31 protein-coding genes and 1 pseudogene (1 of these 32 only partly in view) are annotated in these 57671 nt (G+C 43.4%); 5 read left to right on the forward strand and 27 right to left on the reverse strand.

Annotated features, from left to right (window positions below; genetic code table 11):
* Nucleotides 1–321, forward strand: the final stretch of a protein-coding gene (locus CLIN57ABFB40_RS06720) for an ABC transporter permease (protein WP_175629424.1). 861 nt of this gene lie to the left of the window's left edge; the window shows 321 of its 1182 coding nt (coding positions 862–1182); the start codon falls outside the window, past its left edge; the stop codon is at nucleotides 319–321.
* A 127-nt stretch (nucleotides 322–448) separates the two neighbouring features.
* Here CLIN57ABFB40_RS06720 and CLIN57ABFB40_RS06725 read toward each other — a convergent pair whose 3' ends face one another.
* From CLIN57ABFB40_RS06725 to CLIN57ABFB40_RS06740, 4 genes are read right to left on the reverse strand one after another with little or no spacing between them, the layout of a single operon-like run.
* Nucleotides 449–961 carry an ECF transporter S component gene (locus CLIN57ABFB40_RS06725; RefSeq protein ID WP_175629425.1) on the reverse strand — a complete coding sequence of 171 codons (513 nt, stop codon included), beginning with the start codon at nucleotides 959–961 and terminating at the stop codon, nucleotides 449–451.
* 34 nt (nucleotides 962–995) lie between these two features.
* The gene (locus tag CLIN57ABFB40_RS06730) at nucleotides 996–1415 is read right to left on the reverse strand and encodes a DUF1893 domain-containing protein (RefSeq protein ID WP_175629426.1); all 420 of its coding nucleotides are present in this window, start codon (nucleotides 1413–1415) and stop codon (nucleotides 996–998) included.
* Nucleotides 1415–2818 (reverse strand): aldo/keto reductase, encoded by a 1404-nt coding sequence (locus CLIN57ABFB40_RS06735; protein WP_175629427.1) that lies wholly within the window; start codon nucleotides 2816–2818, stop codon nucleotides 1415–1417. Before CLIN57ABFB40_RS06735 ends, CLIN57ABFB40_RS06730 begins: the two co-directional genes overlap by 1 nt.
* 22 nt (nucleotides 2819–2840) lie before the next feature.
* On the reverse strand, nucleotides 2841–4349 hold the full coding sequence (locus CLIN57ABFB40_RS06740; RefSeq protein ID WP_175629428.1) for a 4Fe-4S binding protein: 1509 nt from the start codon (nucleotides 4347–4349) through the stop codon (nucleotides 2841–2843).
* Nucleotides 4350–4585: 236 nt separating this feature from the next.
* Between CLIN57ABFB40_RS06740 and CLIN57ABFB40_RS06745 the strand changes: the two genes are divergently transcribed.
* On the forward strand, nucleotides 4586–5761 hold the full coding sequence (locus tag CLIN57ABFB40_RS06745; RefSeq protein WP_175629429.1) for a sugar MFS transporter: 1176 nt from the start codon (nucleotides 4586–4588) through the stop codon (nucleotides 5759–5761).
* Here CLIN57ABFB40_RS06745 and CLIN57ABFB40_RS06750 read toward each other — a convergent pair whose 3' ends face one another.
* From CLIN57ABFB40_RS06750 to CLIN57ABFB40_RS06760, 3 genes are all read right to left on the reverse strand, one after another.
* The gene (locus CLIN57ABFB40_RS06750; RefSeq protein WP_175629430.1) at nucleotides 5762–6010 is read right to left on the reverse strand and encodes a DUF3098 domain-containing protein; all 249 of its coding nucleotides are present in this window, start codon (nucleotides 6008–6010) and stop codon (nucleotides 5762–5764) included.
* 14 nt (nucleotides 6011–6024) lie between these two features.
* Nucleotides 6025–9159 (reverse strand): protein O-mannosyl-transferase family, encoded by a 3135-nt coding sequence (locus tag CLIN57ABFB40_RS06755; protein ID WP_175629431.1) that lies wholly within the window; start codon nucleotides 9157–9159, stop codon nucleotides 6025–6027.
* 140 nt (nucleotides 9160–9299) lie between these two features.
* A complete protein-coding gene (locus tag CLIN57ABFB40_RS06760) occupies nucleotides 9300–10388 on the reverse strand; it encodes a tetratricopeptide repeat protein (protein WP_175629432.1) in 1089 nt (362 codons plus the stop codon).
* Between the two features lie 171 nt (nucleotides 10389–10559).
* On the opposite strand from CLIN57ABFB40_RS06760, the gene CLIN57ABFB40_RS06765 reads away from it, so the two are divergent.
* Nucleotides 10560–11180 (forward strand): HAD family hydrolase, encoded by a 621-nt coding sequence (locus CLIN57ABFB40_RS06765; protein WP_175629433.1) that lies wholly within the window; start codon nucleotides 10560–10562, stop codon nucleotides 11178–11180.
* A 37-nt stretch (nucleotides 11181–11217) separates the two neighbouring features.
* Complete coding sequence (locus CLIN57ABFB40_RS06770; RefSeq protein ID WP_175629434.1) at nucleotides 11218–12027, forward strand: SDR family oxidoreductase; 810 nt, start codon at nucleotides 11218–11220, stop codon at nucleotides 12025–12027.
* Between the two features lie 333 nt (nucleotides 12028–12360).
* On the opposite strand, the gene CLIN57ABFB40_RS06775 is transcribed toward CLIN57ABFB40_RS06770, so the two are convergent.
* From CLIN57ABFB40_RS06775 to CLIN57ABFB40_RS06850, 16 genes and pseudogenes are all read right to left on the reverse strand, one after another.
* Nucleotides 12361–13089 carry a DUF6064 family protein gene (locus CLIN57ABFB40_RS06775; RefSeq protein ID WP_175629435.1) on the reverse strand — a complete coding sequence of 243 codons (729 nt, stop codon included), beginning with the start codon at nucleotides 13087–13089 and terminating at the stop codon, nucleotides 12361–12363.
* A gap of 13 nt (nucleotides 13090–13102) precedes the next feature.
* Entirely contained in the window at nucleotides 13103–13588 is a 486-nt protein-coding gene (locus tag CLIN57ABFB40_RS06780; protein WP_175629436.1) for a threonine/serine exporter family protein, read from the reverse strand.
* A gap of 1 nt (nucleotide 13589) precedes the next feature.
* Nucleotides 13590–14357, reverse strand: coding sequence for a threonine/serine exporter family protein (locus tag CLIN57ABFB40_RS06785; protein ID WP_175629437.1), 768 nt, complete (start codon nucleotides 14355–14357; stop codon nucleotides 13590–13592).
* A 196-nt stretch (nucleotides 14358–14553) separates the two neighbouring features.
* A complete protein-coding gene (locus CLIN57ABFB40_RS06790) occupies nucleotides 14554–14805 on the reverse strand; it encodes a hypothetical protein (protein ID WP_175629438.1) in 252 nt (83 codons plus the stop codon).
* 83 nt (nucleotides 14806–14888) lie between these two features.
* Entirely contained in the window at nucleotides 14889–15440 is a 552-nt protein-coding gene (locus CLIN57ABFB40_RS06795; protein WP_175629439.1) for an RNA polymerase sigma factor, read from the reverse strand.
* A 176-nt stretch (nucleotides 15441–15616) separates the two neighbouring features.
* Complete coding sequence (locus CLIN57ABFB40_RS06800; protein WP_175629440.1) at nucleotides 15617–18718, reverse strand: DUF6298 domain-containing protein; 3102 nt, start codon at nucleotides 18716–18718, stop codon at nucleotides 15617–15619.
* A gap of 30 nt (nucleotides 18719–18748) precedes the next feature.
* Nucleotides 18749–20431 carry a polysaccharide lyase gene (locus CLIN57ABFB40_RS06805; RefSeq protein ID WP_175629441.1) on the reverse strand — a complete coding sequence of 561 codons (1683 nt, stop codon included), beginning with the start codon at nucleotides 20429–20431 and terminating at the stop codon, nucleotides 18749–18751.
* Between the two features lie 58 nt (nucleotides 20432–20489).
* Nucleotides 20490–24920 carry a two-component regulator propeller domain-containing protein gene (locus CLIN57ABFB40_RS06810; protein ID WP_410489589.1) on the reverse strand — a complete coding sequence of 1477 codons (4431 nt, stop codon included), beginning with the start codon at nucleotides 24918–24920 and terminating at the stop codon, nucleotides 20490–20492.
* Between the two features lie 92 nt (nucleotides 24921–25012).
* Complete coding sequence (locus CLIN57ABFB40_RS06815) at nucleotides 25013–27652, reverse strand: glycoside hydrolase family 2 protein (protein ID WP_175629442.1); 2640 nt, start codon at nucleotides 27650–27652, stop codon at nucleotides 25013–25015.
* A gap of 107 nt (nucleotides 27653–27759) precedes the next feature.
* Nucleotides 27760–30072 (reverse strand): DUF5703 domain-containing protein, encoded by a 2313-nt coding sequence (locus CLIN57ABFB40_RS06820; RefSeq protein ID WP_175629443.1) that lies wholly within the window; start codon nucleotides 30070–30072, stop codon nucleotides 27760–27762.
* 7 nt (nucleotides 30073–30079) lie between these two features.
* Nucleotides 30080–31513 carry a sialate O-acetylesterase gene (locus CLIN57ABFB40_RS06825; RefSeq protein ID WP_175629444.1) on the reverse strand — a complete coding sequence of 478 codons (1434 nt, stop codon included), beginning with the start codon at nucleotides 31511–31513 and terminating at the stop codon, nucleotides 30080–30082.
* Nucleotides 31514–31575: 62 nt separating this feature from the next.
* On the reverse strand, nucleotides 31576–34863 hold the full coding sequence (locus CLIN57ABFB40_RS06830) for a glycosyl hydrolase (protein ID WP_410489602.1): 3288 nt from the start codon (nucleotides 34861–34863) through the stop codon (nucleotides 31576–31578).
* 666 nt (nucleotides 34864–35529) lie between these two features.
* Complete coding sequence (locus CLIN57ABFB40_RS06835; protein ID WP_175629446.1) at nucleotides 35530–38382, reverse strand: glycoside hydrolase family 2 protein; 2853 nt, start codon at nucleotides 38380–38382, stop codon at nucleotides 35530–35532.
* Between the two features lie 35 nt (nucleotides 38383–38417).
* A complete protein-coding gene (locus CLIN57ABFB40_RS06840; protein ID WP_254871715.1) occupies nucleotides 38418–41699 on the reverse strand; it encodes a glycoside hydrolase family 2 TIM barrel-domain containing protein in 3282 nt (1093 codons plus the stop codon).
* A 585-nt stretch (nucleotides 41700–42284) separates the two neighbouring features.
* Entirely contained in the window at nucleotides 42285–46499 is a 4215-nt protein-coding gene (locus tag CLIN57ABFB40_RS06845) for a malectin domain-containing carbohydrate-binding protein (protein ID WP_175629448.1), read from the reverse strand.
* A 97-nt stretch (nucleotides 46500–46596) separates the two neighbouring features.
* Nucleotides 46597–49065, reverse strand: a pseudogene (locus CLIN57ABFB40_RS06850) (hypothetical protein); the annotation flags it as partial.
* 515 nt (nucleotides 49066–49580) lie between these two features.
* Between CLIN57ABFB40_RS06850 and CLIN57ABFB40_RS06855 the strand changes: the two are divergent.
* Nucleotides 49581–50114: a GNAT family N-acetyltransferase gene (locus CLIN57ABFB40_RS06855; RefSeq protein ID WP_175629450.1), complete on the forward strand. Its 534-nt coding sequence runs from the start codon at nucleotides 49581–49583 to the stop codon at nucleotides 50112–50114.
* Nucleotides 50115–50317: 203 nt separating this feature from the next.
* On the opposite strand, the gene CLIN57ABFB40_RS06860 is transcribed toward CLIN57ABFB40_RS06855, so the two are convergent.
* The 4 genes from CLIN57ABFB40_RS06860 to CLIN57ABFB40_RS06875 form a co-directional block, all read right to left on the reverse strand.
* The gene (locus tag CLIN57ABFB40_RS06860; RefSeq protein WP_175629451.1) at nucleotides 50318–51073 is read right to left on the reverse strand and encodes a creatininase family protein; all 756 of its coding nucleotides are present in this window, start codon (nucleotides 51071–51073) and stop codon (nucleotides 50318–50320) included.
* A 180-nt stretch (nucleotides 51074–51253) separates the two neighbouring features.
* Nucleotides 51254–53458, reverse strand: coding sequence for an amylo-alpha-1,6-glucosidase (locus CLIN57ABFB40_RS06865; RefSeq protein WP_175629452.1), 2205 nt, complete (start codon nucleotides 53456–53458; stop codon nucleotides 51254–51256).
* 42 nt (nucleotides 53459–53500) lie between these two features.
* Nucleotides 53501–55372, reverse strand: a complete 1872-nt coding sequence (locus tag CLIN57ABFB40_RS06870) for a right-handed parallel beta-helix repeat-containing protein (RefSeq protein ID WP_175629453.1) — start codon at nucleotides 55370–55372, stop codon at nucleotides 53501–53503.
* A 4-nt stretch (nucleotides 55373–55376) separates the two neighbouring features.
* Nucleotides 55377–57473, reverse strand: coding sequence for a glycoside hydrolase family 127 protein (locus tag CLIN57ABFB40_RS06875; RefSeq protein WP_175629454.1), 2097 nt, complete (start codon nucleotides 57471–57473; stop codon nucleotides 55377–55379).
* Between the last annotated feature and the right edge of the window lie 198 nt (nucleotides 57474–57671).

Consider the following 57671-nt stretch of genomic DNA (forward strand, 5'->3'; position numbering starts at 1 on the left):
ACTTCTTTTCTAGGACTGGCAGTTTCCCGGTATTTTACGGATTCGGAAGCTCCGTTACTCATGATTGCCTTTTTCTCAGTCGGATTGATTTTCCTTTCCGGGGTTTCTTATCCGATGGAATTAATGCCCTGGTATTGGAGATTAGCACATTATATTCTTCCTGCCGCACCGGGCACACTTGCCTTTGTAAAACTGAATTCTATGGGAGCCGATATGGCGGATATAAAACCGGAATACATAACCCTATGGATTCAGGTGGTGACTTATTTTATACTGAGCATATGGGTGTATAAAAAGAAATTAAACACAAAGTTTGATTAAACGGATCAGACAAAATGCATATTATATGTATATAATAGAAGAATATAAATTCAAAAAAGAGTCTGGCATTAACCGATATCAGACTCTTTTTACTTAATCAGACTTATATCGAACTGACGTTATATTATTATTTGCGAATCAGGTATTTAATGAATAAATAACCACCGAATACTTGCAGACACATCCCGGGAATACCGATACGGAAATCCTGAATGGCCTTATAGAAGTTGCTGCTGTAAGCCCATTCCCCTAATGTTCCTATGCCTTGGTATGTGAGTACTACACCTGCCAGAAGAGGGATGGAAATATGTCCTGAATGTCGTGCAGTCCATCCGGCAGCAACAGCCAGCAATACGGATTTCAATAAGATGGCAGGCAATGCGGACAGTATTGGCATTCCAAAGAGTACACAGTTTATAACGGGCGAAAGGATAGCAGTCAGCAGTCCTACTTTCCAACCATATTTATACGCACCGATTAGCGTAAAGAAATAGATTGGCTGCCAAGTTATTCCTCCTTGTGGAATGAAATGAAAGAGTTGGGGAAAAAGCATATTACCAATGACAAATAACGAGGCTGCCAAATAGGTATTTACATTGTTGTAGTTCAGCGAATAGAGTTTTACAGTAGTTGATTCCATATTCATTTTATTAGTTAAAAGTTCAAATTTACTTTTACTTCCTGCTTCTGATTTTCTCAAGAAAATCACGAATCAACGGTAAAATTGCTTCAGCCGATTTCTCTTCACTGCACATGGTTTCTACGGGACACCACCCCGTATGGTCGCGGTTCCAGATGAAAGGAACTTCCTGACCGAAGCCGACTTTTACATCCGATGTTCGAAACAAGTCCATAGCTTTCGAACTGATAATATCCGTGTAGAGCTTTTTTATACCACCTGAAATCATCAGAGCGGCAGCCCCTTTTCCGACAACCTTATCGGCAATCACAGCTCCTTTCAGGAACTCTGGTTCTTGAGTCAGCAAATCATATAAGTCGGCCACCCCGCGTTGGGTAAAAGTACGTACCTTTCCTTTATTGGCAATCACGCAGGAATATCCTCCGCTATGTAATAAGTTGATTAATTCCTCCATTATAAAGTTCCTTGTTTCAGTTGTTCGACAAATTGGTCTATCCTATGCAACTCTTTGGGTATATCTATGTTTTGCGGGCAATGCGCCACACATTGGTTGCATCCTATGCAATGGCTTGCCTGACGAAGTTTCGGCACGCTGCGGTCATAACCGACGAGAAATGCGCGACGGGCTTTGGCGTAGTTTTCATCCTGTCCGTTCTTAGGCACATTACCTTCGTTGACGCAACGGTTATAATGCAGGAGAACAGCCGGAATATCCAGTCCGTACGGGCAAGGCATACAATACTTGCAGTCATTGCAGGGAATGGTAGGATATTTCAGCATTAACTGTGCCGTCTCTTCGAGGAACTCCATTTCTTCATCCGTCAGCGGTTCCAACGGAGAATAAGTACGGAGATTATCCTGCAGATGTTCCATATAAGTCATGCCGCTTAATACAGTCAGTATATCCGGGAATGAGCCGGCAAAACGGAACGCCCAGGAAGCGACACTGTTTTCGGGACGGCGTTGCTTGAGACGTGCCACCAAGTTGTCATTCAACTTAGACAAACGTCCACCTAGAAGTGGTTCCATAATGATAGACGGAATCCCTCTCTTGTGCAGTTCACTATACAGGTATTCGGCGTCGGTATTTCGGGCGTTAGTTGCTTTCGCATGCTTCCAGTCTACATAGTTGAGCTGTATCTGCACGAAGTCCCATTTGATTTCGTCATGCCGTGAAAGCAGATAATCATATACTTCAATATCTCCATGATAAGAAAATCCGAGATTGCGAATACGCCCTGCTTCACGTTCTTTTATCAAGAAGTCCAGCATGCCGTTATCCAAGTATCGCCCTTTGAGAGCATCCATACCACCCATGCCAATGCCATGAAGTAACATGTAGTCGATATAATCAACCTGAAGTTCGGTAAATGATTTATGATACATTCGGAGTGATGCTTCACGCGACCATGTGTCCGGGGCAAAGTTTGATAATTTGGTTGCAATGAAGTATTTATCGCGGGGATGGCGACTCAATGCAATACCCGTTGCTCTTTCGGAAAAGCCTTGTACATAAGCGGGAGATGTATCGAAATAGTTCACCCCATGAGCAATGGCATAATCTACCAATCCATTTACAGCATCCTGGTCGATAACTTCACCGTTGCCATCCGGGGCAGGTTTTAACGGCCAACGCATACAGCCGTATCCTAAAAGTGAAACGCGGTCGCCCGTAGTCGGAGATGTCCGGTAAGTCATCTTATCCGTAGGAATCTCTCTTTCTCCCGTGGCACTGCCCGAGGCTGAGTTGTTTTTTGAAGAGCATCCGTATAGCAGGGCTGTAGACGTGGCTGCGCTAATACCTACGATTTTAATAAAATCTCTTCTGTTTATGTCTTTCTTATTCTTTTTTTCCATAATCTTATACTGATTTATTAAATCAAATAACTCGGTGCATCTGATGTCCGGTCACGTAAATAGCACTAAACGGACGGGACGGGCAAAGGTTCTCACAAGCTCCGCAACCGATACATTTTTCTACGTTCACTATCGGAATCTTGAGTGATTCCGGCTTTTCGGGGTCGGAAGCCACCATTTGAATGGCTCCTGTAGGACAGTGGCGGGCACAGTTACCGCACGCCATGCCATCTGTCAATGGTACGCAATTCTCTTTTATCCATACGGCATGCCCTATCTGGGTTGCCGACTTGTCTGCCGTAGTAATCGGATGAATGGCACCGGCTGGACAAACTTCCGAACATTTAGTACATTCGGGACGGCAATATCCACGTTCGTATGACATTTCAGGCTGCATCAGAGTCATCAGATTATCAGAAGGACGTAGTACTTGATTAGGGCATACAGAAACACACAACTGGCAAGCAGTGCAATGTTGGGCAAAATTACGGGCACTCAGTGCGCCGGGCGGATAAATCGGGTTTTCCCTTTCAGGAATCTTCTTGTCTTCAATGGTCGCTAATCCACCATCCACTTTCTTTTCCTGGGCTTTCAAGACAGAAGCTGTTGCAAAGATTGCCGATACTGAAAGGAAACTACGGCGGGCGTTATCTACCTGTTCAGCAGTAACGGGCTGTGTCTTGATTGCTTCTGTTGCAGATACATTTTTCGGAGAAGTCCTTTTGGTGTATTTGATAGCTCCACGTTTACATTTATCCAAACAATCCATGCAAGCTACACATCGACTGTAATCAATTTCATGAGCTTTCGGATTGATGCATGATGCTTTGCAGTTGCGGGCGCACAAACCACAACCATTGCACTTGGAAATATCAATCACCGGCTTGAATATCGCATAGTTGGAAATGAATCCCAACACAGTGCCTACAGGACAAATCGTATTGCAGTATGTACGACCGTTACGCCATGCTAAAATGCCAAGGACTGTAAAAGTGACTACAGCAATAATCAGTGTAGAGAGGCCTTTTATCCATACATCTACTTCATAAAAGGCGTAACTGTTCATTCGCTCGGCAAAATATGCCAACAGGTTATTTCCCAATTGCCAAACCGGTGCAAAGAGGCTGGAAGCTATCCGCCCATATGCACTATAAGGTGCTATCAGAATAGCCAGAGAATTCACCCCTGCAACCATCATAACGATGAATACTCCTAAAACACTATATCGCAACCATTTCTTTGCCGGTGAATAGCGGAACCGGTTCTTTTTTTGCTTTCCCGATATCCAGGAAATAATATCCTGAAATACTCCTAGCGGACAAATAACCGAGCAATATACACGCCCAAAAAGAAATGTAAGCCCAATAAGAAATAGTACGACACCTATATTCAAGGCTAATAAAGCCGGCAAAAACTGAATTTTCGCCAACCATCCGAACCATGCGTGCAATGTCCCTGTAAAATCAAGAAACAGCAGGGTTATAAGCGTATAGCACACAATGGCGGCCGTAAGTCTGATAGTACGCAGCATAAATTTATTATTTATCTATTTATAATAGTTTTAAGTTGATTCCTTTACCGGTGCAAATTTAGGAAGATAGATTCAATTATTAACTATACACGTTACCGAATGTTATACCAAAATTACAGATTCTCATCTTTTTAACATAAAATCGTCTGTTGATACTCCTGATATGAACATCATATCGTCATTTTGCCTATCTTTGTGCCCCAGAAGCAAAAAACGCTTTTTTTAATAAACTCACTATGCAGAAATTGGTTAAGAAGGAATATCAGATTCCTTTTATTCTGGTCACTTCCCTTTTCTTTCTATGGGGATTTGCACATGCTATTTTAGATGTGTTGAACAAGCATTTCCAAGATGTGATGAATATAAGCCGTGCTCATTCGGCATGGGTGCAAGTTATGTTTTATTCAGGATATTTCGTCATGGCTATTCCTGCCGGGCTGTTTATCAATAAATATGGCTATCGTAAAGGAGTAGTATTCGGGTTGTTGCTCTATGGTGTCGGTTCGCTGCTTTTTATTCCCGGCGAATACTGGATGTCGTTTCAATTCTTCCTTTTCTCCCTGTCTGTCATTGCTTGTGGTCTGGTATTTTTGGAGACAGCCGCCAATCCTTATATGACGGAATTGGGTGAACGGGAAACTGCCGCCAGCCGATTAAACCTTGCACAATCATTTAACGGATTAGGCTGTATCTGCGGGCCGCTTGTAGGCGGTTTATTATTGTTCTCGGAAGAAGGGAATTCGAATATCTCATTACCATATACATTAATGGGAATTCTTGTCCTGGCAGTCGCTTTGGTCTTTTCTAAAGTCCGTCTGCCGGAGATTGTCCATGAAGAAGATATAGATAATCAAGGACAAGCGCGTGGGTTATGGTCGCATAAGCTTTTCATTTTCGGTATCGCGGCTTTATTCTGTTATGAAATTGCGGAAATCTCTATTAATAGTTTCTTTATTAATTACGTGGTAGATGACGGCTGGATGAATGCCCGTGATGCTTCCGTGGTTCTTTCGTTTGGTGGACTGGGATTGTTTATGTGCGGACGATTTGCAGGTAGCTGGGTGATGCGGAAGATACGGGCGGAGAAAGTATTGTTCTTTTGTGCTGTCGGCACGGTCGTAACAAGTTCCTTGATAGTACTGAATCTGGGAATTATATCACTGATAGCTCTTTTCTTGGGTTACGCTTTCGAGGCAATCATGTTCCCTACTATTTTTGCACTTTCATTGCGGGGACTGGGGAATCATACCAAGCGTGCATCTTCCTATTTGATGATGTCTCCCATTGGAGGGGCTGTCGGCCCCTTAGTAATGGGATATGTAGCAGACCAGAGTTCAATGTCTTTCTCATTCATTGTTCCGTTACTTTCATTCATTGTGGTGATGATGTACGCATGGAAAACATTGAAATAATCAACTCCGCTTGGAGCGGTACAGGATACCGAATATATTCATCAAATATCCTGCCAGACAGACTATGGGAGCTACCTTTATACGCAATCCGCTGAATATGTCAGGATTGTAGGCGGCAGGGGTACTCCCCTCGCCGCTCATAAGCAGATAGCCTGCTATAATCACTGCCGAACCGATTAGCAGAATCATGTAATTTCCTCTGCTAAATACTGTTTCTGTCTCTTTCTGTTTCATCATCTTTGATTTCATATTTTTCTTTCGTTTTAGTTTTTGTAATTCATGGTTGGAGCAAATAGTGCGTATTTATCTTCAAGCCGTTGGTTGCTTTCTTTATATTTCTCTTTGTCTATCTTCTTCAAGAGTTCATTATATTGATTCCATTGCCAGAATTTATAGAGGCAATCATTGCGAACCATTTCTATGCGGTTTCCTCTTAATGAAAAAGCCCAGTTAATATAATCTTCCGCTTCGGCTATCAGATGTTCTGTCAGAGGTATCGCTTTCATCTTTTCACCTAATGCGGCATAGGCTGTTGCTATCTCATAAGAGCCGCTTTCATGTGTTTCGGGCACATTATATGCCGGAATAGCCTGTTCCGCGTAGGCGAGTACTTTCTTTGCACGCACTTTGTCTCCTTGTGCTATCAGTTCTTTGGCAAGTTGCGCGAAAAGTCTGCGATGATACCAACATGTACGTAAGGTTGTTTCATCTAGATAAAGTCCCGGAGTATCCAGCCCGCCATATTTATATCTGTTCATTACATTGTCATACAGTCTCTCCACATCTACTGCATATGGCCTGTTCTCACCGGCATCTCCCCACTTCTTATAGTCAAAAGGAGTAAAGCGGAACGCTAATCCTTCCTGTACGAAGTAGTCGTCAAACTTCAGTTTGCTGATACTCCCCACGGAGATTGCAAGGTAAAGCGGACGTTCCCAATTACAGTTGGCAAGCATTTCCAGCATGAGTAAATCGACTTTAGTCAGCATACGTACATCTTTTAAAGGGATACAAAGTTTATCCGGTATCGCCTCTTTCAGTTCTTCTCCTTTCAGATGACGGATTGCTTTGGGAAGCATGATTCCCGAACGGAGTACTGCCTCTTTGTCAATACGGATATTTATCGTATCCGTAGGGATTACATGAAATTCTTCTTTCTCTGAGAATGCCCAATATTTCAAGATGTTTTTCACTTCAAACGGGTCTTCTCCGAAACTGTCACGGGCTTCTTCCGGATGTTTCCGGTACAGTTCTTCTATTTGTTTTTTCAGTTCCGGACGTACGGCTACATATTCGTTTTTGCCTTCCTGATATTGGTTCTTACTCCAATTTACGGGCAGTCCGGGAGCGTCATATAGCGGACATTGTTGCTGATAAATATACCAGTCGGTCTGCGCATAACTCAGGTTGCAGACACGTGCGTCCCTGCGTACTTCTTCCGTGTCCTGATTATACCAGAGTGGGAAAGTATCGTTGTCTCCGTTACAAAAGATAATAGGATTTCCTTTATCAGGAAGAGTCATCAGATAGTTTGCACCAAAATCACGACAGGTAAAACGGGCGCTCCGGTCATGGTCATCCCAAGTCTGGCTTGCCATTTGTATCGGAACCAATAAACAAATCGTCATTAATGCACCAACATGCACTGTCGAAGTTGTTTTCCGGCGAAGTGCGTCACATAATCCTGCCGCCCCTATTCCTATCCAAATAGCAAAAGCATAGAACGAACCGGCATATGCATAGTCCCGTTCGCGTGGCTGACCGGGAGTTTGGTTCAGGTAAAGCACAATAGCCAGCCCTGTCATAAAGAAAAGGAAGAACAGTACACTAAACTGTTGTTTACCTTTCTTGCTGCGGTTCCATTGCCAATAGATTCCGAATAGTCCTAATAATAAGGGCAACCCGTAGAATACATTGTGTCCTTTGTTCTGACGTAGGGATTCCGGCAACAAGCTTTGGTCTCCTAATCTTAAATTATCCAGCCAGGTAATTCCCGTTATCCAGTTCCCGTGTTCCGGTTCGCCACTCCCCTGCACATCATTTTGCCGTCCTACAAAATTCCATAAGAAATAACGCCAATACATATAATTAAGTTGATAAGTAATGAAATAAGTCAAGTTTTCTTTTTGTGTAGGAGCAACATCGCTTCCTTCTGTCCAATTTTTGTAGGAAGAAGCCATACGTTCATTCCACATACGGGGAAACAACATATTCTGGGTATAACATACATCTTCTTTATACCGGATTATTTTATATTTGCCTTCTTCTTTATCCGGGCGATATACGGCACTCCCTTTGGTCGTTTTTACTCTGTAATAGTCACCTTCGGCCACATATTCCGGTTCGGAAGCATAAGTTTTTCCATAAAGCAGAGGAGCGCTTTCATATTGTTCGCGATTGAGATAACTTTTGAGCGTAAAAATATTGTCTGGTGCATTCTCATTAAGCGGAGTATTGGCGTTGGCACGAATCAGTATTACCGCATAGGTGGTATAGCCTACGGTAAGCATGAGCAAACACCATAATGAGGTATGTACTATACGCTTTCGGAAACGATAGATGGCTCCTGTCAGCACAAAGAATGTCAAAGCTAAAAAGATGAGTAATCCTGTGTGGAAAGGAAAACCGAATACGTTGATAAAAAGTAGTTCGAACCACCCTCCCATATCAGCCATGCCCGGAATATAAATAAAGAGGATGAATACAATAAGAAGCCCCGATATGGCAATTGTGGCAATTACTCCTTTAAGGGATATTACCCGATATTTCTGATAATAGAAAACCAGGACAATAGCCGGAATACAGAGCAGATTAAGCAAATGCACTCCGATAGAAAGTCCGATAATATAAGCTATCAGGATAAGCCATCGGTCACTATATACCGAATCCGATTCATCCTGCCAGCGAAGAATCATCCAGAACACGAGTGCCGTAAGAAAAGAAGAGAAAGCATAGACCTCTCCTTCTACCGCACTGAACCAGAATGTGTCACTGAATGTATATGCCAAAGCTCCGACAAATCCCGAACCCAGGATGATGATGACATCTGTTGCCGATAAGTCCTGTTCATTATTTATAATCAAAGACCTTACTAATCGTGTGATACTCCAAAAAAGAAACAGGATGCAACCGGCGCTCAACAATGCATTCAAAAAATTAACCAGCCAAGACACCTGCGAAGCATCAGAAGCAAATTGAGTGAACAGGTTTCCGACAAGCATATAAAAAGGTGCACCCGGCGGATGCCCTACTTGTAACTTCTCCGCACACGAAATAAATTCGGGACAATCCCAAAAACTGGCAGTAGGCTCAATTGTCATTCCATATACAAAAGCTGCTATCAGAAAGACAATCCACCCACTAAAATCATTCCATTTCTTAAATAATAAGTTGCTCATTGTTCTATAACTTTTTGTTTGCAAAGTTATAGGACAGAGATGTGAAAAAGACGTTTTTTGCCGGACGGATACGGACGATAAATACCCGTAAGCTGCTGATATTCAAATATACATCATTAGTCTTAACGGACAAATGCAGACTACAAAGATTTTACAATATCTTCCAGTGATTCTTTGGAGTTTACCAGCATCAGTTTTTCTGTTTTTATTCTGGAAATTCTTCGGGTCAGAGTTTCAACACTCAGTTTCATTAAATCCGCAAAGCAAGCAGGCTGAACCCCTTCTCTTAAAAACGCGCATACTCTTAAATCTTCTTCGGTAAGTTTGGGACTTAACTCTTTCAATTTGGATACAAACCCGTAAACGCTTTCTTGAAGTCGTAATAATTCTGTCCAGTCTTTTTCGGAAAAGGAAGATGTTTTGGAAGATAAGGCTGTCCGTTCTTTCAATTGACGGACTTTTGTGACAACCGGAGAATCTTCATAGATATGTTGTTGCAGAGATTGATATTTTTCTTCAAGATAGTTACATTGTAGTGCCAACTTGTCTGATTCGATACCTTTCTTCTGCATTTCTTCCTTAAAGGTATCCAATTGCGAATGTACAGACAGATGTTTCTTCCAAAGTAATCCGAGCAAGAGGGACATGACTCCGAATAATCCTAAGGCAGAAGACAGAATTACGGTAGAACGGTCCTTACTGTCAATTAGCATCAATTGGCTGGCATATGCTTTTCTTTCCATTTCCAGTGCTTCATCAAAGTTGCCATATTTCTGATAATAAAGGCTGCATCTCTTGCAAATCTTAGTCATCTGTTCATATTCTTCTGTTTGTGCGGCAAGTTTTATTGCTTTTTTAAAATGAATCTCGGCATCTTTCTCCTTATTCAAGTCACTTTCTACACATGCCAGATAATAATAGGCTTTCGATTTCTGATATTCATTCCCGTATTGTTCGTAATAAGATACGGCTTGACGGATTTGGTTATCAGAAGAATGAGGAATATTTTTATCTTCGTTGAATTGAGTGCATAGCAGATTATACTCTGCAAGCTGCGCTTCATTCATTTGGTTCATTTGAATAGTCTCAAGGATAATGGATGCTGTGTCCGGGTCTTGTTCTATTAATTGAGCTGCTTTGTTTAATCCTTGTTTCACATTAGTTCCCTCAGGATGACAGGCAGCCAGAGAAAGGACAAATACATACAATAAAATTCGAAAATTACCCATAACTCTACTTTTACTTTGCATATTGCATACAAATGATTGGATTTGCAAATATAAAAATAATTAGTATTTATGTTTCCATTAGTCTATACTTTTTTGACAAATATCAAGTCATTGAGAATAGTTAATTAGGAAGATAAGCCGTATCTTTGTAGCAAACATAAATTATATATCATGATTAAGAATATTGTATTTGACTTTGGTGGGGTTATTGTAGATATCGACCGGGATAAAGCTGTTCAGGCATTTATCGAACTGGGATTGGCGGATGCGGATACCCGTTTGGATAAATATCACCAAACCGGAATCTTTCAAGAATTGGAAGAAGGGAAACTTAGTGCGGATGAATTCAGAAAGCAATTGGGAAGTTTATGTGGACGCGAACTTACTATGGAAGAAACGAAGCAAGCATGGCTGGGATTCTTCAACGAAGTAGATTTGCGCAAGCTTGATTATATTTTGGAATTACGAAAGTCCTATCATGTATATATTCTTAGTAATACCAATCCTTTTGTCATGTCATGGGCATGCAGCCCGGATTTTTCTTCAAGGAAAATGCCATTGAATGATTATTGCGACAACTTATATTTATCCTACCAGTTGGGACATACAAAACCTGTACCTGAAATCTTCGATTTTATGATAAAAGATTGTAATATTATCCCTTCCGAAACTCTATTTGTCGACGATGGTGCTTCTAATATTCAGATAGGCAAGAAACTTGGATTCGAGACTTTCCAACCGGAGAATGGCGCAGACTGGCGAGAAGAACTGACAACAATACTAAAGAAGTAATCATTGCCGGTCATATCACGTTCGCAAATAGAAAAATATGCAATCACAAGTCATACTTATCACCGGAGCATCTTCCGGTTTTGGAAAGTTTACAGCTCAAATGTTATCGGAACAAGGGCACATCGTTTACGGAACAAGCCGGAAGCTTTCCGAAAATATGAATAATGTAAAAATGCTTGTTGTCGATGTCACCAGTCCTCTTTCCATCCGTCAGGCGGTAGAACAGATAATATCGGAACAGGGACGAATAGATGTATTGATAAATAATGCCGGTATAGGTATCGGTGGTGCGTTGGAGCTTGCTACAGAAGATGAGGTGAACAGACAGATGAATACCAATTTCTTCGGCGTAGTGAATATGTGCAGGGAAGTACTACCTTTCATGCGCAAGGCACGGACAGGAAAGATTATCAATATCAGTTCTATCGGCGGGGTGATGGGTATCCCTTATCAGGGATTTTATTCGGCTTCAAAGTTTGCAGTGGAAGGTTATAGTGAAGCTTTAGCCTTAGAAGTGCATCCGTTTAATATTAAAGTATGTTTGGTAGAGCCAGGAGATTTTAATACCGGATTTACGGATAACCGGAATATTTCCGAACTAACAAGACTGGATGCTGATTACGGAGAAAGTTTCCTGAAATCGCTGAAGATTATAGAAAAAGAAGAGCGCAATGGATGCCACCCACGGAAGCTGGCTGCTACAATTTGTAAAATTGTGGTTTGCAAAAATCCGCCTTTCCGAACTAAAGTAGGACCGTTGGTGCAAGTCTTGTTTGCAAAAAGCAAAAGATGGTTGCCCGATGCGGTAATACAGTATGCCCTTCGGATATTTTACGCTATAAAATAATGATTTAGGCACGGATTACACAGTTTTGAAATATGATTGAATCTTTACATGAATCGAATACATTTTCCCACTGGATATTCATTCTCAATCTTGCTGTATTCCTCTCCACTATTTTCTTGTTTCTCCGATGAATAAGGGGTTTGCGGGTAAAGAACTACAACTTCACCTGTATACGGTTAGTTTCTAAAACTGTTCCTCTTAGTGAAACACTTTGTTTCTTGATGTGAAACACTTCGTTTCAAGCAATGAAACAGTTCGTTTCACACCGAGAAACAAAGTGTTTCAAATGGGGTTGAAACTAATTACAAAATAGCTTTACTAATCATGCCTAATTTATTTCTTTGGAACTAATTCCAAAAACATCGTTGTAGTCAATAATATAGCCAGTCCGACACAGACAGTAATCAACAGCCAATTAATATATTTCGCTTTCGGCTTCGTATCGGCATGCAGATTATTCAGGAAATATTCTCGGAAGAAGAGGTACAGTCCCGGAATTGTTGCGCTTGCCAACAGAAAATCTTCGGGAATTTGGAAGAAATAAGTCTTGGACAATCCTATCAATGACCAATGGCAAAGGAAAAGCACCAAAAACATATTGACCTTGTGGGCAAACAGCAATAACAATCCGATAGTAAATACCACCACAGAGCAAGGCATTACCGGAGAAGTCATTTCCGGGAAAGAAAGTCCGCGTGCCAGTGATACCAAAGGATATATGAAAGGCATTGCCAACAGGATATAGGATAATATATCATATTTATGAGTACGTTCAAAAGTCGTATATCCTGTAATCGCGTCCCATATCCAGATAATAGCCATGACTCCCCAAAACATTGCCATCACTCCATTATAACTGCGTTCCTCGCAATAGATATAATAGTAAATGATAGAAATCCATCCATAAAGTCCTATCATATAAAACTTCATAGCCATCTTTACCCATGGACGCGGTTTGCTGATAAGTAATGCCGTCAGCGCGATACCAATAAGAATAATAACTATCTGCAAAATCCAGGTAGCTGAATTATAATATGCGATTGTTCTCCAAAAAATCTCCATAAAAGTAGTTTAATTAATGTCTTGTTAAAGAAAAAGCCCGGTGTGGAAACAGGAACATAGGGAATGTGGCTCCTACCGCCAACATAAATATAACAGTGCTGGCTATCAAAGTATTGGAGAAAAACATACCCATGAATTTATCCAGTTGCTCCGGGTCATTCATATTCTGTAAACACATAATCAATGAGAATACCATGTTATAGGCAAACTTGCCCGGAATCATCGGAAGCAACGCGGGAATATAAAGAACTGTCATCGGACAATAGACGCTTTTCCCTAACCATAAACTACCGAAACCGATTACCAGTCCGGCAAACAAGGAAGCGGTAGCAATATCTACCCCTAAATAAGTCATCAAACAAAAACGGCAGGCGTGTCCCAATGCCGCCAATATGGCAATCATTTTGAATGCACGCAAAGGCGGGTCGGAAATCGCACCAAATCCTATACCTGCTACTGCTGCAAAAAATCCGTCAGTAAGAATGTCAAGTGCTATCATATTAAATTAAACTGTTTTTTACCATTAATAATGTGAAGGAAAGTCCGATAGCGATGCTGACAATCAGTAAAGACGCTTCCGTCAAACGGGCAAATCCTGTCAGGACATATCCTTCGACTACATCAATCACGCCATTAATCAGGGGAACACCAGGTACGAGATAAAGTACACTGGTTGCCATCGCGATTTCAGAGGTCGTATCAAAAATCAGAGCTGTGGAAGCACATAGGGATGCGACGAAAGCCGAGACTATAAATACAATATAGTGGTTCATTTTCTTTTTCTGCATCTGCTGTTTCAGATAAAATCCTGTAATGGTGGCTGAGAAGACAATCCCCATAGAAATCAAGTCGCCTCCGAACAGTTTGCAGAAAGAAGCATTGGCAAAGCCTACCAATAATAACACAAAAAGAGGATGTATCATCGGAGCGGAAACAATTTTCCTGTATTTCTCCGTCAGTTCTTCCAACGAGAGATGATTGTCTACTGCTTCCCAGCTTAACGCACTTAGCTCTGAATTATGCTCGAAACTGATAGGATGAGCAGGAATATCTATAACCTCATTACAGGCTTCGTTTGTTTCCTTGTCTATAATTGTAAGAATGATATTTTTATGAAATACACCTAATTTGACATCTAAGCCAAAAGCTTCTCCGATACGTTTGGAATTACGTACGACTCGTGAGGTATGTACTCCCGCCCCCATTAAATGGGCTGAATATTCTGCAATAAACTTACCTATGGATAATAAAGATTCGCTTGTCTTCATGAATGTGATATTTTTTAATCGGGCGCAAAAGTACAAAAAAGAGTTCTAGGAGCAAGCCTTATCTCTGAATATTTTCTCACAAAATATTCGGGAACAAAAAGCGCAGTCTTTCATAGAGCCCACCAATGAGCTGCTATGAAAGACTGCGTCAATCTTTTCATGCCTTAACTAACCTAACTAACTTTATCTAACCTAACTACAAAATATCCGAAAACTCTTTTATACTACTAATAATCCTATCTTTCAATATCTTATTTTCAACTATTGAAAAATCGCAGGCAACGTCTGCCGGGGCTAATAATATAGCTTTAGCTTCTTCTGCATCTGCCATCTCTTCCGGATGCTTCTTGAAATAGCATTCCCATTGGGAAGCTAATTGTGGAGTTACACCCAGCACATAGTTGATGAAATCATCGTCCGTCAAAAAATCCTTTACCTTAGAGTACATATCGCATCCTTTTTTAAGCGTTTACATAAATAGGACGGCATTCTCTTGTATATGTACTCAACAAAATAACCTTTTTACTAATATTAACTTGCCAATGTGCGTAGCTTGGACAGTCCGCGATGCATCAAGTTGCGTACAGACTGATAATTCATGTTCATAATCTCACAGATATCTTCATATTTCTTTTCTTCTATATAATATAAGGTAAGTGCTTCGCGCTGGCGGGGTGATAATTGGTTTAGTAAACGCCTTACCAATGAAAACTCGTTCTTACGTTGCTCATTTTCCATATAATCCTCTTCTATATCTGTAGGAGTCGGTAGATTCACCTCTTCTATAGAGGTATCAGACATATACATGCGTTTGCGAAGTTCATCGCAAAGTTTATTTTTTAATGAGATGAACAAGTATGACCTTACATTATCAATAGCGCCTAATTCGTTTCTTTTAGTATAGAGTTTCACGAAAACATCATGGATGCAATCTTGAAGTAACTCTTTATCAATAGTCAGCTTCAACCCGTAATTAAAAAGGATGTTGATATGCGAATCATACAGTTGAGAAAAAGCTGCCATATTTCCCGCTTGAAAAGAAGCGAATAAAGTCTCGGTTGAATTATTAGTCTGTTCCATCATAGCATTAATTCGATTGATTTGATGTTGCAAAACTAAGCAGTATCGACCGTAACCTTAGGTAAAATCTGGTTTGTGGATTGAAAAAACAAGTATCATGTTTTATAACACTCTTTTACTAGAAATTACTGATGAAAAAGAAAAATCCCGCTGATTTGCCTTCAGCGGGATTTTTTGTTTTATAGCTTATGGAACCAATAAATACCTTCTTTCTTATCTGGTACCTTTAGATTATATAATCCGTTTATTTTCAGTGATTTATTGATAATTTCCATCTTTCCGGAGCTTGGGTGAATGTACTTTAATGCATACTTTCCGGACGATAATTGAATAGGAATATCTGTTCCCGACTTGGAATAAATGATACTTCCAATATCAGATTTTACCAATTTCTTGTACTCATCGGTATTCGTTTCTTCCACTTCCATTATTGCAGCATCCCTTAGAAAGACTTTATCCGTGCACGGAATTACAGGACATGAACCACCCGCCATGAATATTGCCCATCCCATAGCCGGATAATTCTGTGCATAGAATGTCACTGCCTTCTGAGGATATTTCTGACGATACTCATTTACCGCTTTGTATGCTTCACTGAAAGTAACTTTCCCTACTTTCATTTTACGCATATGCTGGCGGGGAGCCATATTCTTTCCGCCTTCCGGTGCAAAGATTCCATCCGTCTTGTAATGCCAATAGCGGATGTTAATAATGTCTACCACGGCAGCCCGTTTAGAATCTGCCAGAATGGCATCCTGCACATCTTTTGTTGTACTCAATGCAACTTTTGCCTTCTTGCCGGTTTCCGCTTCCCACTCGGCTATGACATCCAGCCAAAACTGCACAAAGTGCAACGGACCTGTGAATTCAGCGCTTGTCAGTTGGATGACATTCGAATTATCAGCGAAGTTATCCAGACATTGACGGATATATTGCCTGTGCAGCTCGCGACGTACCGGATGAGTAATATCGTAGAACATATCTGCCACGAAGATTCGTTTGTCTCCGGCAAACGGAACAGGTTCCGGGAATCCGGTCTGGTTGATATTGTTGCTGCTTCTCCACGGACTATCCACCCAGTGTGCGCCGGCTTCTATGATATTATGCTGGAAGTAGTTTTCGTGAAATAAAAGCAGTCCGTCTTCACTCCCTTTTTCCGCAAATTCCTTCAATCGTGCCCAATACCATGCGTTAGGGCGGTTCAAGTCATACTTGCTTAACCCTTCCCAGGCAGTTCCCTGACCACTACGTCCGAAAGGCTGTTCGTAGAAAGGTCCCCATACATCTCCATCCCGACGACGAACACGTTCATGGTCGTCCCGGCGGCGGTCATACCATAGTCCGTAATTTTGGTCAAAGACAAGAATGTTCTTCTGCTTCATAAAGTTGACGACAGAATCAATACGGTCCGTCAGCCCCAGTCCTTCACGTCCCGGAACAAAGCGGGTAATGGCAGGACTTGCCTTTTTCAAGAAACAGGTTTTGAGTCTTCCATTCCACCAGGGAGTGGTATGACTGCCACCTACCAGCAAAGTGCCGTCCATTTGGATACGTCCATTGGCAATGGTTACTTCCGGTTGAGTCGAGAACATCTTTGAGTTTGAAGGAATCTTTTTCTCTTGGATGTCCTCTATTGATTTCACTCCGGCTGACGCTACCGAAGGAGAAAACTTCTTTTCTTCAATCCAGTGTTCCAATGTCAGGCGAGGAATATAGGCTTCTTTTGCCAGTTTCATAGCCACTTCTACGGTAGGACTACTCGTTGCACTTGTATTTCTAGGCAGGATACGGGCACGTTCAGCACCTTCTTTTTGCAATCGGTCTGCCAATTGGGCATAAAAGATACTGCGTGGCTGTACATGATTATTGGACTGCGCCCATTCACCATCTCCTGAGAACTGCGCCCAGCAACCGTATGCACGGTTCTTTGCATCTTTTGCCGGAGCATAACATTCGATTTCTGCGGCGGTACACTGCCAGAACAGGCTATTTGCCGTATTCCATCCGGCCCCGTTCTTATCTTGTCCCAAGTTCTTGAATGTGAGATTATGTCCGTCGATATTGACCACATCAAACAGTAATCCGCATGCCCAAGCATCAATGGAACCGCTGAATCCTAGAGACTCATACGAATCACATTGTACGAAAGCATTGGGCCCGGCTGCACAGTATCCGGCAGCAAAGTCATGGATTCCTTGCTCTGAATAGCAACGTTGGAATAAGGTCTGCTGTCCCAACGTATGGAAAGTACAACGGCGCATTCCGCCAATCTCAGAAACAGGCTCTCTTGAAATACAGTCCTCAACGGTAATTTTGGAACCTGTACGCTGAACTATAACGGCACTTCCCGCAAAATGCTTGAAATTAACCATTCTTACCCAGCAATTTTCCGCATCTTCGATGGAGATACCTGTCCAACAATGGTCTTCGTCTTTGGGATAAAGTCTATCATAATCGGAAACCAATGTCATATTCTCTACTCCACAATGATTGATACGTCCGTTCCATTGGTAGGTCACGATGGAAGAAGTACCATATTGGGCGTCCAAAGCGACAGTCAATGGGGCATCCAATGTGATTTGATTGCCATTCACTTCGGTAATAGTCCTGTCCCAAGTCAAATCCATATCGCCCTCTTTCCATCCTAAAGCACTAATTCCACCACCAAAGATGTCGCAGCCTAAGGAAGCAATCCATTCTTTCCCGGAAGGGCGGGTTACCATTATCCGGTCACCTTTCTTCAGAGAAGTTCCTAAAGCTACTTCCAATGTTCTTGTATTTACCGGAACGTATTTGGAAAGCACCTGCAATGTATCCTGCATATTCAGGTCATCCGTCCCTTCTACATAGATAAGCGAACCCCTGTCTACTCCTTTCTTCAACAGTACTGTTTTCTCTTTATCCATTCCCCGCAGTACGACTCCCGACGTAGCAATACGGATACTGCCGGATAAAGAAAATTCTCCCTTGTCCAGTAATACGGCTCCGCGAAAACCGGAAGCATCGGGAGTTAGTGACGCTACGTAGTCGATGGCACGTTGGATGCGTGCAGTGTTATCTCCTGCCTTCCAAGGCACAAACACCACATTCCGAACGGAAGGAATATCCTGTTCGGATGCCTGATAACCGCAAGTGGAGAAATCAAGAATTCGGTTTCCCCTCTCATCGGTCAGATAAGTGATTTGGTCATCCTTTACCTGCAAAGCAAAGGTTTGCGCATGACTCTGCGCAAACCCAATACCCAATAATCCCAAAAGGATAGTTCTTATTTGTATGTTCATTACAATAAACTTTATAATCTATTCATTTGGCTAAAATAAACTTTTTCGCTTGGACAGTGTATCGTGATTGTTCTTCAAATCTGTCCAGTCCACTTTCTTCTTTGTATCTATACCATGAATGTATTTTTCGATGTTGGTATAACCGTCACCATTACAATCTTTCACAGCGTCAGTCGGGTCGTTCGGATTCAGTCCGTTAGCGGTTTCCCAGACATCCGGCATACCGTCGCCATCCGTATCGACATAGGGTTCCCCCTTATATTCGGGAAGTCCGCCCACTTGACGAATATCTGTAATGATTCCCAGTTTATAAGAATCGGCAGGTAAGCGTCTCTTCACATAAGGAGAGACAAACTCAGGCGCGTCTTTTACATAAATGGCTTTTCCTGTCTGCACAGTCTTGATGACACGGGCATCTACGGCATCGCGTTTCGGGAAGTTGGCTCCTACATTATCCAATACAAAATTATACGCTTTTTTGGTATCCATGACCGTCACGGGAGACATTTTGAACGGTTCGTCCACTTTTATTTGCGGCAGGAACTTTTCGGTATCCACTTCACTGGCGAGTTGCACGCCACCGTCCCAATTGTTCTTTGTCACTTTGGCATTGCCATGAACGATATTCCCGTTCACATAAGCTTTTCCAAAAGACAAAGGCCGGCTTTTGTCTCGTCCGGCTTCCGGTTTGAGGATACGGTACGAAATTGGCTTATCCAACGGAGTGATAGGACCCGGTTTGAAGTAATTATTAATCATGTTGTAGAAACTCTTGTTATCTCCCCCATCTACGGAACGATTCCACCAGTTGAAAACAACGTTGTTGACGAAGTTGAAGTCGCCGTCCATACCTACCGAACTGTTACGGCTGATATTGGAAGCAAAGAGATTACGGCAGAACATACTGTTATGCCCACCGATAGTAGCACCGAACGCATGGTTGTAAGCATCCAATGCTTCGGAGAATACGGAATTCTGAATGGTGATATTCACAGTCGGAAGTTTCAATCCATGCCCGTCTGCTCCCCTGTTATATACATGGCGGTAGATAGACATATTCTCATCCAGTCCCCAACTTGCCGAGCAATGGTCAATCATAATATTTCCCACTGCATTTCCACCCACCGCATCATCACGGAATGCTACATCTTGCGCACCACGGCGGAAACGCATATGACGGATAACAACATCATGCGTATCAATCAGAAAGGACTGGCCTGTCACACAAATACCGTCTCCGGGTGCTGTCTGACCGGCAATCGTCACATAAGGGGCACGCACGCTAATCGGGCTTTTCAAACGGATTACACCCGATACGTTGAAAACGATGATACGTGCGCCACCGGTTTCGCAGGCTTCCCGAAGTGTTCCGGCTCCCGAATCTTCGAGGGAAGTAACTACGATTACCTTTCCCCCACGACCGCCGGGAGTGTACATACCGCCACCTTCCGCACCGGGGAAAGCGGGAATATTACTCTTTATCAAATCTTCCGGTTTGGAAGCCCACGGCTTGTAGGGACGTCCTTTTTGTGCTTCTTGCAAAACTGTCGGCAAGGCTTTTTCCCATGCCGCATCTGACTTCTGTTCGAACTCCGCTTCTTGTTTTGCTCCTCGTGCCTTTACTGAGTCCGGAATCACAGGATACTGTGCTGCCGCAGGGAGTACACAGGCAACCAGCATCCACGCTGATAATACTTTCTTGATGTTATTCATTCTTTCGAATCTTAATAGGTTTTCTAAAAAGACGATTAAGAAAGCATTTTGTAATCGGTTATTTCTCTCCTTTCCGCCATTCATTCATATATTCACGAGGGGTCTGGTTATATTTCTTCCGGAAACACTTGCTATAATACCCCGAATCTTTGAATCCGACAGCAAATGCAACTTCGGAAACACTTAAATCCGTGTTCTTTATCAGTTCGATGGATTTGTTCAGACGGATCTCTTTTACCAGGTCTACGGGTGCCAGTCCGGTAAGGCTCTTCAACTTCTTGAAGAATGCCGAACGGCTCAAGCCGATGCCGGAAGCTATCGTGTCTATATTGAAGTCACTGTCATCCATGTTTTCCTCAATTACCTGATGAATCTTTTCGAGGAATTGCACGTCTTTCTTTACCAAGAACTGTTCGTAGCTGTCCTCTTGCGTCGTTGTCTGATTTTCCATTTGCTGGCGGATACGTTCACGGAATATTTTCCGTTCGGCGAGCAATTGGTCGATACGTGCCAACAGGTATTCCTTGCTGAATGGTTTTGTGATATAAGCGTTCGCTCCCAGTGTAATTGCTTTTGTCTTGGCGCCTTCATCATTCTTCGCGGTCAGGATAATCACCGGGATATGGCTGATTTGGAAGTCCTTACGGATAGCCTGCAACATTTCCAAACCATCCATTTCCGGCATCATCTGGTCGGTCACCACAATGTCGGGGTGATACAGATGTACTTTCTTCAATCCTTCCACCCCATTATTGGCAATATGGATATTGAATTTATCCTCTAATTGAAGTTTTATCAATTGGCAGAGGTCTTTATTATCTTCCACCAACAAAAGAGTGGGCAATGAAGCGTCAAATTCGGGTTCGTCTTCTGTTCCTTCTATGGAAGAAATATTTTCAGTTTCTTCATCGGAAGTTACCGGAGCTGCTTCCGTATCGCTGACATAGAAATCAACTTCCGACGGGCGGTAATGTTCCTTGTCCATCAAAAGTTCCACTATAAATACAGCGCCCTGTCCATCCGGGCTTTCCGCACGGATAAGTCCGTGATGCAGGTTGACTATCTCTTTGGAAAGAGCCAAACCGATACCTGTACCTTGATAATAGGGATTCTTCGTATTCTCCCCTTGCGAGAAGCGTTCGAATATTTCAGTCAGCTTGTTTTGCGGAATCCCTTCCCCGTTATCTTCTACCCGCACATAACAGCGTTTCCCATCATCCGTCAATCCTGCAGTGACATGGATACTTCCACCGGCATGTGTAAACTTGAATGCGTTCGATATGATATTACGGACTACAATGCTCAATTTTTCCTTGTCTGCCCATACCATAATCGCTTCATCCGGCAATTGGAATGTGAAACTGATTTCATTTTCTTCCGATAGTACGCGGAACTCTTTTTGGAAAGAGGCTATCATTTCATTGAAATCAATCAAGGAAACATGCAAGCGCATCTTGCCATTCTGAATCTTCCTGAAATCGAGAATCTGATTGACTAACTGCAACATCTGATTGGTGTTCTTCTCCATCAATTCTACATATTGCAATCCTTTCGGAGATAATTTTTCACGTTCCTTCAATTCTTGTATCGGGCCTTTAATCAATGTCAGAGGAGTACGGAGCTCGTGGGAGATATTGGTAAAGAACTTGATTTTCATTTCCGAAACCTTTTGTTCAATATAGATATCATTCTTCATTTTAAGCATGAAGAAAGCCAGGCGCAGACCGAAATAGAGAGCTGCCAGCCCAAGAATTACATAGATTAGAGTAGCCCACCAACTCAACCACCAGGGTGGAAGGATAGTGACAGCCAAAGTACAGTCGGAAACAAGTTCCGGGTTCGCTTCGTCGATAGTTTCTACGCGGAATGTATAGTCGCCCGGTGGGACGTTGGTGTAAGAAGCGATGCGGTTCTTACCGTTATAGTGCCATTCTTTCTCATATCCTTCGAGTATATAACGATAAGACACCCGGTTCTGATTGTAGAAATTCAAGGCGGCAAATTCTATCGTGAACATGGATTGATTGTAGTTCAGCCGGATCGCATCAGTGTATGTGATGGATTCTTTCAAAATCGGGCAATCCTGAAAACTACGCAAATCCCGGTTGGACACCTTAAAGTCTACGATGCGCGTATCATAGTTGGTATGTTGCGTTTCCAGTTTATCGGGCGAAAATGCCAGGATTCCCTGCCGGGTGCCAATCCATAAGTCGCCGTTCAATGTACGGAGCGCACTCCCCTCTTCCATTTCCACGTTCAGGAAACCGTCATATTTGTCGTAGTTGCGGAATTGCTCGGTAGCTTTATTGAAGCAGGACAAACCTATTTCTGTCGTGAACCACAGATTACCGTTCTTATCTTCTACGATTGATTTGACTACATCGTTGTTCATACCTTCACGTATGCCGTAAGATTTGAAAATCGGTTCATGCTTTTCCTTATCATATCGCACCAGCCTGTTCAGTCCGCCACCAAACACACTTACCCAGATTTGTGAATCAGTATCCTTATACAATACATAAATATCATTGTCCGCTACGTTGGAACGTTCGCTGACCTGACGATAGGTTTCAAACTGAATTTGTTCGGGTACGGTAAAATGCCCGTCAAAAGACATCAAGCCATCCATTGTTCCCACCCAAATACGTCCGTTTTCGTCTTCCGTCATTGTGCGCACTTCCATATAAAGACCGTAGGGTGGGTATTGTTTTAGCCCGTTATATTTATGTATAAAGACAATCTCTCCGTTTTCTTCGGAAAGAAGGTTCAGTCCGCCGCCCAATAGTCCTACCCAGATACGTCCACGGCTATCCTGATAAGTGAAGTACACATCATTGTTGCTGATAGAGTTCGGATTCTTAGGGTCATTCTTGTAACGGGTAAAACGCAAGCCATGAGGTGAATTCATGTCCGGTTCGGCTTTGACGAGTCCGTTACCTTTGGTAGAAAACCAGAGATTGCCGTCTTTATCTTCCATTATATGATAGACGGCTCCCAATAGATAGTTTTTGTCCGAGAAAATCTGTTTCACTTGTCCGTTGCGGTCCAGACGATACAAAGTCTGCCAACGGGTTCCCACCCAAATGTCACCATTCTGTGCCTGGAAGAGGGCACGTATTCCCTGGTTCCAGGAAGTCGGCCTTTCGGTTGTTACGGGTACGGGAGATACTTCGGTCAATAACTGGAACTGTTTTTTGGGGAAGTTCACCCTATATACTCCGCTGCTTGTAGACGCTAACCATAGAATTCCATCCTTATCCAGAAGAAGATGGAAAAAAAGTTGGTCGGGAATATCATCAGAGAAAGGCTTCATCTGGTTGATACGTGTCATTTCCAGCTTATCCCTATCGAACAGAAGTATCTCCCCTCCCGGAGTCAGGAAAAACATGCCTTGTTCGCCGGCATCCTGCATTTCGAAGTTTCCGATGGCCTTGTTCTGATTGGGAAATGTAAAACGGTGGTTGCTTTTGTTCAGAGGGTCATAGTAAGTCAAAGCATGATTCCCTTCCTGAAACCATATCTTGTCATATTTATCGTAGAATATGATTCCGCCATCTTTTTCGGGAATGGTAAACGGAAGTTTGGTTAGTTGCTTGTAGCCGATATTGTATTCGTAGGTTCCTTCATTCGTGGTGATATACATCAAGCCGGATTCTGTAACCAGTATATTAGAGACAGGCTGTTCGATTTCCGGTATTTCGTAGCGGTTCACGACTCCGTTTTGCGGGTCAATGCTGTAAATATGACCGTTTTTGTCTCCCAGCCATAAGAATTTGGCATTATAAGAAGCGCAAGTGAACTGTTCGGGATTGGCAGAAATCTTTTTCTGTATAAAGTCAGCAGGCTTATCTCTCAGGGCTTTGCCTTTTCTAAGAGACAAAATCTGATAATCCATACCAATCCAGTTGATGAATTCAGTTGTTTCACAAAATACGTTATGTTTCAAGCGCATATCATAGACGTTCACATTGGGGCGTGAATCATGCAACTGCTTCATTGTAATCTTGCCTTCTTTGTCGGTATAGGCACGCAGAAGGCTCTTGTCTTTGGTCAGTAGCAGGACATCTCCGTCTTCTGTCGTCTGAATTTTAATTATCTGGATATTTTCGGAGTATTCTTTCACATCGTCATAAACAGCGTGAAAACTCTCATGCCGCTTGTCGAACAGATAAAGTTTACGGTCGATGGTCTTAATCCACAGGAAACCGTTTTTATCTTCTACAATACGTTGAATCTTGCGAGGGGGGATATCGGCGGAATAAAAACCGTCGCGGTTATCATATGAACGGAATTTTGTTCCGTCAAAACTACATAATCCATACCAGGTGCCAAACCAGACAAAGCCGTCTGTTCCCTTTAATGTACAGTTAACAATATTATTGGGCAAACCCCGTTCTGCTGTGTAGTGTTCTACAATCATATTCGGATAGGCAAAAGCACAGACGCCCATCATCGACAGTAATAGTATTAGAATATTCCGTTTTCTCATTTAGGGTACTAATTGGAATTAAATGCAGTCAAAGGTAATCTTTTTTTTGAAGATAGTGAGCTAAAATCACTATCTTCTTATCTTTTCTCATTCTATTTTTCAGTTCCAAATTCAGTCTGCTGACGTTCTACTTCATCCAATACCCGTTGGCGTTCTTCTTCTGTCAACTTTATTTTTCCTTCGGATTTACTTTTTGACAAGTCTGTTTTTATGGTTGATGAAGCCATAGCCTGTTCTTCATAACAAAAAGGAAGCTCTGCCGGGATACTTTCAAATTCCAGTTCGGCAGCCGTCGGTGCCTGTGTACCTTCAAACTGGACATGGGCTTTCACTTTTATCTTTCCGGCTTTCCGTGTAGAACGAATCAATACGGGAGCCGAGCCGAATTCAACAGCGCTGGGATTGGCATTGATTGTGGCATCTCCGATAATCTCCCCTTCGCCCTCTACCGTAAATATGATATTTTCCTTTGCCAGACGACGCACGTTTCCGCTATCATCGGTCACTTCGGCAACTACTACAATAAAATCGGAACCGTCTGCTACCAGATTTACTTTCTGAGTGTCTACATACATACGCAGTTTGGTAGAACGGCGGGAAGGCATTTTCTTTTGTGTACATACCACTTTCCCGTTGATGATACCTTCGGCAACCATATTGACTTTCTGCCAATTCTTTTGGGTATAACTGTATCCGCGTGCTTCCCAGAAATCCCAGACATCGTTGAAAATGACAGGTGCATTAGGCATATGCCCCTTTGCGTGAACCACAGGTTGCGTCCATGTCTTTGTTCCGTCGTAGATGGAAAGGCGGACTGAGTCGCAATTACTGAATACAACTACGTCCTTATCAGAGAACTGTGACATTTCATGTGCGATAAATACCATCGGACCACATTCAGCCAACGGATGCTCAAGGCTGGCAGGTGACTGGCTACGGAACATTTCATAAGCATATTTCTTCTGACGGAAAGCGTCATAGATGCCGCCCCAATAAGGGTCGGGATGATAACCGCGCTGGTGGTCGAACGGATGCCATTGGGCGCCACCGATAAACAGTCCTGTGGTACGATACATTTCATCGTAGCTTTTTGCCAAAGATAGTGCCTGCACGAGTAGCGGACGTTCCCCCCAACTGCGGCTTGCACGGTTGTTGTTATTGTGAGCGTACCAGTCATCCACATTTTCTCCGAATTCACGGGTGAAGATGCATTGTTCCGGTCTGTCTGCTTTTTCATCGTCTCCCGGCCAACCGTAAACTACGTCATAATGTTCTTTCACGCCTGCCGAATGTACATCGGCAGCAGCTACGGGACGTCCCGGATAAGGATATTCTTCTTTGGTTATTTCCAATGCCTTCAAGGCAAAATCGAGTGGATAGCGGGTTTCATTCAGAATCGGCTCCCACATCAGTACAGACGGATGGTTACGGTCACGGCGAATCATCTCACGGGTATTCTGATGAACCAGTTCTCCAAATTTGGGGTCTTTATTCCAATATTGCCATCCCGGAGTGGCTACAATGACAAACATTCCCAGTTCGTCACAGGCATCCATAAAGGAAGGGTCTTGCGGGTAGTGAGCCACACGAATAATAGTGCATCCTGCATCACGCAGACGCTTTGCGTCACGCCACTGCTGGGAGTTGGGCAAAGCATTGCCTACATAGGCAAAATCCTGGTGGCGGTTGGCACCTACCAGTTGTCCGAAAGGTTTTCCATTCAGCCAGAAACCGTCTTTTCCACGGAATTCGGCAAGACGGATACCAGCACGGGTAATTCCACCGTCGATGGACTGATTGCCTTTCTTTATCCGTGATTGTACTCTATATAAATAAGGTGTATCCGGTGACCATAATTTCGGGTTCTTCACTTCTATCTGTTGTTGGATAGACTTCTTTTCTCCGGGTTTCAGAGAGAGTTTGCCGGAAGTACGTTTGATTACTTTTCCGTCTGCATCGGTCAGGGTTGTTTCTACAGTTACAGATTCCTGACGTTGCGCATCATTTTGTAACTCTGTCTTTACGTAAACTTGCGCACTCTTTTCACTGATTTTATCGAAATGTACAAATACTCCACCACCGGCAACGGTTTGCGAATCGAGAGCATCCGTAATGGCTACCGGAGATTTGGCAATCATCCATACATCGCGGTAGATACCGCCGTGATAAGCAAAATCCAGGGTGTATTGGCGTTTGCCGGGGGGATAAGATTTATCATCACTATTGTCCGTAAAGACAGCAAGCAGGCAAGAGTCTCCCGCCTGCACACCATTGGCGGTCAAGTCTAACGTAAATGGCAGATAGCCGCCAATATGCTCTTGGATACGTTTTCCGTTCAGATAGATAATCAGCTTGCCCATGGCTGCTTCAAAATGAATCGACACCCGTTGTCCCTTGGTCTCGGCGGGAACTACAAAATGCTTGCGATACCATGCCGGACCTTGATAGTTACGGCATCCGCTAGCTTCGGCAGGCATCAGTTCCACTGTATGAGGAGTAGAGACTATTTCCCAGGAACGGTCGTCAAAGTTCACAGCTTCCGCACCACGGATATCTCCTTTGAAGAATCGCCATCCCGGATTGAAATTATACACTTGTCGTCCGCTACCGGAAAGCTGGATAAATCCGGCGACCGATGTTTCGGGACGGTAAGTTTCTGTTGTTTGTCCTTTCCCTGTCAATGAGAACAATAACAGAAAAACTGATAAGATTAAAAACGGTCTTTTATTCATAACTCTTTTATTTTTATAGCTTCTTTTTTTAGGCACGGATTACGCTGTTGCCATATGCAATCATAATTTTAGAACCGTGAAATCCGTGTAATCCATGCCTAATTATTTTATTCTTTTATCATTATAATAATGTCTTTCTTTCTATTTTCCGGAAAGACTTTCAAATCCTTCACTTCTCCGTTTTTCAGAGTCGCTTCCACCGTAGTCTTGCCCGGAGCATGCAGTTTAAAATGTACATTCCACTCTTTCGGCCATGCGGGGAAAAGAAGAATTTGTTCGCTATTGGTCTGCAAGAGCATCTCTTGAAGCCCTATCATACCGCTACCACCCCAATTATGGTCAGGAGTCCAGTCATATCCCGGTCCCCAAAAAGCAGGAAAACGGTGCGGACCGTCGGAGAGCTTGGCAAGGGACAGCCTTTTCGCTTCTTCAGTCAGCCCCAGACAGGCCGCCCAGATATTGTCTTGTTTCCATCCGGTATGCGAACGGAACTTGATTGCGTCCGGGTCATGGAAATATGTATTACGGGCGAGTTCCAAGTTTTCCTTGCCTACTCCGTAGATTCGCCACGGAAATACAGGATAAAGTTGCGGAGTTTCTATGTTGTTGATGCGCTCCCAACTTACGGCAGGAGAAATCGTCTGTTTCAATTCGAGGACGGATTCTGGGTTCAAAGAATCTTTTACTTCTATGTATCGCAATGGAATCGGGGGAATTGTTTTCAGCATTTCCTCTTTCTTTCCATATGTTTCGAGTACGGTCTGTAAGGCTGCTATGGTGCTGCTGGCATTATTGGTCATCTTATAAGTTTCGCAGGCGGAACCGGGGAAAAGAACCAGATGCCCGTCACCGTCCAGCGCTTTCCTGCCACGACGGGAAGCAAGCAAGCGATAGTGCTCGTCGAAGAATGTGAGCGAGCTTTCTATCAGAGGAAGATAAGGGGTGATGTCGGCATCCGCATAGTTCTTTGTTTCCAGTATCATTTGGCAGAATTCGAGAACTGTATCCCATTCGTATTCCAGCCAGGCATTATATTCCAATCCTTTGTCGAACCACTCCGGACGCTTGAAACCATATTCCGCAGGATTAGGCAAACCGAAGTTCTCTATCTGTTCACTGAAGCAGGCTCCATTGTGCTGCCAGTATATACGGCTGCGCAATTCTGCGTTTTTCAGCATCCGGTTATAAAAATAAAATTGGGCGCGCATCATGTCATAATCACCGCTTTTCAGCATCGGCCAATATACCAGTCGTTGGTTTTGTGCAGTCATTGTGCCACCACCCCATTTCCGGTAGTCGGGGGTAAACGATTGTTTTTCGTCTACATGGCAGGGGTCGAAGGTAAATAATCCGCCGTTAAATTTCGTCGGTACGCTACCGTAGGCGTTGCATCCCAGCATGTAACGGAAAAGTGTATAGTTTCGGGTGATTTCCTGTGCCTCTCCTTCTGCTACGATAAAGCTACGTTGCCAAAAGGCGTTCCACCATAAACGGGTTTGTTTCTTATCCTGCGTGATGGTCTTTGCGGAATTTTTCCCTTTCAGGGCAATTCTTTGTAAAGCGGTTTGCAGACCTTGTTCCCATTGCGCTATGGTTTCTGTCTGGTCTGTGTGCAGTACAATGCAGAACTGCTCTTTGCGGGAAGTTTTGGAAGAGCGGAAATTCCAAGAACGGTAGTCCGTTCCGGCATATGTATCGTCCGTAGTACCTGTAAATTCCAGATTTTCACCGAAAAGAGTTCCGCCGAAAGTCAGGTTTTTCAGAGGATTCATCATTTGTGGCTTCACCTCGCCCATCCCTTGTTGGGCTACGACAACATCAAAAACGGTTAGTTCGGGGTTGCGATGATAAAATATAAGTTGGTTTTTCCTGCCAGATGCATTGTCTTTCAAAGAAACGAAGTCCGCACTTGTTGCCGTACCTTTTGGGGGAGCCCATTTGTAAGAACATTGTTGTCCCTCTCCTTTTCGGATGGGACGTTTCTGATAACGCCAGTTCTCATAGGAAACTTCTGTCTGTACAGGCTGTGCGTTCGCTATCTCTACATGAATGATCGGATGAAAAACATCTACCCAGAATTGTATTTGCGCGCTACCGGCTTCGACCTCTACATAACCGTCTTTCAATTTCAGTTCCTGACGGAAATCTGTAGCATTTTTGAATGGATTAGGTGACAGCCGAAGACGGAAACGCCCTTGTTTCAGTTGGCAGTTGTTTTCGTCGAATGTACCGCTACGGCTTACATAAAACAGGACGTCACCATCTTCCACCCATATATTCATACCAATATCCCCACCGCCACAAGGCATGGATTCGGAAGAGTTACGGCTGGGAGTATTCCAAACGACATTGGCATGTTGGCTCCAAAGTGCCGACACGCCAATAAATAATATTGTTATAATCAGATAAAATCTTTTCATATTCCAATCACCAGTTATCCGAACGGAAAGACCCTAAAGGTAGTCCGTCGCAATATACATCTCCTTCCACATAGTTCTTAAATCCATACCGGACAGCTACCGGATGCGGGACTTTCTCACTTTTTACGAGCATCTTGCTACGCTCAATCCAAGCTTTCGCAGGATAGAATATTTTGTCTTCACCTGCCACTTCAAAGTTCTTCGACTCGAAACAGTTCTTGCCGCTAATCCACATACCGGCACGTTCAAAGCTTACGACTACCGTGTCATTCTTTATTTCAATGCTTTTATAATAAGGACTTTCGCCATTCACTCCTTCCACTCCGTAAGTCTTGGTCAAAGCAAGAAGTGCCAGACGTTCTCCGGCAACCTGCTTCTTTGACGGATGGATTCCTTTCTCCATTCCGGCATCGAGCAATACCGCCATGCCGCTATTCGCTACACGATGCTCAACTTTCGATTGTGCTTCCCGAAGGTAGGCGGAATTTGTGACTTCTTTGCCTTTTTCCGTGATGATTCCATAATCGTATGGGGCTATCTGACAATAGTAAAAAGGAAAATCTCCTTGTTTCCATTCGGCACGCCAACCGTTAATCAATGTAGTAAACATATCCGCATACGTATGGGCACGATTCCAGTTGTCTTCACCCTGATACCATATCACTCCTTTCATCGTCATGCCGATAAGGGGATGCAACATTCCATTGTAAAGCACAGTCGGAGTACGGTTCTTTGATTTTATATCCGCTTCCGATTGAGGGATTTTAGCGTCGGGGAAGGCTTTCAGCCAGTCAGCGGTCATCCAGGCTTCGCACGCTGAACCGCCCCATGCTGCTACTATCAATCCTACCGGAACATCTATTATTTCATTCACCAGTCTGCCGAAATAATAGGCTGTTGCGCTGAAATCTCGGACGTTGGTCGGGTTTGCCTCTTTCCATGAGCCGATAACGTCATTCTGTGGAGTGAACGTAGAAGTACGTTTCACCGTAAACAGACGGATTTGCGGATTCTTGCTGTGAAGAATATCCATATTGGCATTTTCTACCGGCTGATTCTTGAATCCTTTCATCGGCATTTCCATATTACTTTGTCCGGAACAAAGCCAAAGTTCGCCTATCAGAATATTATTCAATGTCTTTTTAGTTCCATCGTCAAATGTCACTGTATAGGGGCCGCCTGCTTCCGGAGTGGAGACAGCAAGTTTCCATGCACCGTTTTTATCCGATGCCACCACATATTGTTTGTTGTTCCAACCGGTAGTGACAGTCACTTTCTTGTTCGGAGTTGCCGTACCCCAAAGGTTGGCATTTGTCTGTTGCTGCATCACCATTCCATCGGAAAAGATTGCAGGCAGTTTTACTTCTGCATGTGTTGACAGGCAGGCGGCAAGCAAAAAGCTTGCTAATATTGTTCCTGTTTTAATAATTGAACTTTTCATTATAGTATATCTTTATCTTTTAAGTGATTTATTATGATGAGTTTAGGCACGGATTATGTGGATTACTCTGTCACAGAAAAACTCAAAGGCCCGAGCAATCCTGCCGGAAGCAAAGTTTTCTCCGCCCTGCGGTATTTCGCGTTTGTCCAAATTCCATCAAATGGCGCTTTGCCTTCGTCAGCTCCTTTCAATGCATTCGCCCACGTATTCGTCACTTCTATCTCAAGCTCGTTTACTCCTTTTTTCAAAGCTGCCGTTATATCAGCCCGATAAGGAGCCGTCCAGATAGTACCACAATCTACGCCATTCAAACGAACTGTTGCCATATCGCATATCTTTCCCAAATTCAGATAAACTTGCTCGTCTTTCTTTAGTTTGTTTTTCCAGCGGAATGTTGTTTTATAAATGGCTGTTCCCGAATAATAACGAATCTGTTCATCCCCTTCTTTACTCCAGTCAAACAGTGTTTTCCGGGTTACCTCTTTTCCTGTATTAAGAAAGTTTATTTGGTATTCTTCCATGTCTAAAGGGATTTCCCGAATTTCTTTAGCAAGATTCTTTTTCTCTTTCCATTGTTTTTCTTTTTTTGAATTGTTCCCGCTATCTTTGTTAATTCCTTCCGTAGAAAAAACAACGAATACGGACTCATTGGGAGCTAATGTCAGAGTTACTTCCGTGCGGTTATCTTTTAGCTCATAAAGAGGGTTGGTATCAATTTCGCCCGTCACGGGATTCCAACATTCCGGTTTACTTCCGTTGATACGCATACTCGCAGTAAATGTACGTGTCTCTTCCCTTTGATTGGCTATAAAATAAATATCTCCCAAGTCACCACGACGATGTGTCCAGGCAATGTCTGCCGGTACAATCAAATCACGTTCCAGGCCATATGCTGAAAAATCGTCTTCCTTATAAGGTATGGCAGGAATTAATACGCCTGCTTCTTTCAACTCATTAATCTTCTGCTTCACTTCCGGCGAAAGCTCCACCGGGTCGGGATTCATCGGACGGGCGAGCGGAAGTACCAGAACTTTATAACTGGCTCCACCCGGCAATATCATTCTGCCATTTTCCGCTTTTGCCAACCGTAATAGGGCATCTTTATTAAAACTATCATAAGCATATCCCCGAAGCGGATTCACCCATTTTTCGGGGTCAGCCATATTAGCAGAATGTGTTACGCCAACAGGACGCACACGTAGCGGCTGTCCTTCATTTGCCAACCGAATACGCTCACTTTCCCCCCGTTCTGCCCCAAATATACCCGGCAAAGAAGGAACCAAACGTTCCGGCAATATAGAACGCCGGGGGATTTCTTCTCCTGTAAATACAGCGATGTCCGTCACCGGATGCCCGTATTGCAGCAATGCCTGGCAACGGGTAGCATAATCGGAGAATGCTTTTGCGCCTTTGTCCCACCAAGTCTGGTCGCGCTGGAAGAAAAGTCCGATGCCTTCCAAAGTCATTCCGGGTTTGCGGTCCAGCCACGGATTATGTACATATACATGGTAGAAAAGGCGATTAATACCCAGGGCATAATTACGGTCGAGCAATGTTTTCAGCATTCCGGGATGCTCGTCCCACGTGCCGCGCACTTCTGTGAATCCTTCAGCCTGGATAATATTCTTTCCATATATATGTGCCCCGCTGATAGCGTCGAGCATATCATTGGGTTTATCATGCGTCGGGCTGTTCAACCAAAACTCTCCCATCGGCAGGTCTACTTTTTGATAATGTAGTAGTCCGTCATTGACCATAGTAGGCGCTACACATTCCGCAGAGAATTGGCAGTCATATTCTGTGGCACAATCTGCCAATACTTTGTAGAAAACATCGACAACCAATTCGGATATAGTCGTACGTACATCACGCAGAATCTTTTCGCTGCGTTCCGCACTTTCCATCGGGATACCTGCTAGTAGTGGTAAATAAGGCATCAGGTCGTATCCGTGACGTTTCTTGAATTCAATAGCAAAATTTGTACTCCAGTTCTGGCTGCCACATTCCCAACTATCAACATGCATATATTTCAGTACGCGACGTGCAACTTCCGGGTTTGTTTTCACAAATGCCTGTGCAAACCAATTGTCGAATTGCTTGCGGACAGTAACCGGATTAAACTTGTCACATTCCAGTCCCTTTCCGCCTCCGGCTGTCGCATTGGTATGTCCGGTAGCGGTGTGCCCCATGCGCAATAGTTTCCATTTGCCTTTGGGCAGGACAGCGGTTAATGTTTTCTCTTTAAAGTCGCCTGTTGAATTATTGTTGAATTGATTGCTCAGGTTGATAACTTGTGAAAGGGTGTAGCAGTCCTTTTTCCCTACTTCTGTCTCTTTGGTAGCGGAAGCCACACGCCATACGAGTCCGGCTTTTCCTTCCCACTGGTTCAGGCGGGCTTCACGATGCAAGCGCAATTGCTTTATTTTCAGATTCGGTTTCCATTTGGCAGCATCCATATCTTCACTTCCGGGTTCACTTCCTTCCGGTGTCCAGTAAAAACGGAAATAACGGGCTGTTGTTACGGGAATAGCGTGAGTGGAATTTTCATCTGTATTCTGCCACCCTTGGCGGGCAGGAATTAATTGCTTCACAAAACGATAATTGATGCCATCGTCGCTCGCCATCACTTTCAACCGGTGTGCCTGATAGTTATTACCACTCAGAATAATTTCTATATTGCGACATGTGAAAGGAGTTTCATATTCATACTGGATATAGCAAGGATATGAGGAACGAATCACTCCTGAAGCATCCATATTCACTGTCTTTTGTGAATCAATATGATTTCCTGTAGCTGTATTGGCACAGGTAATTTTTGCCGGCATTTCATCCACCGCTCCATCTACGGGAAGAGCAAACAATGCTATATCTTCATAATAATTGTCATAAGCTTCCGGCTGCGGCAAGCGTAATGCCTTGAACTTACCACCGTCAACGATTGTATCACTCCAAACTACTTTCTGCATGGATTCTTTCGGACTAATCCAAGGACCGCCTGCCAGGGCAAATCCGTCACAGATATGCATCCCAAGTTTTAACCCTAAACGGTCTGCCTCTTCCATGCTGAAACGCACCATATCCCACCACTCCGGTGTCAACTGCTGTGCTTTCCCATTATATTGTGCCCCTTCTTCGACACTTCTGATAGGCATCAGATAAGTTCCGCCCAGTCCGGCATGTTTCATAGCTTCCAAATCTGCTGTAATTCCTTCTTTAGACACGGCACCGTACATCCAATACCAAAATGTCCAAGGTTTCGCTTCATTTGACGGGTTTAGGAATTGCTCGCGAAGCGAATGTGTTTGTTGGGCACCGGAAGGACTTATAGCTATCCATGCCAATAGGGAAATTGCAAATATTTGTTGTTTTAGTCGGCTTTTCATTTCAATATCTATTTTTACTAAAGTAAAGACGAAAATCCGGCTGTTTTGTACTCATTATCCGTTATTCCTTTTTCAAACTTTCCTTTTTAATAATTCAAACAATAGTATTGTTTTAGTAAATCATAAGGTAGTATTAATTATTTCTTCTGCATTAACTAATTATTTCTCCGCATATATTAATTAAATCGTCTGCATATATTATTCGGTTGCACTTGAGCAACTTACTTGTTACACAAGTGCAGTTCATTGGTTGCACAAGTCTATTTTACCAGTTGCTCAACTGTAAATCAATAGTGATTCTGAAAGAGAAATAAATAAGGATAAATGATTGATAAACAGTCAATTGAAAGAAAAGTGCAGTTTTTCTTCAGAAAATGGCTAAATCATCCCATTGTTTTTTGTAAACTTATCTTAAAAGACGGGTAATATCAGACTTAACAATCTGATTACTAGCTCTGCCACATTTTTGTATTTCCCCGTATAATACTTAAAATAAATACAAAAATGTCGCAAGATATATAGAGTTGAGATTTCATAGTCATTGGTAGAGAATACACAAAAAGAGCTTTCTCATTGAATAAGAAAGCTCTTTTTGTAAGTGTCGGCAAAAAACTTATCTTTCTGCTATTTCATTTATTCCATAAACCGGAAAACGATTCGTCCCGTTTGCGAGCCATTCACCCACTTGGCTTGTGAAGAAGGACCGCACAAGTCCGTTGAGTTTACTTTGTTACGTACTGGCGGAATCACATTCAAGACAGAGATTCCACTTTCGGGAAGCGTATAAAGCAAACGGTCGCGACCGTCACGGGGTTGATATATTCCGATGTAAGTATCGGGCGTTTCGTTTGTCAGACAGATAGTACCTTCTTTAGTACGGATATTCATCCAGGAAACATTGCTGAAATATCCTTTGAATTCGGGATAAGTAAAGGTCTCTCCCGGAATAGGATCATTGTAATCGTTCTCCCAAATGTCATATTGCGTACCATGGATACGGTTCTGCCATACACGATAAGGACCTGCCCCTAACCAGCGTTTACTGATAACCTGCTCTTCAGGATAATCAAAACAGATTCCCATTAAATCGACAACTCCGGAGAAATTGTAGGTATAATCAAGTGCCATTACTCCGCTCGGGTTAATTGTCCATTGTGCCTTATCCAAATTGCCTAATTTGTAGTTTGCGGTAACAATTAGGCTGCCACCGTCTTCTTTTACGTCCAGTTTCGTAAACACTGCCGCATCGGGGAATTCGCTGTATGTACGGTCTTTTTCTTTCGCCTTTTCATCATCGTGGTTGTAGAACTGGTCTAACGAACGGTCGGCACGACGGGCACCGATAAAGCGGGGACCGTTGGCAAAACTAATCTTGCGGTTGTTTACGGATACACCTTTCAGTTGACCGTCTTTCTTTGAAAAGACAAAAGTACGATTGTTTGCTTTTACTGTAAGACCATTATCTGTTTCGGTGTAAGTTGCTTTGCTGGATAATGGAGAAAGTTCTTCTTTTGACTGGTTCAATTTGTCTACCGGGAATGTCCAACGCCAGAGTTCATGTCCATATTTGTCGATAGCTGTCACAAAGAGAGCGTCCGCATCGGGAAGAACAGTTGTTTTAATATCCAAGACGCCTGCCGAATGAGCAGCGATATTACTGCCTTGCACTTCACCTTGTTTTAGAACTTGAGTGCCGGTATTGGAAGCGTCTGTTGCCGAAGGGAATTTTACTTGCTTCCAAAGGAAACGGCAAGTGTTCAGGTTCAGATAATCATAGCGGTTTTCCACAGAGATTTTACCGTTGAACTGTCTGTCGATAGAGGTATCCATTATTTGCACCGGACTCCATAACTGCTTGATAGTGTAATAACTACCTTCCTTTTCATGATGTGGTCCTACAATACCGTCAGCACCAAAATTGCCTTGATTATCAATGAAGCCGTCCATATCCACACGTTTCACGCCTTCGTCTGCCAATACCCATAAGAAGCCGCCGATACAACGGGGATGCTTGCGCATCATTTCCCAATAGTCATACAAACCGGCACCGTGACCGCCATCATACAAACCGTGAAGGAATTCTGTCGGCATAAAGATTTCCGGCAGACGCATATAGTTCTGACTTTCTCCATACGAGCGGTAGTGCATGGTTTCAAAACCGGAGAAATTACCTTGCGGATGGATGACCGGACGTTTCTGCGGGTCGTATTTATGGAATTCTCCATCCAGTTCCGTATTCCAACCTTTTTCATTACCATTGCTCCACCAGATAATAGAAGGATGATTCACATCACGCTCTATCATGCCTTCAATCAGACGTACTCCGGTCGGAGTGTCGTATTTGCCATGCCAACCACCCAGTTCGTCCATTACGTATAAACCAAGAGAATCACACGCTTCCAGGAATTCAGGGTCGGCAGGATAATGGCTTAAACGGACGGAGTTCATATTCATACTCTTTATCAAAAGAACATCTTCGATATTCTTCGTTTTGCTCAATGTACGACCACTTTCCGGGCGGAAACTATGACGGTTGACGCCACGCACATTGATACGTACTCCATTTACATAAAGCCCGTCACTTTTGCGTACTTCGATGGTACGGAAGCCGAATATTTCTGTTTCGTTATGCAATATTTTGCCGTTCTTATCTAGTAAAGAGAACTGTGCCTTATAAAGATTCGGTGTTTCTGCTGTCCATAAGGCAGGATTAGAGACATTCAGTTGGATAGAAGTCCAGTCTCCACCGGCTTTTACCGGTACAGTCGTTTCAGTTAGCTTTTTACCTTTATTATCCTGGATTTGCGCACAGATACTCATTCCGTCATTGGAAATATTTGTATAACAATTCGCGCGGAAAGAACCGTCCATTTGTGCGTCAATAGCAATATGACGTAAATTGACAGCAGGTTTCACTTCCAGGAATACAGGACGGAAGATACCGCCGAAGTTCCAGTAATCGGCACGGCGTTCGGCAAGGTTTACGCTTGCATTCTCGCTCTCTTTAGCTACTGTCACTTCCAACAGGTTCTTCTTTCCGTATTTAAGGAAATCCGTGACATTGTATGAAAAGCGATAGAAAGCTCCCTGATGTTTCGAGCCGACTTTGCGTCCGTTCACTTTCACTTCCGTATCTGTCATGGAAGCTTCGAAAACAAGATTCACTTGTTGTCCGCGAAACTTCTCGGGAACTTCAAACTCATACTTATACATTCCTTTTTCGTCGGCGATTCCTTCGGGAAATGCTTTACCGTAAAAGGTGATTCCATACTGATAAGTGCCAAAGCCTTGCAATTCCCAACAGGACGGAACTCCAATCTTCGTCCACTTGCCGGAATTGCGTCCATCGGTACAGAAGAAGTCCCATTCTACCATGTCGTCGCATCCGTGACCAGAAAGATATTGCCGTTCCGTCTGCGGAAGATTCTGAGCAGCCAGGGTAGTTGCCAACGCTAAGGTTGATAATAAAGTGGTTACTTTTTTCATTGTTACTTTTATTATTGTGTTAGTTATTTAATGATTCAATTTTTAGTTATACGTATATGTAAGGTATGTTCTTTCTTGTCAATGGCATACTTCTTTAATACACCTGGTCCGCAACTGCTATTCCCTAATCCAAGTACGGCAGCATCCAAACTAAGAATGACTTCAGAACGGGGTTTTAAATTACAATCATGTGTTTCCTTGTACAAGTCTTGTGCGGTGTAGTGCAAAGCGGATACAGAGAATACATCTTCCACTGCATCTATGCGGATGCCCTTATTTTGTTTGTCCGTCAGTGTCAGATAGTGTACATCTTCTTTATTCCCACTATCCTGCGGGCGAGGGTAATGCACATATTGTTCATCTACCGTACCTTTCCAAAGTCCTGTTGCAGCAGAAGTTTTACGGTCTGGATAATTGTCCTGCGGACCTCTGCCATACCATGTAAATGTATTATAAGACGGGGAGAAACAGAAAGCAATTCCTAATCGGGGTAATTCCGGGAGTACTCCTTGCGGCAGGAAACTCGTTTTCAAGTCTATCGTTCCATCAGAAAAAATGGTATAGACAGAGGTTGTCGCTACCTTTCCTTCCTTATATACATTATTTGTCCGAACTTGAACGACCACAGCTCCATCTGCGCGTAGCTGATGGTTGAAAGATTCCAGGCTAATCTGCGGATTATCCATCATATGCAATTTCCAATCTTTCGCCAACCAGTTACCGAAACTCTTATCATTGTCAGTCGGAGCGCGAAAAGCTTGCGTTACAGGTTGAACCGGAAAATCCTCGGAATGTGCCAACATCTCTTTATTCTTATAAATAAGGGAAGTCATGCTTCCGGTCACTGTTTTTTTCCATTGAACGGAAAAGCCGCTTCCGCTGACTTGCAGAGTTTTACTATCCTCTTTTATTTCTAATTGCCCCTTGTTGGCTAGTTCGGCAGATAACAAATCACCTTTCTGCAAACAGAATTGTTCCCAAGTAACTTCATGTCCGGCTTTTGCCCAAAGAGCATCTGATTTCAGAACGATGCTAACTTTAAGCTGGCAATCGGCAGCAAGCTTTGCAGCATTTTTTGCTGTGTTTTTTCTGTTGAAAGAGCTTTTATCTGATAATGAATGAAAATCAGGCAAAGTGATTGTTCCTGTTTTTCCCGGAGCAACTTCGGGCAATGTTAGTTCTCCCCGTTCCTTCTCTTTACCATCCACTGATAATGTCCACAGACAACGATAAGAGGATAAATCAATATGATGATTCCGGTTGGTCACTTTCAATTCTCCGTTCTCAAGACCTAATTGTACCGGAGCATATACTTTCTTTACTTCCCAATATTTAGGAGTCGTTTCACGGTCGCTCATCAACAATCCGTTAAAGCAAAAGGCTTTCAAATTTGGCTTATCACCGAAGTCTCCGCCATAAGCCACCATAGTATGCCCATCGGGCAATGTCTTATAAATCCCCTGGTCTCCCCAATCCCAAATAAATCCGCCCAACATACGGGGATTGCTGTATATCTCGTCCCAATATTCCTTGAAGTTACCTAATGCATTTCCCATAGAATGAGCATATTCACTTGTCATTACCGGACGATTGTCGTTGGTACGTTCGGCAATCTCCAACAGCCGTTCCCAACGTGCATTTTCTGCGCGTTCCTTATCCTCACCTTCCGCAATACCCGGATTCAAGTATACCTGTTTCACCCGCGTATAAAAACGGCTGATTACATCAACTGTTTTTGGGTCAGGATTACCGTCTACTCCCTGTGCTCCTTCGTAATGAACAGGACGCGTAGGGTCAAAATCATGCAACCATGCTGAAATAGCCGCAAAATTAGGACCGTAACCACTTTCATTCCCCATGCTCCACATTACGATACTCGGATAGTTCTTATCACGTTCCGCCATGCGGACTGCACGGTCCATAAATGCGGCATGCCAATCGGGAGTACTGGCTAAAGTTCCCCGCAATCCGTGTTCTTCAATATCCGCTTCGTCCATTACATAAAGTCCGATACTGTCACAAAGCTCATACCAACGGCTCACATTCGGATAATGGCTGGTACGCACAGCATTGATATTGGCCTGTTTCATTAAGAGAATATCCTGAATCATTCGTTCTTCACTCATTACCCGTGCTGTCCGAGGGTCGTGCTCATGGCGGTTTACTCCACGAAAACGAATCGGACTGCCATTTACCAATAGCTGTCCTTTCTTAATCTCCACAGAACGGAAACCTACCGGCTGCTCTACTTGTTCCACTACTTTTCCTTCCGCATCCTGCAAAGTAATGAGTAGTTTATAAAGATAAGGAGTTTCCGCTGTCCACCTTTCCGGTGATTTTATGATGGTGGATAATCGTCCCATCTTACGAGGACCACGTTGCGGATACCATTCATTCATCCGGCTTGCCTTATGTTCCAAATCGAGTATATCCTCAACTTCTCCTTTTAATGTAACAATCTCTTTTCCAGTTGCGTCTTTCAACACGCTTTGCACGGTATATCCTTTCCCGGTCATACCTCTATATACGCTGAACTGCGGGTCAATCTGCAAAATAAAATCCTCATAATTACCGGCAGATGCAGGAAGAGTGCGCACTGCATAATCGCGAATACGGATATCCGGTGTATGTACCAAATGAATACTCCGATGAATACCACCGAAGCGCCAGAAATCCTGGTCTTCCAAATAAGAGCCGTCGCTATACCGATAGACTTCCAGTGCTATCTGATTCTCTCCGGGATGCAGATACTTTGTTATATTGAACTCACTCGGTTCCATGCTGCCTTGACTATACCCTACCCGCTCACCATTTATCCAAACATAGAAAGCACTCATTACGCCTTCAAATCGAAGGAATGTCTGCCCTTTCGCCGCCCAATCAGCAGGCAAAACAAATGTACGCCGATACTGTCCTACGGGATTTCTTTCTTTATAGGTAGTATAATCCACTTTCGGCTCTCCCATCACCCGCGGCGGGTCTATCTTGAATGGATAACCTGCCGATACGTAGATGGGAGTACCATATCCGTTTACTTCCCAATTAGCAGGAACCGGAAAATCAGTCCAATCATTATCATCAAAATTCGTCTGATAAAAATCAACGATTCGCTGGTCAGGCACAGGAGTCCATCTGAATTTCCATATCCCGTCCAAACACATGGAACAGTCTCCTTCCTGTGCGGAGAAAGGCATAAATGCAGCCCTCGCCGGTTCCCGGTTGATTTGAAGTACATGATGATTTTCCCAATCATGTATCGTTTGTGCGTGCATCGGACAAGCTATCAATGCCCCAAGCAGTAAAGTATATATTTTCATTCGTTCTTTTTTCTTCATATCAAGTAGACGGATGAAGTGCTGTTTTGTACCCCTTCCTTTCACGGAAATATTAAAGAATAATAAAAGAAAAACATATTATAGAGAAGAGCATTGAATTGTTCATTTTGGTACAGAAGCAAATCTTTTTAGGGTATGGCTGTCCTTAATGACGAATGAAGAATTTCCCACATAGAGCTAAAGCTATGTTTCCGAAAATTCTTCATTCATTATAATTTATCCCCAAATTAGGAGAAGAACCTGTATTTTTAGTTTTTTCTTTTTAGGAACAACTGTTTTATCGTTAATCCAATAATTATGAGACCTAAAATTATTGTAATCACAATGAAAAAGATGCCATGAAACGTTGTCACAATTCCGAAAAAACTCCAATATAGGAATAGTTGCATAATTCGGTTCCAAAGATTGTCTTTCATAAATATCCTCAACGAGTCTCAAATTTAGAAATTTTATTAGAAATTAGCAAGAGATTTAGCATATTATTAAAAAACAAAAGGAGACACTTAGTGTCTTTAGATTTCCTAGTGTCCCACTTTATTATTCTTTCAATACTATTTCTTATAAAATTTACTGAATATCCAATGCATCGAACGCCAAACCTTCCATATTCTCTGCCGAAAGTAGCACCTTATAATGTCCGGCATTGATAAATGTTCCGGTAGTCGTACTCATCATTTTCCACTTATCCGGTGTTTCCGGAAAGGTCAGGGTATCTTCTTTCAATACTACTCCTTTCGCATCAATGAACTTCATTAATACAGGCATTGGTTTGCCACTTGTATTCATGTATTTGAAGCGAAGTGCATAGACTTGAGCCAATCCGGTAGAGACATTCCATTCGATACTGTTGCCTTTTCCTTTAGCAAAAAATACTCCTATTTGTTTACGATGTTCTTTCTTCTGGAATTTACCTTTCAATACAGCAGTTTCCGCTTCATAAGCCACGCTGACGCGGGCGTTCTTGTCTTCGGGTAGCAGCTCTTTCGGCGTTTTCTCCATAACTTCTTTATCGGCTTTTTCCCAGCTCCAGTCGGATGCCGGGAAGATTGCCGGTTTCAGATTCGGATTGGTAGAAGCAATGGCAATACCTGACAGTAAAGCCTGTCCCGCTTTCACTTCCGGGAAATGTATTCTCAACGTTCCGCCTTTTACTGTGGCGTACACCACTTTCTTGCATACACCGTCATGGCCACTTTCCGCCCAAATATCCAAATCATCCAATACCAACGAATCATTTACGGCAACATCGAAGATACGCAACCCTTCACAATCGGTAGAAGCGCTGCCACCTGTACCATGCCAAGGCTCTGTGAAATATAGCTCTATGCGGTAAGTTCCGTCTGATACAGGGAAGCGATATTCCAGTTGATGACGTCCAAAACGGAAATGCTGGAACAGTTTCCAGTCACGGGTTCCCCGAATCGGGTCATTAGTGGTACGCTGGCTTGCAAGATAAGGATTCAGTTCCTTAAAGTTTTCCGCCCACGAACGGGAATAATTCGTATTATCCTGCATCCATAGTTGCCCGAAACTATCCGTATAATCATTTCCGCCACAATTAATACGATAAATATAATTATATCCGCCTGCTCCTTTCAATACAGGCTTTGCATCCTGATAAAGAGATTCAAAATTAGGGGCTTGTTCCAATCCGTTAAGCACAATTATGTCTTCTGCCACCGGCTTACCTTTGTAGTATCCTACGGCGCGGAGTACATTATAACGGATGTCCCTGTTCTCCCACATAAAATGAGTGCCTATGCCATTATTCTTTTTGCGTCCGAGGAAAGTAACTTTTTCATCGGTCATATCATTATAAAGCAGTACGGAATCACAATTGCTGTACGCTTCAATCGTAGCCCGGCGACGTCCTTTTTCAAAACGGTTCGCCCATGTATGCGATACCAAATAGATCATCGGGTCTTTGGCGGCAGGGATATAGTTTGCACGATACATATAATATACGTCCAACGGCTCTTCCCACGGAGTCACCAATCCTTTATAGTTAAACGGCCCTACTTTGTCTATTTTCCGATAGGCTTCGTCCGGCTGGCGGCGTCCGGGATTGTCATGGCTGCTATATATCCACTGGAACTGTCCGCAGACACTATCCTTAGCCTGTTCAGCCAAGCGAATTTTAGTTTCCATCAACTGGCACATTCGGCTTTCGCTCCATACTCCGTTGACTTCAAATGCTCCGGGTTCCGTATGCAAATCTATGCTTCTCCATGCCCCGTATTCTCCATTCAATAATTGGTTGGGTTGAGAGAGTTCACGCCCATACTTGGTCACATTTCCGCCATACGTACCACTCCAGTTCTGAATTACATTCCAGTCTGTACCTTCGCCGCCATTGCAAGTTGTGATAACACGCATCGTACGTGCAGTCGGGTCCATTTCACGAATAATCTCACTGCACTCTTGTGCAAATTCACGAGGTAAAGTACTTTCATTCTGCAATCCCCACATCACTACCGACGGAGAATTACGACGTTCTTTTACCCATTGACGAAGTAATCTCTTGAAGTTCTCACGAAATTCAGGTGTATCATACCATACGTGAGCGGAAAACTGTGTCCAGAAGAGGACACCTTCTTTATCCCAATATTTCTGATAATCGAGGTGATGTGGTTGATGGGCGTCACGGAAAGCGTTGAAACCTGCCGCACGCATCTGTTTTACCCTGGCAGCCACCTGTTCCTTACTGAATGCGTGGCTTTGCCCGAACTGATGTTCATATTCGCATACGCCATTAATAAAGACAGGCTTTCCATTTAGATAGAAACGTCCGTTTCCATCATTTCTCTTTACTGGCCAACTGATTGTGCGGATACCAAAAGGAGTGGATATTTCATCCGTCGTTTTTGTATTCCGCTTTATCATGCTTGCCAGTTTATAAAGATACGGATTCTCCGTTTCCCATAAAACAGGATTCTCTACGGGGGCTTGCTGACGAATCACTTTCATTTCTCCCGGCGTCAAAGTTACTTTCTCTACTAGGCGGAATACTTGTTTGCCGTCGGCATTGCTCAATTTATTGACCAGTTCGATTGTCGCCACAGTTTTGCCATAGTTTTTGACTTCTGTCTCCACAAATACATTGGCTGCCTTATCGTCATTCCAGATATGTACTCCAAATGGTTCGATACGAACTTCATCCGTTGCTTCCAATACGACAGGACGGAAAATTCCCAATGGCTGGGAACCCTCACTGAATCCCCACTCCGACGAGCAACCGCCACATACCCAAGGCATATCGGCTATCATCTCCGGATGTTCAGCTTTTACTTCCAGTTCATTTGCCCCTTGTTTCAGCGCATCGGTAACATCCAACGTCAGTGTAGTGCGACCGACAGGATGCCGTCCGAAATCCTTTCCGTTCAGTTTTATCGTTGCATACGTGCCGACTCCCTCAAAACGAAGAAAATACCGTTGGGAAAGTTGAGAGTTGAGAGTTGCGAATTGAGAGCTGTCGAAAGTGAAATTCTTTTTATAGAGAGCAGTTCCGTGAAGGTTGCCATGAGTCAATTGACGATACCCATAATAATCATCCCAGTTATGAGGTATATTCACAATCTTTTCACTCTCCACTCTTAACTCTCCATTCTCAACTCTCCAAGTTTTCCATCCATCATTTAGTTCAGTGATTATCCGGCGATTCTTAATCTCCGGTTTCGGGAAACGGACAGCCGAGCGTCCCATCGGCTTGCTTGTAGCAATAGCAATGCCACGCTGTTCCGCATTGTTTACCGCACAGTAGAAATGATAAACTACCCCGTCGTGTTTTACCACATAACTTTTATGGGCAAACAGTTCATCGTAGTTTTTGGAAGGAATAATCAAATCGGCTCCATGCCAATCCGTCCAGTTGACCAAATCATAGCTTGCGGCAAATGTATTAAACGCCTTATACTTGCGCGAAGGTTCAAAAGCCGAGAAGTAGAACATCACATAGACGTCTCCTATTTTCTGAATGTGCGCATCTCCCGTTATTGTTCCGTCCGCCTCATGTGCGAAGACCGGGTTTCCGGGATACCGCTTCCATGACTTCATATCTTTTGAAAGGGCGATGCCTACACGTTCCCCTTTCAAGTCCGTTTCGGGATGGCGTCCGCCTGCGTTATAGAACATGACAAACGGAGCACCCAGCGTCTTATCCTTATCCCAGTAGACAGTACTCTTATATTGGGTTAGCTTTTCCCACCATTGGGCGTCTTTATCATGGATACTCAAAATCGGTTTATCCAAGGATTCCCATTCGTGGGCAGTAGAGATATCTCCTTTCGTCCATGCCAGTCCGACATAGAGCGGTGCTTTCACAGCTTCGTAACCGGTTCCCTCTCCACCGATATAAGTCATCCAGTGACGGCCTTTATAAGTCTGAAGTTCGTAGCTGCCGCCCCACTCCATATCCGGCAATGCAGGAAAGCCGCCGCGCTGGTTACAGTCCCATTTACCATCCCGATAAGAAAGGATTCGCCCCAAAGTACGCCATTCGAGCAGATTGTCGCTTTCTGCTATCCAAGTCTCGTAGCCACGACCGTCCGTACCGCTCTTGCCGTTGTAAACGACGTAAGTCATCAGCCACTTGTCGCCCTGACGAAAAACGGTGGGGCAGTCAATCTTATGATAATTGTCTGCCGGAGCCACAGCAAGCCCATATTTATAGGGTGTCTTCACTTCCTCATAAATCTGTTCCATCCGTTCTTGCGGAACTTCCCGTTGAGCAAAAACGAATGAAAATGATACAGCCAGAGTAAAAAATAGAATTTTCCTTTTCATTATATTCTTTCATTACTTACTATAAAAATTATACAGATTCACACAGGTAAAGATATTGACAATCTGTGTGAATCTGCATTTTATCATGGTGTGTATGTTAATAGAACAGCCAATCCATAGTTTCTTCATCTCCGGCAAGTCCGGCATTACGGGCTTTCGTATCCGCAGCCGTAAATCCCAGCACCTGCAAATAACCTTTTGGTAACATCAGCGTATGTTTTCCTGCCGGGAAACTATATGCATGTACATTTGCCAAAGGCATTCCGTTGATGCGAACCGCGTTCGTCAATACAGGTTCCGCCTGTCCATAATCATTAGCGGAAGCATCTATTTCCAATTTCGGAGCTTTCGCATATTTCTTCTGGTCGTCTTTGAAATAAGCCACCATCAATTTCACCGGAGCATCGGTTTCAAAAGTGATGCTTGTCCCCTTTTCGCGTTGCTCATTTCCGTTAAAGCGGAATGCTTTCATTCCTTTCAGTTCGGGAGCTATCGCTTCTATCTTGCCGGGAAGGTCAGCAAATAATGATGTTCCTTCATCCAGTTTCACGGTCGGATAGTTGGATATTAGTTTCACGTCAGCAGGAGTCCAGGATGCAATTTCGACTGTTTCAGTAACCGTATTTCCATCCTGTTTCTCTTTCAACATGGCGAGATTGGTCTTGAAATTCTCCAGTTCCTTTTCGTAATGCACCAACAATTCTTTCCAAGTCTTATTCTTGCCGTCGTCCCCACCGATAGGAATACGACGTTGTGCGGTCTGCATACTGTTTGCGTACAAATAGTGTTCATCGGTCAATTCCACCAACTTGCGATAATGTTCCAAACTTTGCTCCATGAGAGGAATAGCCTCTTCCAGGTTCTTAATGTCTTTTCCCCATTGATAATCCAATACCAACTTCGCGGCTTTCACTTTCAGGTTGAACGCATACGCAAATTCACGATAACAATGCATATCATTCTGTAAACGTGCAAACTCATCCTTATTGGAAGATACGGAAGCGGCTGCCTTATCTATCGCCGCCACAGCCTTGTCGCCATGCTCTATCACTTGGGCAACAATATCCAAAGGCATTTCACCTGTATGAGGTTGTTTTTTCCATTCTTTCTCTACATATTCAATCAACTTCTCGCCTTCCGGTCCGCAGCTTTCATAGAATCCAGGGTAAATAGTGTATTTATAAGGATTGACAAGCTGGCTCATAAACATACCCAGCAACAATGTCTGGCGATTTCCTTCCGTGATACCAAAACGGCGGAGCAGTTTCGGAGCAATCTCCCCGCTTTCTTCATAAGCCACGCGGATATTACCTGCATTCTCGTCAGATGTTCCGTAGAACTTGCCTAACTGTTGGTTCCAATAACCGACTTCATCTGTACGGTCACGATGGCAATTCCATGCATAGCGTCCCCATGTCTGATACCAAATCCAGTCACGGTCTAATTGGAACTCACGTTCACCATTTGGCAGTTTGTCGGCAGTATAAGGCCAGTCCCAATAAGAAGCCTGCGGATAAAGATGCAAAGCATTGGCGCCATGTACATTGTGCATTGCCTGCACCGCTTTTTGGACGAAATCAGGAGAACCCCAACGGAACGGTTCCAAGTTTGCCAAGATATGTACATTGCTGATATGGATAGAGCCCAAAGAACTCAAATCCGTATGAATCTTCGACCAGGGACCGCGTGGCTCATACGTTGTCAGAGACTCGCCGTTGTACTTATGCATTGTATAAAGATTCTTATATATCGGCAACGCAGCATCCATTACCAACTTACAATCTGTATCGTGTGCACGCAGCAAGAGAGGCGGTTCGTCCGTACGTCCCAATGCCTGCAATCCGTCTTTTACTCCCGGAATAATCGTCTTGGTAAACCATTCCACGTCATCCTCTACCGTACACATCGCTTCACCCAGGCAAACCAATAATCCCACATTCGGATACTTCTCGATAAAGGCGGCAATACTCTTACGGGTATAATCAGCAATCAGCGGAGTGATAGGACGGTTACGATCTTGGGTTTTCAGTCCGTAATGTTCCGCAAACGGTTTAGAAAGAATAATATTATAGAACATCTGAATGACGAAAATACCACGCTTATCCGCTTCTTCTGTAAGGAAAGAGAACATCTCCTCATTTTTCTTGAATGTTTCCTCGTCCACTTCCAGTGCAAACGGATAATCTTCCAGTTTCACCAATGACGCAAACGGGTGTCCGTTCCAGAGATACAGGGAATTCATACGGTTGGCAACCAGCATATCCAAGTATTTAATCCATTGTTCCTTATCATAAAACCACGGGAAACTCTCGGGAGTATAGGGATATTCATAAACACCGTGTCCCGGCAGATAAGTCATTTTCTGCAAACCCACACAAGCACCGCGAAGTACCATTTCCGGACCATCCTTCAACTCTTCCGGGAAGTCCAGTTTTCCTTCCGAATCATTCACACGGTCTATCAGTTCACGGCATCCGTAGATTACGCCGCTGCCATCCCTGCCGGAGACTTTAGTAAGATTGCCGGCAGTCGTAATATGAAAACCCTCTTTTTTCAGAGTGGTATCATTCACTTCTGTCAGCAGGATTGTCTTTATTTCCGGGTCGGAGAATGTGGTGTCCCCCTGTTGCATCATTACCTGATAACCGGCTTTATCCAGGGTAGTCTGTAACTGTTCCGCACCGAACAGGACGCGGTTCGACGCATCCGGCGGAGTCATAATTTTCACAGTTTGCTTGCCACACGCTGTCAATAGTAGTGCGCATGCCGCAAACATGAATAATTTGGTATTCTTCATTCTTCTGATATATATTATTAATTATATAAATTCAGTTCTTCTCTAAGAGAAAGACGAAATAACCGCTTGTTTGTACTCATTCGCCCATTATTCCACTATTCAATACCATATTACCGTTAATTAACTTGTGACAGTATGTAATTCCCTCATTCTTTAAAAGTTATACTTATATCCTGAACACACTGGATGACATGCTTGCGGAAGTCTAGGAATAACACAGTCTGTTGGTATCATGCTACGGACTGAATTTTATCGTATATTTGCATATTATTATTCTCACAATTATGCAAATATATATAGAAACACCCCGCTTGATTCTCCGTGATTGGAAAGAGGAAGATATTCCGGCATTCGCCCATATGAATGCCGACCCTCATGTAATGGAATTTTTTCTCAATCCGTTAACTGCGGAAGAGACGTTTGCTTTTTACCAACGTATTCAAAAGGAATTTCAAACCTATGGTTTCGGACTGTATGCCGTTGAGCGTAAAGAAGACCATGCGTTTATGGGATATACCGGGTTACACCAGATTACATTTGATGTAGACTTTGCGCCGGGAGTAGAAATCGGCTGGCGACTGGGACATGAATATTGGGGACATGGCTACGCTCCTGAAGCTGCAAGTGCTTGTATGGAATACACTCGTAAGCAATTGGATATTAAAGAGCTATATTCGTTTACATCTTTACCAAACCTCCGTTCGGAACGTGTAATGCAGAAGATAGGCATGGAACGTATGAAAGAGTTCGACCACCCGCTTGTTCCTGCTGACCATCCACTGTGCAGACATGTAGTTTATCATATGAATTTAAGGTAAAAGATGAGGGCTGTGAGGGGTAAAAAGAAAAGTCCTTCCGGATTTTATTTTCAGAAGGACTTGTATCAATAGTTTCAGTTCCGTGGCAATTCGTTAGAAACAATCTTTTGTGATAGTGACGGTATACTGTCCACATAGTGACGCTATACTTACTGGATACCGTCACTATCACAAAAGGATAGCGTCACTATATTTTTTGCAATCTAGTAAAGTTCCTGATTCACCAATTCGTCAAAGAGCTTTGCATATTTTTCTGCGACTGCTTCTGCAAACTTCCTGCCTTTTTCCGCGGAAGCTCCACGCGGGTCACCCACACCGGTATCTTTGGATACCTTTCCCCAGTTTCTGGGAATCCATGCTACTTTTTCATTCAAAGACTGTACGGCAAAGGTTTTATATTCTCCATTCCCTGCTTCTTCAAGATTGACCAGTTCGGGGTGATAGTGCATCATTACCGATGTCTCGACTTCATCTGCATGGTCACCCGGATTTTCAAAATAGTCTTTTGCCTTTAATACAGTGTACCATTCGCTGGATGCTATCAAGAAATCAGGATAGTCTACCGACAAATCACGAATCATACTTTTAAAAGTATTGCCGCCATGCCCGTTGATAATAACCAATTTACGGATGCCTTGAACATAAAGGGAAGAAACAATATCCGACAATATCGCTTTCTGTGTTTCATAACGCGTATGGATACAGAAAGGTAATTCACGTTGTCCTGGATTTTGTGACCCCATACCGATGGGCGGCATTACCATACAGTTCACGCCATATTTCTGTTTTGCCAACAATGCAGCATCAACTGCTACATCATGGGAAAGAATACAATCCGTCATATAGGGCAAATGCAGATTATGAGGTTCGGTAGCTCCCCACGGCAATGCCACAATATCATATTTCCTGTCTTTTACTTTTCCATAACAAGATATGGATAAATCAACTTCTTTATTCATATACCTTTTTTATTTCTAATGATTATATTATTTCATTTTTACTATCACAAATAGCTTGTTGTAGCAAAGATAGGAATTGTTTGGAGATTTTATACGAAAAAGTCCCTGATTAACAATTCCTTTTTTCAACTGGAGAATCATTAACCAAGGACTAAATTCACTAACTAATTAACAAATAGATTACAAGCGATAAGTAACCGTTCTTTCTTCCGGAGAGTCAATCCAAAGACGCCATGTGTCTGCTGAGACTTGCTCTATGGTTCCTATATTAGCTTTCGGTTGGCGACGGCTCTTGATTGTCAGATATCCCTTGCCTTCCGTTGCTTTTACTTTTATTGTTTTATTATCCATATAGATATGGATATTGCCATTCGGAGTAGGAACAGTGCCTTCCATCCATTTCAATCCGCCTAATGCCGGAGTAATAGCAAATTCTTTATAGCCTTCTTTTACAGGTTTTACTCCCAGGTAGTATTTACCCAACAGATAAATAGGGCTTGCTCCCCAAGCATGGCACAAACTCTTTCCATATGGACGTCCGTACATGGCAAGATGTTGCGTGCCACTCTCTTCCGGATTATATTTCTCCCAAAATGAAGTAGCTCCCTCTTTCAACATTCCACCCCAGTAGGCTTTCATCTCTTTCATTACGGCATTTTGTTCGCCAAGAGCGCAAAGGGCTTCCAGTTCGTAGAAACGCATATAAGGGGTTGTTATTTTCAAGATGCTGTCATTCAAAAGAACTGAATGTTTAATGGCTTGCTGCTTGTCTCCATTCAGATATTGGAAGAATACGGAAAACATATTCGCATAGCGGGTTACGGCATCACTCTGCTGCCCATTCACGCAGTTATGTACGAAGGCTTGTTTCTGGTAATTCCAAAAAGTTGGTTCCAGTTTTGCTTTCAAAGCAGCGGCTAGTTTCTCATATTTCTGCTTGCCGGTTGTATCTCCTACCAATTCTGCACATAATGCCATAGTTTCCAAACTTCTACAGAATAAGACTTGCTCGAAAGAGAGTTCTCCTTTCTTATCCAGATAGCCGTCTGCCCAGTCTACAAATACCCAGTCGCCGGTCATTCCTTCTACCATGCCATTTTTATTGGTACGTCCCAGTACGTAGTCCATCATTGTTTGCATACGTGGGTATAGCTGATTCACGAAGTGGCGGTCGCCACTGTACATGTAATAATCATACACACTAAGGAACCAATAGAAAGTATAATCCATGATAGTGTTACTATGACTTGTCACAGGGTCTTTGCCGCGAAGCAGCCAAATAGTACGTTTTACGGATTCATTATCAAAGAAAAGATAATAGTTCATCAGGTAACTTTGGATAGCGTCGCCACTCCATACCCAACGGTCGCGTTTGATGCCGTCAATAAAGAATTCGCGGGTAGTAAGATGCATGGTGTATGCACCTACTTCCCAAATTCGGTTCAGTTCTTCATCATTGCATCGGAAATTGCCACGGTATTCTTCGGGAAGATATTCATATTGCATGGATACTTCTCCAATCTTCACACCCGGTTCATGGATAATATAGACATAGCGGAAAGCCTTGCTATTCTCCAATGTATATTCGTTATCTGAATTATTCAGAGGTGAAGTGCTGCGGATAGCAAGGTCGGTAATTTGCCCCGGTTCTAATAGTAACTTATCCAATGTTTCGCAATACGCCTTATCTTTTGCTTCTTCGGGACTTTCACCGTAGTAAATCTCTATCTTTCCTTTTCCGGAAAGATTCTTTAATGTGATAAAACCAAACGTTTCTTTTCCAAAATCATAAAGAATTCCCCCTTTGGACTGTTCTGTTTGAGCAACAGGTTGCTGCGGTTCACGCATTAGGCTGAATTGGGAAGGACGTTGGGTGGCTCCGTCAAAGTTCCAGCATCCGGCATCCATATAAATGGTGGCAGACGTATCACTAGCCTTGCCGCTTTCGTCAATCCATTCCTTATCTTCATACGTCACACGCCAGGAAGAATCAGAATTCACAGTCTTTCCTTTCACGTAAATAGTGGGCGGTGTAGCCTGGTTCCAGACTTTGATATTCAAGTTATGCTTTCCTGCCGGAAGTAACATCGTCTCCGGCATACCGAACTGAAGTTTTCCGTCCAACTTGACGTTATACTTTCCTTCCGCGGCAATAAAGATTTCTTCCGGTTCGGCAAGATTCAGTTGCTTGCTGAATTCTACGACTACATAATGACTATCTGTTTTCCAAAAAGGCGGGAAGAAAGCGCCGCGTTCCGTACGGCGGTTATTCATTTGGTTGCCCAACCAAATTTCATAGTCTCCCGGATACCATATCCAGGTCTGTGCAAAGGTGCTGCTCGCCAAAGACAAGGCACCAAGTAATATCATATACTTCTTTTTCATTATTCTTTCTATTGCTAACCAACTGCGTTATAAGAAATATCACTATCGGACATTCCGCAAATCCCTGTATTCTGCTTCCAATCCTGCACGTTCACGAATGGAGCTATCCACCTTAGGACCATTATTCTCCCATACATTGCCGGGACCATTGGCATTTTGCAGGTACTTCTCTCCTTCCGTCCAGTTATCGCATACGGTAATAAAGGAAGAGCCTTCATCCGTATATAGATAAAACCAGTGATTCGGGTCATGCACATAACTTGGTTTGTAAATACTGTGCACACAATTCTCCGTCACGTAACTTTTCGGTTGTGAGCCGAGGGTATAAACACCTGCCACATCGTACATATGCTTCGCATAATGATGAATCAGATTCGCATGAACCCTGTTATTACGCATGCAATTCACCGTTTGCGTCCAACCCCATCCGAGGCTGATTCCACTATAAGGAACCTCACTGATTTCATTATGCTCAATGTTAATATCACTCACATATCCCGCAGCAATGGCAAGGCATCCCCAGTCCTCATTACCCACTTCCGTAAAATAGCAGTTATTGATTTGTTGATGGGTGCATACTTCCCGGCGGTCGGCAGGGTCGTAAGGCAAATGAGTTTCATGAGCCGCCGGAGAAAAACTACCAACTATCAAGCCATTCCCCGCAATATCACGGAAAAGACAACCACGGACTACACCGCCTTGTGTCGCTTCCTCATAATCCAATCCGGTAGAGCCTAAATGCTCGAACCGACAGCGCTCAAAATCAATCTGATTGGCAGCCGCCACACGGACAGCCGCAGCCGGACGTCCCAGCCATCCCTGATTATCCAGTGGATGATTCTGATAATTCCGTTGCATCTTCGGTTCTATCCGATAGCCGTCCGTCAGATACATACCTGCTTGAAGCGGCACATGCCCCTTTTCTGAAGGACGCATCCAAGTTGTGTATGAGAATGTTATTTTCTCAAAACGGATATTAGAGACAGGACGGTCTAATGTACCTTCCACCTGCACCAATGTTTCAACGGCAGGAATGATAACTTCCATACCGGCATCCTGCATCTTCTCTCCCTCTTTGGGGTAATAATAGACTTTACGGGTATTGATGTCATGGTACCATTCTCCCGGAACATCCAGCAATTCCTGTGCATTCGTCAGATAGAAAGCGGAATTATGTCCATTCGTCGTCACCATCGGACGCGGCCAGGGATGCTCAAACTGAATCCGGCTTTCCGGCTGATGAAAGCGTACCACTGCACTATCGCCTTGAATCTCTACGGAACGGATACGCAAATTTGCCACACACCACATCTGATGAAGCACCATTTCCACATATTCAGCTTTCAAAATTCCTTTGTTATCTATCAGTTTGCGAACAGCAACCGCAGGAACATAAAGAATCTCATTCTTCTCGTCCACGCTGCAAATGCGGTTCATCTTCTCGAAGTCTTCCACATCACGGGCACGGACAGCTTTCTTGCCATCTATCCATAATTGCCGGAAATCCAACGGACGTCCATTGAATGTCGGCACGTCCGCTACCCAGAGTTTCCCTTGCTTCTTCCAGTTACGGATGCGCACGCCCCCGCTTAATATCGCCTCTTCACCGGAGATGGAACAAATCACCGTAGGAGATTTCTCTGTTCCGCTATCTTCCGGTCGAATAAAAACAGGTTCATGCAATGTATATGTTCCGCCTTCCATATAAATAGTGATTCCATCTTGAATACGGTTATCTCCCGTACGCCGCCATTCCCGTGCCTGTCGCAAAGCCGAAGTCAGAGTTGCTTTCGGAGATTGCTTCGTGCCGTCATTGAAATCATTCCCTTTCGGAGAAACCCATATATCCCCTGCCATAAGCGTGGAACTTATGGCAAGCAATGAACAAGCTATTTTTAAACTCTTTCCAATCATAGTCTTATCTTGTTAATGGCAACCATACCGTCATCTCTCCCTTTCCTCTGTTACCCCAGGCATAATAAGGAATCAGACGGATATTCACCGTTCTTTCAGCCTGAGCCACCGGACGATAAAGCACTCCTTCCCAAGAAGCGGGAGACGCCACACGTGCTGTCCCTTCAAGAGCCACTATCTGACTGCCTTCTATCGTTACTTTCTTAGGAGTCAATTTAATATCGGCAGGAATCAATACGTTATCAATCTTTTCTCCGTTTGCAATATCCATACTTTCCAGACAGTAAACCAACGGCCCGCGTTTCACAACTACCTGATTACGGATTTCCTCTGCCAACGGATGAGCTTCAAGCAGACGGACAGGCATATCCATTGCGAGTTCCACTACATCGCCTTTTTTCCATACACGGTTGACTTCCGCATATGTATTCGCTTTTGTATCCATTTGCACCGGCTGCCCATTTACTTTTAATACAGCCTTTTCACACCATTCCGGGATACGAAGGAAAAGAGAGAAGGCACCCGCCTTACGGGGAACTTTATTCAACGTCACACGTACGTTACCATCCCAAGGATAATCCGTCTCCTGCTCCAAAGCAATTTCGCCTTTATCCTTCCAGTCCGTTGTTAATGTATTTGCGCCATATAAGTTGCAGTAAATACCTTCCGGACTCAATGTATATGCATAATTCTGTGCCTGGCACAGTGTACGCAATGTATTCGGCGGACAACAGAAACAACTGATATATTCCGTCCGTTCTTTCGGCCAGCGAAGCGTATAAGGCAAATCGGCACTGATACGCAACGGATTCGTATAGAAGTACTTCTTACCATCGAGACTAATCCCGCTCAGTACACTATTATAAAGGCAAGTCTCTACCAGTTCAGCATATTTCGCATCCCCCGTCACTTCCAGCATACGCCAGTTGAACAGCATATTGCCGATATTGGCACATGTTTCATTATGCGCAGTACTATTGGGCAATTGGTAAGGACGCCCATAACTCTGGTGCACTTTCTGAATACTGTCCGGCTCATAACAAGTACCATCAGGCGAGGTACCATCATAAAGCGCTCCGCAGGCACCGGTCACATACATTTTGCGGGTGACAATATCATTCCAGATACTAGTCAGATTCTTCATCAACTGCTGTTCGCCCGTTTCCGCATATACATCCGTTACTCCGGCATACAGATAATTGGCACGTACGGCATGTCCCATTGCCCGATACTGGTCACGGAAAGGAATACGGTCCTGATTGTCATCCGTTCCATTTTCCACCATACCGCGAATATCAATCAGATTCTTGGAAAGTTCCAGATAACGGGGATTTCCGGTAGCACGATACATCTCGACCACCCCCATATAATGAGAAGGACAAATGGCATTACGAGCCAATTCGGCAGAAGCCGTTTCATAAAAATGACAAAGGAAGTCCGTTGCTTTCACAGCGGCATCGAAAAGAGTTGTCTTTCCGGTGGCACGGCGATGGACAATTCCAGCCATCATCAAGTGTCCAAGATTATAAGTTTCAAAATTCAGACGATTGGCAAAAGCACCTTTCTCATCTTCCGCACCTACTTTCGTACCAATCACAGTCTGCTTATGTTCATCATTCAATGTGTGAGAATCAATCCCTTTATTCAGTTCCTCAATGATAACGGGCGTATGTATATAACCGTCTGCACGTTGGGCTTTTACGACACAAGTTATAAAGTTGTCCATTAACTTATCCAACTCCGGGTCTTTATTGACTGCATAGACAGAAGCAACTCCTTCCATCCATTTATACATATCTCCGTCATGGAACGGCGGTCCCCAATGTTCGCCCTTGCACACACCGGACGCAATCTCAAAATTACGGAAACCGTGAGAGACTTCCGGTGTATTCCAAGTGTTCCACATGCTTTGCAGGGAAGTCCGGCTAAACACATTAAAACGGTCGCCCCAAAAACCGTCCGTCCAATGTACGGCACCCATTCCGGTATTAGCCATTTTAGCAAAACGGCTCTGACTCATATCCGTCAATCCATTGCTTTGCGCAAATGCTCCCGTGACGGAGGCGGAAGCTAAAAAAAGTAACAGCTTTATCTGTTTCATTGAATATGGATAATTTTATAATTTACACTCTATCTTTAGAAAAAGACGTAATTATCCGCATTTTGTACTCAATAAAACAAAAGCGAAGACTGTCCTGCCCGGCAATTCCTGCTTTCTTTTCTTATTTGCCATATATATCCATAAAAAAGTGCACCTTTTTCTTCAACAGAAAAAGGTGCACAAAACACAAACAAACAA

The sequence above is a fragment of the Bacteroides acidifaciens genome (assembly GCF_903181435.1).
GTDB lineage: Bacteria > Bacteroidota > Bacteroidia > Bacteroidales > Bacteroidaceae > Bacteroides.

Bases quoted from the DNA above. Each gene is read 5' to 3' on its own strand.
- CLIN57ABFB40_RS06725 (WP_175629425.1), bottom strand. From the start codon at position 961: ATGGAATCAACTACTGTAAAACTCTATTCGCTGAACTACAACAATGTA.
- CLIN57ABFB40_RS06730 (WP_175629426.1), bottom strand. From the start codon at position 1,415: ATGGAGGAATTAATCAACTTATTACATAGCGGAGGATATTCCTGCGTG.
- CLIN57ABFB40_RS06735 (WP_175629427.1), bottom strand. From the start codon at position 2,818: ATGGAAAAAAAGAATAAGAAAGACATAAACAGAAGAGATTTTATTAAA.
- CLIN57ABFB40_RS06740 (WP_175629428.1), bottom strand. From the start codon at position 4,349: ATGCTGCGTACTATCAGACTTACGGCCGCCATTGTGTGCTATACGCTT.
- CLIN57ABFB40_RS06745 (WP_175629429.1), top strand. From the start codon at position 4,586: ATGCAGAAATTGGTTAAGAAGGAATATCAGATTCCTTTTATTCTGGTC.
- CLIN57ABFB40_RS06750 (WP_175629430.1), bottom strand. From the start codon at position 6,010: ATGAAATCAAAGATGATGAAACAGAAAGAGACAGAAACAGTATTTAGC.
- CLIN57ABFB40_RS06755 (WP_175629431.1), bottom strand. From the start codon at position 9,159: ATGAGCAACTTATTATTTAAGAAATGGAATGATTTTAGTGGGTGGATT.
- CLIN57ABFB40_RS06760 (WP_175629432.1), bottom strand. From the start codon at position 10,388: ATGGGTAATTTTCGAATTTTATTGTATGTATTTGTCCTTTCTCTGGCT.
- CLIN57ABFB40_RS06765 (WP_175629433.1), top strand. From the start codon at position 10,560: ATGATTAAGAATATTGTATTTGACTTTGGTGGGGTTATTGTAGATATC.
- CLIN57ABFB40_RS06770 (WP_175629434.1), top strand. From the start codon at position 11,218: ATGCAATCACAAGTCATACTTATCACCGGAGCATCTTCCGGTTTTGGA.
- CLIN57ABFB40_RS06775 (WP_175629435.1), bottom strand. From the start codon at position 13,089: ATGGAGATTTTTTGGAGAACAATCGCATATTATAATTCAGCTACCTGG.
- CLIN57ABFB40_RS06780 (WP_175629436.1), bottom strand. From the start codon at position 13,588: ATGATAGCACTTGACATTCTTACTGACGGATTTTTTGCAGCAGTAGCA.
- CLIN57ABFB40_RS06785 (WP_175629437.1), bottom strand. From the start codon at position 14,357: ATGAAGACAAGCGAATCTTTATTATCCATAGGTAAGTTTATTGCAGAA.
- CLIN57ABFB40_RS06790 (WP_175629438.1), bottom strand. From the start codon at position 14,805: ATGTACTCTAAGGTAAAGGATTTTTTGACGGACGATGATTTCATCAAC.
- CLIN57ABFB40_RS06795 (WP_175629439.1), bottom strand. From the start codon at position 15,440: ATGATGGAACAGACTAATAATTCAACCGAGACTTTATTCGCTTCTTTT.
- CLIN57ABFB40_RS06800 (WP_175629440.1), bottom strand. From the start codon at position 18,718: ATGAACATACAAATAAGAACTATCCTTTTGGGATTATTGGGTATTGGG.
- CLIN57ABFB40_RS06805 (WP_175629441.1), bottom strand. From the start codon at position 20,431: ATGAATAACATCAAGAAAGTATTATCAGCGTGGATGCTGGTTGCCTGT.
- CLIN57ABFB40_RS06810 (WP_410489589.1), bottom strand. From the start codon at position 24,920: ATGAGAAAACGGAATATTCTAATACTATTACTGTCGATGATGGGCGTC.
- CLIN57ABFB40_RS06815 (WP_175629442.1), bottom strand. From the start codon at position 27,652: ATGAATAAAAGACCGTTTTTAATCTTATCAGTTTTTCTGTTATTGTTC.
- CLIN57ABFB40_RS06820 (WP_175629443.1), bottom strand. From the start codon at position 30,072: ATGAAAAGATTTTATCTGATTATAACAATATTATTTATTGGCGTGTCG.
- CLIN57ABFB40_RS06825 (WP_175629444.1), bottom strand. From the start codon at position 31,513: ATGAAAAGTTCAATTATTAAAACAGGAACAATATTAGCAAGCTTTTTG.
- CLIN57ABFB40_RS06835 (WP_175629446.1), bottom strand. From the start codon at position 38,382: ATGAAAAAAGTAACCACTTTATTATCAACCTTAGCGTTGGCAACTACC.
- CLIN57ABFB40_RS06840 (WP_254871715.1), bottom strand. From the start codon at position 41,699: ATGAAAATATATACTTTACTGCTTGGGGCATTGATAGCTTGTCCGATG.
- CLIN57ABFB40_RS06845 (WP_175629448.1), bottom strand. From the start codon at position 46,499: ATGAAAAGGAAAATTCTATTTTTTACTCTGGCTGTATCATTTTCATTC.
- CLIN57ABFB40_RS06855 (WP_175629450.1), top strand. From the start codon at position 49,581: ATGCAAATATATATAGAAACACCCCGCTTGATTCTCCGTGATTGGAAA.
- CLIN57ABFB40_RS06860 (WP_175629451.1), bottom strand. From the start codon at position 51,073: ATGAATAAAGAAGTTGATTTATCCATATCTTGTTATGGAAAAGTAAAA.
- CLIN57ABFB40_RS06865 (WP_175629452.1), bottom strand. From the start codon at position 53,458: ATGAAAAAGAAGTATATGATATTACTTGGTGCCTTGTCTTTGGCGAGC.
- CLIN57ABFB40_RS06870 (WP_175629453.1), bottom strand. From the start codon at position 55,372: ATGATTGGAAAGAGTTTAAAAATAGCTTGTTCATTGCTTGCCATAAGT.
- CLIN57ABFB40_RS06875 (WP_175629454.1), bottom strand. From the start codon at position 57,473: ATGAAACAGATAAAGCTGTTACTTTTTTTAGCTTCCGCCTCCGTCACG.